Source organism: Deinococcus aquiradiocola, assembly GCF_014646915.1.
Lineage (GTDB): Bacteria > Deinococcota > Deinococci > Deinococcales > Deinococcaceae > Deinococcus > Deinococcus aquiradiocola.
Window position 1 is genome coordinate 1 of the sequence record NZ_BMOE01000016.1, and the last position, 54,185, is coordinate 54,185.

57 protein-coding genes and 3 tRNA genes (1 of these 60 running past the window's edge) are annotated in these 54,185 nt (G+C 71.8%); 34 read left to right on the forward strand and 26 right to left on the reverse strand.

Annotated elements, in window-relative coordinates; genetic code table 11:
• Positions 1-234 precede the first annotated feature (234 nt).
• Entirely contained in the window at positions 235-1,428 is a 1,194-nt protein-coding gene (locus tag IEY33_RS16505) for an aminotransferase class I/II-fold pyridoxal phosphate-dependent enzyme (protein WP_188964394.1), read from the forward strand.
• Positions 1,429-1,727: 299 nt separating this feature from the next.
• Here the strand turns inward: IEY33_RS16505 and IEY33_RS16510 are convergent, their stop codons facing one another.
• Together IEY33_RS16510 and IEY33_RS16515 are read right to left on the reverse strand one after the other, a co-directional pair.
• Positions 1,728-2,234, reverse strand: a complete 507-nt coding sequence (locus tag IEY33_RS16510) for a macro domain-containing protein (RefSeq protein WP_229671106.1) — start codon at positions 2,232-2,234, stop codon at positions 1,728-1,730.
• 195 nt (positions 2,235-2,429) lie between these two features.
• Positions 2,430-2,819 (reverse strand): hypothetical protein, encoded by a 390-nt coding sequence (locus tag IEY33_RS16515; RefSeq protein ID WP_188964395.1) that lies wholly within the window; start codon positions 2,817-2,819, stop codon positions 2,430-2,432.
• Between the two features lie 108 nt (positions 2,820-2,927).
• On the opposite strand from IEY33_RS16515, the gene IEY33_RS16520 reads away from it, so the two are divergent.
• The 3 genes from IEY33_RS16520 (at position 2,928) to IEY33_RS16530 (ending at position 5,722) form a co-directional block, all read left to right on the forward strand.
• Positions 2,928-3,638 (forward strand): carbonic anhydrase, encoded by a 711-nt coding sequence (locus tag IEY33_RS16520; protein WP_188964396.1) that lies wholly within the window; start codon positions 2,928-2,930, stop codon positions 3,636-3,638.
• 124 nt (positions 3,639-3,762) lie between these two features.
• Complete coding sequence (locus tag IEY33_RS16525; RefSeq protein WP_188964397.1) at positions 3,763-5,265, forward strand: potassium/proton antiporter; 1,503 nt, start codon at positions 3,763-3,765, stop codon at positions 5,263-5,265.
• Positions 5,266-5,323: 58 nt separating this feature from the next.
• Positions 5,324-5,722, forward strand: coding sequence for a Fur family transcriptional regulator (locus tag IEY33_RS16530; RefSeq protein WP_188964398.1), 399 nt, complete (start codon positions 5,324-5,326; stop codon positions 5,720-5,722).
• An 87-nt stretch (positions 5,723-5,809) separates the two neighbouring features.
• On the opposite strand, the gene IEY33_RS16535 is transcribed toward IEY33_RS16530, so the two are convergent.
• From IEY33_RS16535 to IEY33_RS16550, 4 genes are all read right to left on the reverse strand, one after another.
• The gene (locus IEY33_RS16535) at positions 5,810-6,490 is read right to left on the reverse strand and encodes a molybdenum cofactor biosynthesis protein MoaE (RefSeq protein ID WP_188964399.1); all 681 of its coding nucleotides are present in this window, start codon (positions 6,488-6,490) and stop codon (positions 5,810-5,812) included.
• Between the two features lie 66 nt (positions 6,491-6,556).
• Positions 6,557-7,075: a DinB family protein gene (locus IEY33_RS16540; RefSeq protein ID WP_188964400.1), complete on the reverse strand. Its 519-nt coding sequence runs from the start codon at positions 7,073-7,075 to the stop codon at positions 6,557-6,559.
• Positions 7,072-8,103: a tRNA dihydrouridine synthase gene (locus IEY33_RS16545; protein WP_188964401.1), complete on the reverse strand. Its 1,032-nt coding sequence runs from the start codon at positions 8,101-8,103 to the stop codon at positions 7,072-7,074. The genes IEY33_RS16540 and IEY33_RS16545 overlap by 4 nt, the downstream gene beginning before the upstream one ends.
• 59 nt (positions 8,104-8,162) lie before the next feature.
• Positions 8,163-9,395 carry an MFS transporter gene (locus IEY33_RS16550; RefSeq protein ID WP_188964402.1) on the reverse strand — a complete coding sequence of 411 codons (1,233 nt, stop codon included), beginning with the start codon at positions 9,393-9,395 and terminating at the stop codon, positions 8,163-8,165.
• Between the two features lie 217 nt (positions 9,396-9,612).
• On the opposite strand from IEY33_RS16550, the gene IEY33_RS16555 reads away from it, so the two are divergent.
• The 3 genes from IEY33_RS16555 to IEY33_RS16565 all read left to right on the forward strand — a co-directional run bounded on the left by IEY33_RS16555 (position 9,613) and on the right by IEY33_RS16565 (position 10,689).
• A complete protein-coding gene (locus IEY33_RS16555; RefSeq protein WP_188964403.1) occupies positions 9,613-9,960 on the forward strand; it encodes a hypothetical protein in 348 nt (115 codons plus the stop codon).
• 103 nt (positions 9,961-10,063) lie between these two features.
• Positions 10,064-10,273 carry a hypothetical protein gene (locus IEY33_RS16560; RefSeq protein WP_188964404.1) on the forward strand — a complete coding sequence of 70 codons (210 nt, stop codon included), beginning with the start codon at positions 10,064-10,066 and terminating at the stop codon, positions 10,271-10,273.
• A 104-nt stretch (positions 10,274-10,377) separates the two neighbouring features.
• On the forward strand, positions 10,378-10,689 hold the full coding sequence (locus tag IEY33_RS16565) for a DUF421 domain-containing protein (RefSeq protein ID WP_188964405.1): 312 nt from the start codon (positions 10,378-10,380) through the stop codon (positions 10,687-10,689).
• Positions 10,690-10,851: 162 nt separating this feature from the next.
• Here IEY33_RS16565 and IEY33_RS16570 read toward each other — a convergent pair whose 3' ends face one another.
• A complete protein-coding gene (locus IEY33_RS16570) occupies positions 10,852-11,208 on the reverse strand; it encodes a 2Fe-2S iron-sulfur cluster-binding protein (protein ID WP_188964406.1) in 357 nt (118 codons plus the stop codon).
• A gap of 206 nt (positions 11,209-11,414) precedes the next feature.
• Positions 11,415-13,130 (reverse strand): adenine deaminase, encoded by a 1,716-nt coding sequence (locus IEY33_RS16575; RefSeq protein WP_188964407.1) that lies wholly within the window; start codon positions 13,128-13,130, stop codon positions 11,415-11,417.
• A gap of 131 nt (positions 13,131-13,261) precedes the next feature.
• Between IEY33_RS16575 and IEY33_RS16580 the strand changes: the two genes are divergently transcribed.
• On the forward strand, positions 13,262-13,564 hold the full coding sequence (locus tag IEY33_RS16580) for a putative quinol monooxygenase (RefSeq protein WP_188964408.1): 303 nt from the start codon (positions 13,262-13,264) through the stop codon (positions 13,562-13,564).
• A gap of 149 nt (positions 13,565-13,713) precedes the next feature.
• Here IEY33_RS16580 and hemC read toward each other — a convergent pair whose 3' ends face one another.
• Together hemC and IEY33_RS16590 are read right to left on the reverse strand one after the other, a co-directional pair.
• Positions 13,714-14,643 (reverse strand): hydroxymethylbilane synthase, encoded by a 930-nt coding sequence (hemC, locus tag IEY33_RS16585; RefSeq protein WP_188964409.1) that lies wholly within the window; start codon positions 14,641-14,643, stop codon positions 13,714-13,716.
• Between the two features lie 156 nt (positions 14,644-14,799).
• Positions 14,800-14,873 (reverse strand) — tRNA-Gln (locus tag IEY33_RS16590).
• Positions 14,874-15,073: 200 nt separating this feature from the next.
• Here IEY33_RS16590 and IEY33_RS16595 point away from each other — a divergent pair.
• Positions 15,074-16,291 carry a VanW family protein gene (locus IEY33_RS16595; RefSeq protein WP_188964410.1) on the forward strand — a complete coding sequence of 406 codons (1,218 nt, stop codon included), beginning with the start codon at positions 15,074-15,076 and terminating at the stop codon, positions 16,289-16,291.
• A gap of 28 nt (positions 16,292-16,319) precedes the next feature.
• Here IEY33_RS16595 and IEY33_RS16600 read toward each other — a convergent pair whose 3' ends face one another.
• On the reverse strand, positions 16,320-17,537 hold the full coding sequence (locus IEY33_RS16600) for a DUF418 domain-containing protein (protein ID WP_268238847.1): 1,218 nt from the start codon (positions 17,535-17,537) through the stop codon (positions 16,320-16,322).
• Between the two features lie 86 nt (positions 17,538-17,623).
• On the opposite strand from IEY33_RS16600, the gene IEY33_RS16605 reads away from it, so the two are divergent.
• A complete protein-coding gene (locus IEY33_RS16605) occupies positions 17,624-18,016 on the forward strand; it encodes an MmcQ/YjbR family DNA-binding protein (protein WP_188964411.1) in 393 nt (130 codons plus the stop codon).
• Positions 18,017-18,101: 85 nt separating this feature from the next.
• Here the strand turns inward: IEY33_RS16605 and IEY33_RS16610 are convergent, their stop codons facing one another.
• Positions 18,102-18,557, reverse strand: coding sequence for a SufE family protein (locus IEY33_RS16610; protein WP_188964412.1), 456 nt, complete (start codon positions 18,555-18,557; stop codon positions 18,102-18,104).
• A 230-nt stretch (positions 18,558-18,787) separates the two neighbouring features.
• On the opposite strand from IEY33_RS16610, the gene IEY33_RS16615 reads away from it, so the two are divergent.
• The 3 genes from IEY33_RS16615 (at position 18,788) to IEY33_RS16625 (ending at position 21,595) form a co-directional block, all read left to right on the forward strand.
• On the forward strand, positions 18,788-19,654 hold the full coding sequence (locus IEY33_RS16615) for a sulfurtransferase (protein ID WP_188964413.1): 867 nt from the start codon (positions 18,788-18,790) through the stop codon (positions 19,652-19,654).
• A gap of 132 nt (positions 19,655-19,786) precedes the next feature.
• On the forward strand, positions 19,787-20,095 hold the full coding sequence (locus tag IEY33_RS16620; RefSeq protein ID WP_188964414.1) for a hypothetical protein: 309 nt from the start codon (positions 19,787-19,789) through the stop codon (positions 20,093-20,095).
• A 117-nt stretch (positions 20,096-20,212) separates the two neighbouring features.
• Positions 20,213-21,595, forward strand: a complete 1,383-nt coding sequence (locus IEY33_RS16625) for a M20/M25/M40 family metallo-hydrolase (RefSeq protein ID WP_188964415.1) — start codon at positions 20,213-20,215, stop codon at positions 21,593-21,595.
• 204 nt (positions 21,596-21,799) lie between these two features.
• Here IEY33_RS16625 and IEY33_RS16630 read toward each other — a convergent pair whose 3' ends face one another.
• The 3 genes from IEY33_RS16630 to IEY33_RS16640 all read right to left on the reverse strand — a co-directional run bounded on the left by IEY33_RS16630 (position 21,800) and on the right by IEY33_RS16640 (position 24,535).
• Positions 21,800-22,837, reverse strand: coding sequence for an Atu2307/SP_0267 family LLM class monooxygenase (locus tag IEY33_RS16630; RefSeq protein ID WP_188964416.1), 1,038 nt, complete (start codon positions 22,835-22,837; stop codon positions 21,800-21,802).
• A gap of 64 nt (positions 22,838-22,901) precedes the next feature.
• Entirely contained in the window at positions 22,902-24,287 is a 1,386-nt protein-coding gene (locus IEY33_RS16635; RefSeq protein ID WP_188964417.1) for an MFS transporter, read from the reverse strand.
• Positions 24,284-24,535, reverse strand: coding sequence for a hypothetical protein (locus IEY33_RS16640; protein ID WP_188964418.1), 252 nt, complete (start codon positions 24,533-24,535; stop codon positions 24,284-24,286). Before IEY33_RS16640 ends, IEY33_RS16635 begins: the two co-directional genes overlap by 4 nt.
• 164 nt (positions 24,536-24,699) lie before the next feature.
• Here IEY33_RS16640 and IEY33_RS16645 point away from each other — a divergent pair, with 164 nt between their 5' ends.
• The 16 genes from IEY33_RS16645 to trmB all read left to right on the forward strand — a co-directional run bounded on the left by IEY33_RS16645 (position 24,700) and on the right by trmB (position 39,627).
• Positions 24,700-24,951 (forward strand): hypothetical protein, encoded by a 252-nt coding sequence (locus IEY33_RS16645; protein WP_188964419.1) that lies wholly within the window; start codon positions 24,700-24,702, stop codon positions 24,949-24,951.
• Between the two features lie 116 nt (positions 24,952-25,067).
• A complete protein-coding gene (locus IEY33_RS16650) occupies positions 25,068-26,111 on the forward strand; it encodes a rod shape-determining protein (RefSeq protein WP_188964420.1) in 1,044 nt (347 codons plus the stop codon).
• Between the two features lie 98 nt (positions 26,112-26,209).
• A complete protein-coding gene (fabZ, locus tag IEY33_RS16655; RefSeq protein WP_188964421.1) occupies positions 26,210-26,653 on the forward strand; it encodes a 3-hydroxyacyl-ACP dehydratase FabZ in 444 nt (147 codons plus the stop codon).
• Positions 26,654-26,660: 7 nt separating this feature from the next.
• The gene (locus tag IEY33_RS16660) at positions 26,661-27,797 is read left to right on the forward strand and encodes an LptF/LptG family permease (protein ID WP_188964422.1); all 1,137 of its coding nucleotides are present in this window, start codon (positions 26,661-26,663) and stop codon (positions 27,795-27,797) included.
• The gene (locus tag IEY33_RS16665; protein ID WP_188964423.1) at positions 27,794-28,999 is read left to right on the forward strand and encodes an MGDG synthase family glycosyltransferase; all 1,206 of its coding nucleotides are present in this window, start codon (positions 27,794-27,796) and stop codon (positions 28,997-28,999) included. Before IEY33_RS16660 ends, IEY33_RS16665 begins: the two co-directional genes overlap by 4 nt.
• Complete coding sequence (locus IEY33_RS16670) at positions 28,986-29,768, forward strand: polysaccharide deacetylase family protein (protein ID WP_229671100.1); 783 nt, start codon at positions 28,986-28,988, stop codon at positions 29,766-29,768. Before IEY33_RS16665 ends, IEY33_RS16670 begins: the two co-directional genes overlap by 14 nt.
• Entirely contained in the window at positions 29,765-30,505 is a 741-nt protein-coding gene (locus IEY33_RS16675) for a class I SAM-dependent methyltransferase (protein WP_188964424.1), read from the forward strand. Before IEY33_RS16670 ends, IEY33_RS16675 begins: the two co-directional genes overlap by 4 nt.
• A gap of 157 nt (positions 30,506-30,662) precedes the next feature.
• The gene (locus IEY33_RS16680; RefSeq protein ID WP_188964425.1) at positions 30,663-32,144 is read left to right on the forward strand and encodes a carboxylesterase/lipase family protein; all 1,482 of its coding nucleotides are present in this window, start codon (positions 30,663-30,665) and stop codon (positions 32,142-32,144) included.
• 49 nt (positions 32,145-32,193) lie between these two features.
• Entirely contained in the window at positions 32,194-33,399 is a 1,206-nt protein-coding gene (locus tag IEY33_RS19500; RefSeq protein WP_188964426.1) for a YkoP family protein, read from the forward strand.
• Between the two features lie 99 nt (positions 33,400-33,498).
• Positions 33,499-33,729: a FeoA family protein gene (locus IEY33_RS16690; RefSeq protein WP_188964427.1), complete on the forward strand. Its 231-nt coding sequence runs from the start codon at positions 33,499-33,501 to the stop codon at positions 33,727-33,729.
• Positions 33,726-35,960, forward strand: coding sequence for a ferrous iron transport protein B (feoB, locus tag IEY33_RS16695; RefSeq protein WP_188964428.1), 2,235 nt, complete (start codon positions 33,726-33,728; stop codon positions 35,958-35,960). The genes IEY33_RS16690 and feoB overlap by 4 nt, the downstream gene beginning before the upstream one ends.
• 37 nt (positions 35,961-35,997) lie before the next feature.
• Positions 35,998-36,297, forward strand: a complete 300-nt coding sequence (locus IEY33_RS16700) for a helix-turn-helix domain-containing protein (RefSeq protein WP_188964429.1) — start codon at positions 35,998-36,000, stop codon at positions 36,295-36,297.
• Between the two features lie 60 nt (positions 36,298-36,357).
• Positions 36,358-36,852 (forward strand): type III secretion system chaperone family protein, encoded by a 495-nt coding sequence (locus tag IEY33_RS16705; RefSeq protein WP_188964430.1) that lies wholly within the window; start codon positions 36,358-36,360, stop codon positions 36,850-36,852.
• A gap of 117 nt (positions 36,853-36,969) precedes the next feature.
• Complete coding sequence (locus IEY33_RS16710) at positions 36,970-37,842, forward strand: sulfurtransferase (protein ID WP_188964431.1); 873 nt, start codon at positions 36,970-36,972, stop codon at positions 37,840-37,842.
• Positions 37,843-37,900: 58 nt separating this feature from the next.
• Positions 37,901-38,647, forward strand: a complete 747-nt coding sequence (locus IEY33_RS16715) for an FAD-dependent oxidoreductase (protein ID WP_188964432.1) — start codon at positions 37,901-37,903, stop codon at positions 38,645-38,647.
• Complete coding sequence (gene trmB / locus IEY33_RS16720) at positions 38,644-39,627, forward strand: tRNA (guanine(46)-N(7))-methyltransferase TrmB (RefSeq protein WP_188964433.1); 984 nt, start codon at positions 38,644-38,646, stop codon at positions 39,625-39,627. Before IEY33_RS16715 ends, trmB begins: the two co-directional genes overlap by 4 nt.
• A gap of 87 nt (positions 39,628-39,714) precedes the next feature.
• On the opposite strand, the gene IEY33_RS16725 is transcribed toward trmB, so the two are convergent.
• The 4 genes from IEY33_RS16725 to IEY33_RS16740 form a co-directional block, all read right to left on the reverse strand.
• Complete coding sequence (locus IEY33_RS16725; RefSeq protein WP_229671101.1) at positions 39,715-41,052, reverse strand: polysaccharide deacetylase family protein; 1,338 nt, start codon at positions 41,050-41,052, stop codon at positions 39,715-39,717.
• 67 nt (positions 41,053-41,119) lie between these two features.
• On the reverse strand, positions 41,120-42,187 hold the full coding sequence (locus IEY33_RS16730; RefSeq protein ID WP_188964434.1) for a hypothetical protein: 1,068 nt from the start codon (positions 42,185-42,187) through the stop codon (positions 41,120-41,122).
• Between the two features lie 151 nt (positions 42,188-42,338).
• A complete protein-coding gene (locus IEY33_RS16735) occupies positions 42,339-43,517 on the reverse strand; it encodes a heparan-alpha-glucosaminide N-acetyltransferase domain-containing protein (RefSeq protein ID WP_188964435.1) in 1,179 nt (392 codons plus the stop codon).
• 184 nt (positions 43,518-43,701) lie between these two features.
• Entirely contained in the window at positions 43,702-44,265 is a 564-nt protein-coding gene (locus tag IEY33_RS16740) for a peptidylprolyl isomerase (RefSeq protein ID WP_188964436.1), read from the reverse strand.
• Between the two features lie 99 nt (positions 44,266-44,364).
• On the opposite strand from IEY33_RS16740, the gene IEY33_RS16745 reads away from it, so the two are divergent.
• Positions 44,365-45,336 (forward strand): DMT family transporter, encoded by a 972-nt coding sequence (locus tag IEY33_RS16745; RefSeq protein ID WP_188964437.1) that lies wholly within the window; start codon positions 44,365-44,367, stop codon positions 45,334-45,336.
• On the opposite strand, the gene IEY33_RS16750 is transcribed toward IEY33_RS16745, so the two are convergent.
• The 6 genes from IEY33_RS16750 to rpmI form a co-directional block, all read right to left on the reverse strand.
• Positions 45,305-45,949 carry a PepSY-associated TM helix domain-containing protein gene (locus IEY33_RS16750; RefSeq protein WP_229671102.1) on the reverse strand — a complete coding sequence of 215 codons (645 nt, stop codon included), beginning with the start codon at positions 45,947-45,949 and terminating at the stop codon, positions 45,305-45,307. The genes IEY33_RS16745 and IEY33_RS16750 overlap by 32 nt on opposite strands.
• A 5-nt stretch (positions 45,950-45,954) precedes the next feature.
• Positions 45,955-46,572, reverse strand: a complete 618-nt coding sequence (locus IEY33_RS16755; protein WP_188964438.1) for a DUF2271 domain-containing protein — start codon at positions 46,570-46,572, stop codon at positions 45,955-45,957.
• Positions 46,573-46,664: 92 nt separating this feature from the next.
• Positions 46,665-47,687 (reverse strand): extracellular solute-binding protein, encoded by a 1,023-nt coding sequence (locus IEY33_RS16760; protein ID WP_188964439.1) that lies wholly within the window; start codon positions 47,685-47,687, stop codon positions 46,665-46,667.
• Between the two features lie 94 nt (positions 47,688-47,781).
• Positions 47,782-48,528, reverse strand: a complete 747-nt coding sequence (ppgK, locus tag IEY33_RS16765) for a polyphosphate--glucose phosphotransferase (protein ID WP_188964461.1) — start codon at positions 48,526-48,528, stop codon at positions 47,782-47,784.
• Positions 48,529-48,663: 135 nt separating this feature from the next.
• Positions 48,664-49,047 (reverse strand): 50S ribosomal protein L20, encoded by a 384-nt coding sequence (gene rplT, locus IEY33_RS16770; protein WP_188964440.1) that lies wholly within the window; start codon positions 49,045-49,047, stop codon positions 48,664-48,666.
• A gap of 3 nt (positions 49,048-49,050) precedes the next feature.
• A complete protein-coding gene (gene rpmI, locus IEY33_RS16775) occupies positions 49,051-49,251 on the reverse strand; it encodes a 50S ribosomal protein L35 (protein WP_188964441.1) in 201 nt (66 codons plus the stop codon).
• A gap of 310 nt (positions 49,252-49,561) precedes the next feature.
• Between rpmI and IEY33_RS16780 the strand changes: the two genes are divergently transcribed.
• The 3 genes from IEY33_RS16780 (at position 49,562) to IEY33_RS16790 (ending at position 51,208) form a co-directional block, all read left to right on the forward strand.
• Positions 49,562-49,638: transfer RNA gene (locus tag IEY33_RS16780), tRNA-Met, on the forward strand.
• Positions 49,639-49,722: 84 nt separating this feature from the next.
• Entirely contained in the window at positions 49,723-51,078 is a 1,356-nt protein-coding gene (ffh, locus tag IEY33_RS16785) for a signal recognition particle protein (RefSeq protein ID WP_188964442.1), read from the forward strand.
• 54 nt (positions 51,079-51,132) lie between these two features.
• A tRNA-Lys gene (locus IEY33_RS16790) sits at positions 51,133-51,208 on the forward strand.
• 45 nt (positions 51,209-51,253) lie between these two features.
• On the opposite strand, the gene priA is transcribed toward IEY33_RS16790, so the two are convergent.
• Positions 51,254-53,572, reverse strand: a complete 2,319-nt coding sequence (gene priA / locus IEY33_RS16795; RefSeq protein WP_188964443.1) for a replication restart helicase PriA — start codon at positions 53,570-53,572, stop codon at positions 51,254-51,256.
• Positions 53,573-53,733: 161 nt separating this feature from the next.
• Here priA and thpR point away from each other — a divergent pair, with 161 nt between their 5' ends.
• Positions 53,734-54,185, forward strand: the 5' portion of a protein-coding gene (gene thpR / locus IEY33_RS16800; protein ID WP_188964444.1) for an RNA 2',3'-cyclic phosphodiesterase. Its footprint extends 340 nt past the window's final position; the window shows 452 of its 792 coding nt (coding positions 1-452); it begins with the start codon at positions 53,734-53,736; its stop codon lies beyond the right edge, outside the window.

Here is a 54,185-nt window from a genome sequence, read left to right on the forward strand (position 1 = left end):
TGTGGGCATGGCCGTTTTTGACGATGCGGACGGCGCCGCAATGCGGACACGTAAGCTCGTTCATGGTTCATTGAACCACTGTCGTGCCCAAGAGTCCACGACCATTCGAATGCATGAGTTGACGCCGGGTGCATACCGCGCTATATTCTCTGTATCACCGCCTGAAAGGGCGGTTTTTTCGTCCCGTCTCACCGGGTGCGGGCCTGCCGTGCGGCCCTCTGCTACCCTCAGGGCATGACGACCCTGCGGACCGGCTGGACTTCATGGCGCGCGGCGGCCGTGCCGGGCAGCGTGTTCACCCTCATGAACGCCGCCGTGGCGCAGGCCCGCGCGGCCGGGCACGGCATCATCGACCTCTCGATCGGCTCGTCGGACGGCACGCCGCCCGCCGCCGCGCTGGACGCCGTGCGGAGCGCCGCGGACCGGCCGGACACGTACCGTTACCCGCTGTTCAGCGACACGGCCCCGCTGCGCGAGGCGGCCGCGCAGTACATGCGGCGGCGCTTCGGAGTGACGCTCGACCCGGTCACGCAGGTCCTGCCGCTCATCGGGGCGCAGGAGGGCCTCGCTCACCTGCTGCTCGCCACCACCGACCCCGGCGACACCCTGCTGATGCCGGACCCGTGCTACCCGCCCTACTACGGCGCGGCGGCCGTGGCGGGCCTGCAGGTGGTGCCGCTCCCGCTGCACGCCGAGCACGCGTTCCTGCCGGTGCTGGCGGACGTGCCTGCGGGCGTGCACCCGCGCGCCCTGCTGCTGAACTACCCGAACAACCCCACGAGCGCCGTGGCGACCCGCGCGTTCTTCGAGCAGGCCGCGCACTGGTGCCGTGAACGCGGCACGCTGCTCGTCCACGACCACCCGTACGCGGAACTGACGTACCCGGCGCCCGGCGAGGACGACCTCGCCCCGAGCGCGCTGCAGGCGACGGACGACACGTTCGGCGGGGTGGTGGAGCTGCACAGCCTGTCGAAATCGCATCACATGGGCGGGTTCCGGGTGGGGTTCGCGGTGGGTGACGCGGACGTGATCGCAGCCCTCGCGCGCGTGAAGGGCGCCGTGGACTTCCACCCGTGGCTGGGCATTCAGGCGGCAGCCACGGCGGCGCTCGGGACGGTGCCGGGCGGCCTGCAGGTGTTCCGGGAGCGGCGGGACGCGCTGGTGCCCGCCCTGCACGCGCTCGGCTGGGACGTGCGCTGGCCGCAGGCGAGCATGTACGTGTGGGCGCGTCCCAGGCAGGGCGGCGCGGACCTCGCGGACAGCGTGTCGTTCGCGGTGCGGGCCGCGCGCGAGACGGGCGTGGCCGTGTCGCCGGGCCGCGCCTTCGGGCAGATGGGGGAGGGGTACGTCCGATTCGCGCTCGTGCAGCCCCCGGAAGTGCTGCGTGAGGCCGTGGAGCGCCTCTCCCGCGTCCCCCTCATGCCCTGAGACGAAACCCGTCCGGGACTCCTTCCTGAAGTGACATGGACGCGGCGCGGAACCGTCCCCTCCGCTGCTCGCGGCCGGGCGGCGGCTCCGCATTCCGCCCGGCCGAACTTCAAGCGTTCAGCTCCATCCGGGAGGACCTGCACTTGGCACGTCATGGACCGGGCGGATGTGCCCGGCCCGTCCATCCCTGGGTGCCGCGCCCCCCGGCCCGGCCACCCCGCCCCCTGCTCCCCTTCCTTCCAGCGCGTGTGTCCCCCGCCCGACCTCCAGCGGTCCTCCCGAGCGTACGGGGGCGGGCGTTACTGGGGTGTTCCGTGCCCGTCCGTGCGCGTTCCGGCGTCCTGCCCGGCCGCCCGGTCCGCGCGCAGGAACACGTTCAGGGCGCCCCGGTCGTACAGCACCACCCGCACCCGCAGGTCCGGCCTGCCCTGCAGGAAGGCCCGTACGGCCTGCACCGTCACCTGCGCCGCCAGCGGCAGCGGGTACCCGTACACGCCCGTGCTGATGGCCGGGAACGCCACGCTGCCGCACCCGGCCTGCACCGTCAGCTCCAGGCTGCGGCGGTACGCGCCTGCCAGCAGGACCGCCTCGTTGGCCGTGCCGCCCCGCCAGATGGGGCCGACCGCGTGCACGACGTGCTGCACGCCCTGCCGGGACAGGTCGAAGGCGGGCGTGATGACGGCCGACCCCGGCTCGCAGTGCCGGATGGCGCGGATGGCGCGCAGCAGCTCCGGCCCCGCCGCGCGGTGAATGACGCCGTCCACGCCGCCCCCGCCCGCCAGCTGCGCGTTCGCGGCCGTCACGATGACCTGATACGGATTCCGGTCAACCAGTTATGAAGTAACTGGTTGACCCGACTGGAAGGAGGAGGAAAGGACAGGTTCCGGGAAAGGAGTTAGAAAAATGGTGGGGTGCCATTTTTATAACGGATTGGACGGAATCCGTGTGGGTCGTCTGTGCGGCGATGTCGCCCTGCACGATCTCCAGCGTGCCGTCTGCCGTCACGGGGCGGTCTTCTGTTCCAGCACGAGGCTCACGACTTCCTTCACTTCGGCGAGGCCCTGCAGGCGTTCGCCGTCCAGGTCGCCCGCGCGGGCGAGCGCTTCGGCCTTGCGTTTGTCGATGCTGGCCACTTCCAGTGTCGCCGCGTCCCCGAACACCTCCCGGAACCGCGCGACCGGGTACTCCAGCCGCCGCGAGCGTTTCAGGGTGGCGCGGTAGATGTCCGTCTCGACCCGCTGGCCGTCCAGCAGGGCCGCCTTGATGACGGCCCCCAGTTCCTCCCGTTCGGCCTCCAGGCCCTGAATGGTGTCGCGCAGCGTCGCGTAGCGGTCGAACAGGTCCTGCAGGTCCGGGCCGTCCGGCGTGAGGGGTGCGGAGGGAGTGTCCATGCCGTCAGTCTAGAGCGCGCCTTCCCGTCCTGTCCGGCGCGCACCGTCCGGCGGGCGCTGTCCAGCGGACCGGTGATGCGGGGCGCGCCGCTCCCGTACAATCGCCCCATGAGCGACACACCGCCCGACTACGAGACGCGCATTCTGGACGCCATCCGCCGCGGCGCGAGCATGGTGGACATCGCGGGCCTCAAGCCTGCCCGCGTGAACAGTCCCGGCGAGGCGATCCGGGCCCTCAAGGACGGCAACGCCCGCTTCTTCTCCAACCAGGCGTCCCGGCCGGAACTCGGCGCGAACGAACGCCGCGCGCAGATCATGGGGCAGACGCCCTTCGCGGTGGTCCTGGCGTGCAGCGACAGCCGCGTGCCGGTGGAGCTGGTGTTCGACCAGGGGTTCGGGGACCTGTTCGTGGTGCGTGTCGCGGGGAACGTGGTGGGCGAGGCGGGCCTCGGCACGGTCGAGTACGCGGTCCGGCACCTGAACGTGAACCTCGTGATGGTGATGGGGCACGAGGGCTGCGGCGCCGTGCAGGCCGCCATGATGCCCGAGGAGGAGATCGCGCAGGAGCCCGACGCGCTCCAGCAGCTCATCCGGCGCATCCAGCCGAGTCTGGAGGGCCTGCCCGTCATCCGGGACCGCAAGGCACGCATGCGGGAAGCGGTGCTGAACAACGTCCGGCACCAGGCGGCCGCGCTGCGCGCCCAGCCGGTGGTGCGCGACGCCGAGGCGAGCGGGCAGATCCGCGTGATCGGCGGCTTCTACGAGATCGGGTCGGGCGCCGTGGACTTCCTGACGGACGAGGACGACCTGCGCCCCTGACCCCTGGCGGCGCGGGCGTCACGGCGGGCCGCGCGGCACCATTACGGCCCGCCGTGCATGGCACCATGAACCATGACCTGCGCCCGTCCCCGCACCCGCTGCCGGCCAGCCGCAGCGCCCGCACATGCCTGAAGCGCACCGCACCGAACTGTACCTGCTGGTGGCGGGCGTCCTGCTGCTCGTCAGCATCGTGGGCAGCAAGGCCTCCGGCCGGATCGGCGTGCCGAGCCTGCTGCTGTTCCTGGGGGTCGGCATGCTCGCCGGGTCGGACGGGCCGGGCGGCATCGTGTTCAGCAACTACGGGCTCGCGCAGAGCATCGGCACGCTCGCCCTGGCCCTGATCCTCTTCCGGGGCGGGCTCGGCACGAGCTGGACCGAGGTGCGGCCCGTGCTGGGCAGCGGTGTGTCGCTCGCGACGCTCGGCGTGCTGCTCACCACGGCCCTCATGGGCGCCTTCGCGCACGCCGTGTTCGGCCTGCCGTGGCTGCCCGCCCTGCTGCTCGGCGCGGTCGTGAGCAGCACCGACGCGTCCGCCGTGTTCACGGTCCTGCAGGAACGCCGCCTGGGCCTGCACGGGCAGATCACGCCGCTGCTGGAACTGGAGTCCGGCGGGAACGACCCGATGGCGGTGTTCCTCACGCTCGGCCTGACGGGCCTGATCCTGCACCCGGAGCAGAGCGTGTGGACGCTCCTGCCGTTCTTCCTGAAGCAGATGCTGATCGGCGCGCTCGTCGGCTGGGTGCTGGGCCGCGCGTCCCTGTGGGCCCTGAACCGCCTCAGCCTGCAGTTCGAGGGGCTGTACTCCGTCATGACCATCGCGCTCGCGCTCGTGGTGTTCGGCGCGGCCGGACAGCTGGGCGGCAGCGGCTTCCTCGCCGTGTACCTCGCGGGCCTCGTGCTCGGCAACGCCGACTTCATCCACAAGCGCTCCCTCACGCAGTTCCACGACGGGTTCTCGTGGCTCATGCAGATCGGGATGTTCCTCACGCTGGGCCTGCTCGTCAACCCGCGCGAACTGCTCCCCACCGCCGGACTGGCCCTGTCGTGCGCGCTGTTCCTGATGTTCGTCGCGCGGCCCGTCAGCGTGTACCTGAGCCTCGCCTTCTCGCACATGCCGCGCCGCGACCGCGGCATGGTCGCCTGGGTGGGCCTGCGCGGCGCGGTCCCCATCGTGCTCGCCACGTTCCCGCTCCTGGCGGGCGTCAGCGGCGCGCAGACGCTGTTCAACGTGGTGTTCTTCATCGTGGTGAGCAGCGTGCTGCTGCAGGGCACCACCCTGCGGCACGTGGCGCGCCTGCTGCGCGTGCACGGCGACCTGCCGCGCCAGCCGACCTTTCCGCTCACGTACCTTCCCACCGGGTACGACCGCACCAAGATGGCCGAAGTGGACGTCGCGCCCGGCAGTGCCGCCGACACGCGCCGCATCGTGGACCTGCGCCTCCCGCCCGACGCGCTCGTGATCCTCATTCACCGCGACGGGCAGTACCTCATCCCGCGCGGCGCGACGCACCTGCACCGCGGCGACAGCGTGCTGGTCCTGGCGGGCGGCGACGACCTGCGGCAGGTCCGGCACCTGTTCGGTCAGCCGGACGCCCCAGTGCCCACCCCCGGCACGCTCCCCACCTGACGCGCCCTTCAGGAAGCGGTGTCACAAGTCCGTCAGCTCACTTTGCTAGACTGCTCTCATGACGATGGTCCGCAACACCCGCCAGCGTCAGGCCGTCGTTCAGGCCCTGCGCGAAACCCACACCCACCCGGACGCCGCCTGGATTCACGGGCAGGTGCGCGCCACGCTGCCCAGCATCAGCCTCGGCACCGTGTACCGCACCCTGGACGCCCTCGTGCGGGACGGCGTCGTCATGACCATCGAACGCGCCGGGCAGGCCACCCGCTACGACTACAAGCACGAGGGGCACGGCCACCACCACGTCGTGTGCCGCACCTGCGGCGCCATCTACGACATTCCCGCAGAGGCCGTCCCCATGCCCGCCAGCGGCCTCCCACAGGGCTTCCAGGTGCAGGACGTGCGACTGGAATACCACGGCGTCTGCACCGACTGCACCCGCGCCGAGAAACGCGGCTGAGAGCGGCACACCCTGAACGGGAGAGAGCGGGGCGGTCACCGGGTGTGCCGCCCCGCTCTCACGTTCCCGCCCTGTCCCGCACGCCGTTCAGAGCGTGCCGCTGCTCGTCTGGCCCTTCACCCAGTGCTCGCCGTCCTCATCGCCCTCCAGCTTCCAGACGGGCAGCACGACCTTCAGGTGCTCGATCAGGAAATCGCACGCTTCGAGCGCCGCGCGGCGGTGCGGGCTGCCCACCCCGATCAGGATGCTGACCTCGCCGGGCGTGAGGCGGCCCGTGCGGTGCTGCACGTACACGCCGAGCTCCTCGCCGTGCCGCGCGCGGGCCTGCGCGGCGGCGTCGCGCATCACGCGTTCCGCCATGGGCGCGTACCCCTCGTACTCGATGAAGTCCACGACCTTCCCGAGGTTCGGTGAGCGGACCGTGCCCACGAAGTACGCCTGCGCGCCGTACGCGGGCCGCACCAGGAAGTCGCTCGCGCGCTCCAGGCGCAGTTCGCGGTCCGTGACCTGCACGAACTCGGTGGGCGCGTCCTCCGACCCGCCCGCGACGGGCGGCAGGAACGCGACCTCGTCGCCGTCCTGCACGGCCGCGTCCGGGTCGGCGTACACCTCGTTCACGGCGACCATGCAGCCGCGCAGGTTCAGGCTGTACTGCGCTTCCAGCTGCGCGGCCACGGCGCGGACGGTGGGCGGCACGGGCAGCGGCAGGCTCAGCTGCTCCAGGCCCGCCTCGCGCTTCAGGCGGGCAAACAACACGACCTTCAACATGCCTGGAGGCTAGCATGCGCGCCCGCCCGTCACGGAGACAGGGCGCGGGCAGCGCGGCTGTGCGCGTCAGGCGGGCGAGTGCGGGCGCGCGAAACGCAGGTAGTCCAGCCACGGCGGCGTGTGACCCAGCATGCGGATGAGCAGCACGATCTGCGCCGTGTGCCGCACCTCGTGCGTCATGACGTTCCACATCAGCTGGTCGAGCGTGACGGTGCTCTCGCCGGGATCGTCCTTGATGAGCGGCACGTCGGCGCTCAGGTCCGGGCCGGACGCCAGGAACTTCAGGGTTTCGGCCTGCACGCTGCGGCTGTACTCCAGAATCCAGTTCAGGTCGTACTGGCTGGCGTTCGGGACGCTCCACTCGTGCCGGAAGTCCTGCGCGTGGTAACCGCGCACGTCGCGGGCCACGCCGTGCACCCAGTGGTCCTCGAAATCCATCACGTGCAGCAGCAGGTCCTTGATGTTCCGGAAGCGTTCCCCTTCAATCAGGTCACGGTTCAGGTCATCGGCGGGCAGCGCACGCAGAAAGTTCCAGAGCTGCTCACGGGCAGCGCACAGGTAGTCGTAATAGTCGGGAACATTCATGGCCTGCTCTCATCATACCCCGAAGTGGACGGCATGAACGGCGCACCTGCCAGCTCCCCCGCCGGTCCCGCCCCGGCGTCCTCCGCCAGCGGCGTGCCGGTCAGGCGCGTGAGGGCCTCACGGGCGTCCTGCACGGTGGAGCACCCCACCAGCGCCTCCCGCCACTCCGGACGGTGCGCGAAGTACCGGGGCAGCACCTTGCGCATCTGCAGCAGGCCGCGCCGCTCGCCGTACCACGCGGCATTCAGGACCGTGTGCCGCAGGGCCGCGCGTGCCCGGTCGGCGTCGCCCGGCTCGCGGTCCAGTGTGCCGTTCGCCTGCGCGAACAGCCACGGGTTCCCGACCGCGCCGCGCCCCACCATGACGGCCGCCACGCCGCTCCGCTGCCGCAGGCGCAGCGTGGCGAGGTCCGTCACGTCGCCGCTCCCCACCACCGGGACCGGCACGGCCGCCGCCACCTGCGCCACGGCGTCCCAGTCGGCTGTGCCCGTGTACCGCTGCGCGCTCGTCCGGCCGTGCACCGTGATGAGGCTCGCCCCGGCTGCCGCGAGACCCTGCGCGATCTCCACCGCCCGCACCCGGTCGTACCCGAGGCGGATCTTGGCGCTCACGTCCACCGGCACGGCCGCCCGCATGGCGCTCACCAGCGCGTACGCCACCTCCGGCGTGAGCAGCAGGCACGCGCCGCCCTTCCCCTTGATCTTCGGGACGGGGCAGCCCATGTTCAGGTCCACTGCCGACGCGCCGAACCACGACACGGCCCGCCGCGCGCCCTCCGCCAGGATGTCCGGCTCCGCGCCGTACAGCTGCACCACGCGGTCCTGCTCGCCCGGGTACGGCCGACCGATCGTCAGGTCCGGCCCCTCGTTGCCGAGCACCAGACCGCGCGCACTGATCATCTCGGACACCGTCCACAGCGCCCCCTGCTCCGCCGACAACCGGCGCATGGGCGCGTCCGAGTACCCCGCCATCGGGGCGAGAACCGCGCCGGGACGGGCGAGCCTGCGGGCGTAGAAACCGGGCGTCATCCGGCCATGGTACCGCACTGCACGCCCGGCAAATGAGGCGCGGCGCCCACGGGGCCGCCCTACGCTGGCCCCTCGTCCTGCCGGACGTCCGCGGGCGGGCGCGCGCGCCGCATCACGGCCCGGCCCGGCCACAGGTAGTACCCCTCCACCAGCAGCAGGATGCCCGCCCCGCTCCAGAAGACGCCCGCCTGCCCGTACGCGGCCCACATCACGCCGCCCAGCACCGGCCCCACCGCGTTCCCGAGCGACTCGACGGCCATCACAGTGCCCCACGCGGCCGCGCGGTACTCGGGCGGCAGGGTGCGCCCCACCAGCCCGTTCCAGCCTGCGATGAACGCCCCGTACGCCAGGCCGAGCATCAGCGTCACGAGCGTCACGCGTCCCTCCAGGCCCGGGAAGCCCGCCAGCAGGAACGTCAGGGCCAGCAGCAGCAGGCCCGGCATGAGCGCCGCGCGTGGATGAAAGCGGTCCGCGAGCCGCCCGAAGGCCCACAGGGACGCTGCGCCCACCAGCACGCCCAGCAGCACCGGCACGAACAGCTGCGACAGGTGCAGGTTCAGGCGCTCCAGCAGCGGATAGAAGACCGTGGCGAGCAGGCCCGGCGCGGCCGACTGCGCCAGCGCCGCCGGAAGCAGCACCCCCACCCGCCCCCAGCGTTCCCGGAACGGCACGTGCCCAGGCCGGTCCTGCGGCGCGCCGCCCGGCACGGCCTGGGCCGACAGGTTCGCCCGGGGCAGGCGCAGCGTCAGCAGGGACGCCGCGACCGTCAGGGCGACCAGCTGCCCGCCCAGCAGCAGCGGGAACGCCGCGCCCGGCTGCCGCTGCATGAGCTGCCCCACCCCCAGCAGGCCCAGCACGATGGCCGGCACGACGCTCACCGACGTGACGCTCAGGGCGCGGCTCGTCATGCCGGGCCGCGCGAAGTGCTGCGAGGCCGCCATCACGCCCGGCCACAGTGCCGCGTAACACAGGCCCCACACGGTCGACACCAGCGCCAGCAGCGGCAGGCCCGGCGAGCGGTGCAGCAGCAGCAGCAGACCCAGCCCCAGCCCCGACCCGAGCAGCAGCACCCGCCCCAGCCCGTAGCGTTCCGTCAGGACGCCCACCGGCCCCTTCGCGAGCGCGTCCGCGAGGTAATGCACCCCAAAGATCAGCCCCACCGCGCCCGCACTGAGATGCAGTCCCGGCGCGACCAGCGGCAGGTACGACACCAGCAGGCCCGTCCGCACGAACTCGCTGCTCATCAGCAGCAGGATCAGGCGCAGCACGGTCCACGGTTGGCTCCAGGGCATCTGAAGGATTGTAGAGCCTGAGTCCTGAGGCGCGTGACCGGCCCCCGACCGCGCCCGCCCCGCCCGGACCTTTCCCCGGATGTGGAGTTTTGTGAAGACTTCGTAAGCTTCTTTCGTTCATACTGTCTTCATTCCGGGTGCGGGGGCACCCGACCCCACCTTCCATCCCACGGCCCACCGACAGGCGCGGGCCACGCACCGCCGGAGGATCAGCGACATGACCACCAGCCGCACCAGCCAACCCTTCGAGTTCCCGGGCGTCCTGACCCTCCCGCGCCGCGAACAGACGCCCGAAGGTCAACTGCACCGCTTCCGGTTCGACAACGGGTACGGCGCGCTCGTGATGCACAACGTCCGCCAGCCGCCCGAACAGGCCTTCGAGGTGTGCCTGATGGACTGCACGCGCGAACCGGCCCGCCCCACCTTCGAGCACCTGATCTGCCCGGAAGTGATGTTCGGCCTGTCGCGCGCCCAGGTGTCCGACCTGCTCGCCCGCGCCGAACGTCTCGCGCGCCACCCGCGCCTCACGCACTTCGACGACGCCCTGCTCGGCGAGGACTTCTGATCCGGTGTTGATCCGATTCCAGGGATGCCGGAAACAGCACCAGCAGCCCTGTCACCGGATCAATGCCGGATGACCCGCACCTGCCCTCCCGTACACTGAACACATGACCGTCCCCCCGCCGGACACGGCCTTCCTGCGCCGCCGCAACGCGCTGTGGCAGGACCTCCGGGCCGCCACGCCCGGCACACCCGCCTTCGAGCGGCTCCTCACGCAGCTGTCCGACCTGATCCGCTGGGACCGCGCCCGCATCCTCGCGGGCCTGGGCCTGCCGGACGAACCGCTCCCGCCGATACCGGAGGGCGCCGCGCCGTGAGCGCGAACCTGCGTCCCTCCGGCGGGCAGCGCCTGTGGCTCAGGGACGCCCCGCCGCTGTTCCTGCTGGAGATCGCGTTCCGGACAGCCGTGATGTTCCTGTAGGTGCCGCTGCTGCGCCTGACCGGCAAGCGCGGCCTGGGCCAGCTGAGCGCCGTGAAACTCGCCATCGTGATCGCGCTCGGCTCGGCCGTCGGCGACCCCATGTTCTACACGGAGGTGCCGCTGCTGCACGCCATGCTCGTCACGGCGCCTGTGGTGGGCCTGCAGCGCGGCCTGTCGCTGCTGATGGTGCGCAGCGAACGCGCTGAGACCTTCGTGGAGGGCACGCCCACCAACGTGGTGCGGGACGGCCGCATCAGCCTGAGCGGCTGCGCGGGCACCGGCATGAGCACCGAGGACCTCATCCGGTTTTGATCCGATTCCAGGGATGCCGGACACAGCAAAGGCATCCCTTCTTGGGCAGAACAGCACCCTGCAGGACGTACAGGACGCCTGCCCGCTTCCATCTCCTCCAGACCGGACTTGTTGGCACTCGCTTCGCTCAGCTGAACTCTAGAAGTTCAGCTCGAAACCGGGTCAGACCCAGACGGGGTCCGGCTCGATCTGCTCGGCGGGCGCCTTCCCGGCCTCCAGGCCCGTGCCGCTCTCCGTCTGCAGCGGCGTGAGCGTCATGTCATGGTCGCACAGGATCTGGCAGGAGAGGCGCGCGGTGCCGAGCAGGTCCTTCTCCTGCAGCTTGTCGCGTTCGGCGACCGTCATGCGTTCCGGTTCGCCCGCCTCGAACTTTACGCGGCAGGTGGTGCAGCGCGCCGCGCCGCCGCAGCGGTGCAGGATGCCGGTCCCGCCGCGTTCCAGCGCCAGCACCAGGCGTTCGCCCTCGTGCGCTTCGATGCGGATGGGGGAGGGGAGGCCGGTCACGGTCACGGTGGGCATGTCAGGAGTATACGGCTCGCCCCGCGCGCACTCGTACGGTGTTGATCCGATTCCAGGGATGCCGGACACAGCAAAGGCATCCCTTCTTGGGCAGAACAGCGCCCATGAGCAGGAGAGGACGCCTGCCCGCTTCCATCTCCTCCAGACCGTACTTGTTGGCACTTGCTCTGCTCGGCTGAACTCTACAAGTTCAGCTCGAAACCGTATCAGGCGGGCGCGGCCTCCCGGTCCACGAGCGTCCAGGCGTCCACGTCCAGCAGGCCCGCCGGGGTGAGTTTCAGGGACGGGATGACGCTCAGGCCCAGGAAGCTGAGTGTGGTGATGGGGTATGGCAGGCCGCTGCCGAGGGCGTGCATGGCGGCCGTGATGCCTTCCGCGTCCCGCGCGGCCGAGAGGGGCGCGTCGTCCGTCATGAGGCCCGCAAAGGGCAGGGGCAGCTGCGCCGTGATGCGCTGCCCGTCGTGCACGACCACGCCGCCGCCCATCGCCTCCAGTGCCCGTCCGGCCGCGCGGATGCTGGCCTCGTCCGCGCCCGCCACGATCACGTGATGCGCGTCGTGCAGGACGCTCAGTGCGACCGCGCCGCGCGTGAGCCCGATGCCGTGCGCCCAGCAGGCCGCCACCTCGCCACGCCCGTAGCGGTCCGCCACGACCAGCCGCGTGAGCGGCCCGTCCATGCCCTGCCCGCCCCCGTCCTGTGCCGCTGCGTCCGGGGCGGGCAGGCGGTCCGTCACGATCTGGTCGGGCCGCACGCCGATCACCGGCCAGTGCACGGGCACCGCGAGCGATACGGTGTCCCACCCGGCCCCCAGGTCCACCCGGCCGCCCGCCAGGCGCGGCGTGACCGCCTGCGTCCCGAGTGGCTCGCCGCCCACCAGCGACTCCAGCACCCGGAAGTCCCGCAGGTCCTCCAGCAGCACCAGGTCCGCGTGATGGCCCGGCGCGACCACGCCCATGTCGTGCAGGCCCCAGTACTCGGCGGGGTTGCACGTCACGAGTGCCAGCGCGTCCGCCGGGTGCATGCCGCCCGCCACGCACGTCCGCATCAGGCGGTCCAGGTGCCCCAGCGCGAGCAGTTCGTCCACGCCCACGTCGTCACTGACGAGCATCGCACGGCGCGGCACCCGCCCGCCCGTGTGATCGCCGCGCAGGACCGGCAGCAGCGCCTCCAGGTTCCGCGCGGCGGACCCCTCGCGCACCATCAGCCACAGGCCCGCCCGCAGGCGCTCCAGCGCCTCCTGCGGCGTGACCGCCTCGTGATCGCTGTGAATGCCGGCCGCCGCGTACGCCTGCAGCTCCCGCCCGCCCAGGCCCGCCGCATGCCCGTCCCGCCGCCCGCCCGCCTCGCGCAGGATGCCCCACACGCCCTCGTCGAGGCCCAGCACGCCCGGGTAATTCATCATCTCCGCGAGGCCCAGCACGCCCGGCACCGCCAGCCCCGCGCGCACGTCCTCCGGCGTGAGGGCCGCCCCGCCCCGCTCGAACGCGCTCGCCGGGACGCACGACGGCAGGCTCGCGAACACCCGCACGCCACTCCCGCGCCCCGCCTGCAGCATCCAGTGCAGGCCGTCCAGGCCCAGCACGTTCACCAGCTCGTGCGGCTCGGCCACCACGCCCGTCGTGCCGTGCGGCCGCACCACCTGCGCGAACCGGGCGGGCGTCAGCATCGTCGACTCGATGTGAATGTGCGCGTCCACGAAGCCCGGCGCCAGGAACGCGCCCCGCGCGTCCAGCGTGCGCGCCGCACGGTAGCCGCCGCCCACCGCGGCGATCCGGCCGCCCGCGACCGCCACGTCCGCCGCGTACACCTCGCGCGTCAGGACGTTCACCACCCGCGCGTCCCGGATCAGCAGGTCCGCGTCCTCGTGGCCCTGCGCCACCCGCACCAGCCGCTGGCGCACCTCGAATTCGTCTGTCGTCATGGGGGACCGTTCTGCCATAGCGGATGCTAACAGGCAGGGCCGCGCGCCGTAGCGGGTGCGGACCGCCGCGGCGTACACTGGCGTCGTCCCACAACCCGGCCCGCCCACCCCTTCACCCCGGAGGTTCACGTATGGTCATCTCGCTCGGTTACGTCACCGTTCCCGCCGAACATCACGCCCAGGTCTCGCAGATGCTCTCGGACCTCGCCGCCCGCACGCGCGCCGAGCAGGGCTGCCTCGACTACCGCGTCTCACACGACCTCGAGGTGCCGGGCCGTTTCACGCTCGTCGAGACGTGGAACAGCGTGGCCGACATGCAGACGCACCTCGCGCTGCCGCACATCGGCCCGGCCGTCGAGGCCCTGCACGCCCTGGGCGCACGGGACCTGAGCGTCACCGCGTACGAGGCGGGCGACCCCATGACGATGCTGTGAGACCGAATGGCGCTGAACCTCCGGAGTTCAGCGCCATCCGGCCGGGCACGCCCGCCGGTGCATGGCCGGGCGCGTCACGCGTCAGGAAGGCGGGCGGGAGCGTCGCCGCCACCCGCCCGCCTTCCCGCGCAGCTCAGGGGTTCAGAGGATCAGACGCGGGCCGCTTCGATCAGGGCGGCCGCGCCCTGGTTCAGCATGTCCTGCGCGAGTTCCGCACCCAGGTCGGCGCACTCGGCCACGTCGCCGCTGGTGGTCGCGCGGATCACCTGCGAGCCGTCCAGCGCGCCCACCCAGCCTTCCAGCGTGATGATGCCGCCCTTGATGGTGGCGTGCGCGCCGACCGGCGCCATGCAGCCCGCCCCGAGGCCCGCCAGGAACTCGCGTTCGGCGGTGATGCGGTCGTCGGTGTTGCGGTCGTGGATGGCGTACGCGACCTCCACGGACAGGTCGTCGTCGCTGCGCGTCTCGAGCGCCAGCGCGCCCTGACCGGGGGCGGGCAGCATGATGTCGCTCTCCAGGAACTCGTCGATGCGCGGGCGCAGCTCCAGGCGGATGAGGCCGGCGGCCGCCAGGATGATCGCGTCGTACTCGCCGCTGCTGAGGGCCGCCATGCGGGTGTCGATGTTGCCGCGCAGGTCGAGGATGTTCAGGTCCGGACGGAACGCGCGCAGGAACGCCTTGCGGCGCACGCTGGACGTGCCGACGCGCGCGCCCTGCGGGAGTTCCGCGAGGCGCTTCATGCCTTCCTTGCCGATCAGCACGTCGCGCGCGTCGACGCGCTGCGGGATGCTGGCGACCTCCAGACCTTCCGGCTGCGTGGTCGGCAGGTCCTTGAGACTGTGCACGGCGATGTCGATGCGGTTCGTGAGGAGCGCGTCCTCGATCTCCTTCACCCAGAAGCCCTTGTCGCCCTTCTGGGCCATGCTGCTGAGGCTTTCCTTGGACTTGTCCCCTTTGGTGGAGATGGTCTGGATCCGGAAATCGGTGTCTGGCCACTCTTCCTTGAGGCGGGCCACCACCCAGCGGGTTTGCGCGAGGGCGAGTGTACTTCCCCGCGTGCCGACGGTAATAGAACGCATAACCCAGGCATTATAGGCACAACGCGCCGCCCGCGCCGCACCCTCTGCGCGGCAGGGCGCCAGTCATGAAGGAGGGGCGGCCCCCGGAGGAGACCGCCCCTTGCTGCGCCGCTGCTCTCACCTGCGCGGCCGGTGTGCCTGCGGGGCAGGCGTGGTTGGCTGGGGCACCAGGATTCGAACCTGGACTAACAGTTCCAAAGACTGCTGTGCTGCCATTACACAATGCCCCAACATGCCGTTCGTCGCCCTGGAGGGCATGACAGGTCGCCCGTGGTCCGGGCCAGCGGACCAGAGTATAAGCGGGGTCCGGGGCGCGGTCAACCGCTGCGCGCGCCCCCGAAGCGCCCCCCGGTTCCATAAGGTTGCCGGCAGGGTGCCTCAAGGGGAGGCGCGCACGCCGCTCACGGACCGTCAGGCCCGGCACCGGACAATGAGAGACGTGAACCGCCTGCTGACCGTCACCGTGGCCCTCGCCGCCGCCCTCCTGCCCACCGCCGCCCACGCCGCCACGCCTACCCAGCAGGCCCCCAGGAAGGCCGCGCCCGCCCAGGCCGCCGCCTTCAAGCTGGTGCTGAACGCCCAGGAGCCGCGCATCACGGGCGGGAAACTCCAGAAGATAGACGTGACGAAGTCATGGCCCATGAACGATAAGGGCGTCACCGCGAGCCGCGGCGCGAAGAAGTTCAGCAGCCTGCTGAGTGCCGGGCTGGACGCCGCGCAGAAGCAGATCGACGCGCGCGCCCCGAAACCCGCCACCTTCCGCAACGTGGGCGGCCACTGGACCGCCACGCAGCAGAACGGCTGGACGCTCGACCGCGAAGCCACCAAGCAGGCGATCCTGAAGGCCATCCTGGCCGGGCAGGACCGCGCCGAGGCGGTCGTGAAGGTCACGGCGCCCACCCGCAGCGTGCAGGTCCTCGCGGACCGCGGCGTGCTGGAGCACGTCTCGACCGGCACGAGCAGTTTCAAGGGCAGCCCTGCCTTCCGCGTCACGAACGTCCTGGTGGGCGCGCAGAAGCTCGACAACTTCTTCGTCGCGCCCGGCCACACCTTCGACTTCGCGAAGGAGGTGGGCGACATCTCCGCCAGCACCGGCTTCGTGAAAGGCTACGTGATCAGCGGCGGCACCCTGGAGAAGGAGGACGGCGGCGGCATCTGTCAGGTGTCCACCACCATCTTCCGCGCCATGTACCAGGCGGGCCTGCCGATCGTGGAGCGCCACGAGCACTCGCACCGCGTGGAGTACTACGACCCGGTCGGGTTCGAGGCGACCGTGTACGCGCCCGCCAAGAACCTCCGCATGAAGAACGACACCGCCAGGTACCTGTTCGTGCAGGCCAGCTGGGACAGGAAGGCGCAGACGCTGCGCTTCGACCTGTTCGGCACGAAACCCGACCGGACCGTCAGCATCGGCAAGCCCGTCGTGACGGACTTCAAGCCCGCCGCCACGCCCAGCTACACGCCCGACAACCGCGTGCGTCCCGGCGGTCGCCGCCTGCTGGACGTGCCGGTGCAGGGCATGACGAGCACCATCGTGCGGACCATCAAGGCGCCAGGCGGCAAGGTCACGCGCGATACCCTCAAGAGCGTCTACAAGCCCTGGGGCGCGGTGTACGGCGTGGCGCCCGGTGACGCCCGCCTGAAGTAACCCCGCGTTCCCCGTTCCGCCGCGCCCGTCAGCGGCGACCGTACACCAGCACGCGCAGCAGGCCCTCCACCGGCCCCTGCGCGTGCCTGCTGAGCCACCACGCCGAGACCCACACCTGCAGGGCCCCCAGCGCGAACGCCAGCAGCAGTGCCCCCAGCGCGCCCACCCGCCCGTACAGGTTCAGGCCGTACGGGTAGAAGACGGTCGTCATCACGAGCGACTGCGTGAGGTAATTGCTGAGCGCCAGCCGTCCGGGCGCAGCGAACGCCCTCCACCACCCGCTGCGCCCGGACGCCACCAGCAGGCCCACCCCGCCCGCGTACCCCAGGCCCAGCAGCAGGCCGCCCAGCAGCCGCACCGGCACCTGCCACAGGCCCGCCAGTTCTGTCGCCTGCGTGTTCAGCCACGCGAGCGTCACGCCGAGCGGCAGGCCCAGCAGCACCCCACCCACCAGCAGGGCGCGCAGCAGCGGCCGGAACCGCTCCGGGCGGGCCAGCAGCCCGGAGCGTTGCGCGGCCATGCCGAGCAGCAGCAGGCCCAGCAGCCACTCCAGGTTGTACAGCCCGCTGCCGAACAGGTCGCCCGCGAACTCCGCCGCACGCACCCCGGCCACGTCCGGCCAGGACGCGTGCGGCGGGAAATGCAGCGCGAACGAGTACCGTTCCGAGCCGGGCGACGCGAGGTTCAGGGCGTCCTGCACGCGCAGCAGCAGCCACCACGCGCACAGGATCACGCCCGACCCCGCCAGCACCCAGGCGGGCGGCCGGGCCAGCAGCGGCAGCAGCACGAGGCCCAGCACCGCGTACAGCGAGATGATGTCCCCGTGCCACAGCAGCACGAAGTGCGCGGTCCCCAGCAGCAGCAGCAGCAGCAGTCGCCGCAGCAGCCGCGCCGCGCCGGAGCGCGACAGGATGGTCAGCATGCCCGCCCCGAACAGCACCGCGAACAGCGAGATGAACTTGCCGTTCAGGAACACGTCCACGAACACCTGCGCCGCCCGGTCCGGTCCTCGCTGCGTCCACTCGTCGTACCCGGCGAAGTCCTGCATGTTCACGCACAGGATGCCCAGGATCGCCAGGCCGCGCAGCAGGTCCGGCAGGGCCCAGCGCTCCCCGGGCCGCACCGCTCCCGGGGCCGGGGGTGCGGGCGGCGGAGCGGGGGAGAGCGGCCCGGGCGACAGGGGCTCGTGCAGCAGGGGCTCGGGGGGACTGGACTCGGGCGGGCCGGACTCGGGGGAGAGGGTCAAGGTGCCTCATTATCGGGACTTCAGATGAAGTGGCGGTAGCCCCGACCCGCCCGGCCCGCCCCGGGAGCGGTGCGGTACGCTGGGGCATGCAGACCGTGACAGCACTGCGGGCGGCGGCCGCTGCCCTGCCCGGCACGCAGGAGACCTTCCCGTTCGGGCTGGATACGCTGGTCCTCAAGGTGGGCGGACGCATGTACGCCCTGATCGGCCTGCGGGACGACCCGCTCACCCTGAGCCTGAAGTGTGATCCGGCCCGCGCGGAGGCCCTGCGCGCCGAGCACGCGCGCGTCACGCCCGGCTACCACCTGAACAAACGGCACTGGAACACCCTGACGCTCGGCCCGCCCAGCCCGGCGGACGGGGTGGCCCCCCTGCTCCCGGACGCGCTGGTGCTGGACCTGCTGCGGCACAGTCACGCGCTCGTGCTGGCCGGACTGACGCGCGCTCAGCGGGAAGCGCTGCAGGCGGGCAGCTCCTGACCTGACCGGGCTGACCTGACCGGGCCGCCCCGATAGGGCAGACGGACGCCGGAAGGCTTCCCCCGGCGTCCGTCATCTGTGGTTCTTATCCGGCGTGCTGCTCTGCGTCCTGTTCGCGCACGGCGGCCTTCAGGCGGTGCAGGATGGCGCCCATGCCGCGCAGCCGCATCGGCGTGATGAGTTCCGACAGGCCCATCTCCATGTAGAACTGGTCGGGGACGTTCAGGATCTCCTCGGGCGTGGCACCCTGCAGGCCCTCCGTCAGGATGCCCGCGTAGCCGCGCACGGTGGGCGCTTCTTCCGGCACCTTGAAGAACATCCGGACGTGGTCGTCCGCCTGCTCCGTCACCAGGAAGAACGGCGACGCGCACTCCGGGACGGGCTGCATGAATTCCGGGTGCTCCAGGTACTTGTCGGGGACGGGCGGGAGTTTCTTGCTGTACTCCAGCAGGGCCTGCAGGCGCAGCGGTTTCGGCGCGGACTTGAACATCTGCGCGATGGCGGCCAGCTTCTCGGGCAGCGCGGCGGGGGTGTCGGTCATGCCGTCACTGTAGCGCCGGGGCGTGCGGGCGCATGGTGAGTCGTACGCACTTCTGCGCCCGGCGGCCGCGTGTGTGGCCGGAGCGGAATCCGGCCGGTGGGCCTGCGGGCGGGCCGAGCGGCAAGTCTAGTTGATTGTTTTTGTCAACTTGGGGCCGTGTCGGGTACACTGCCTCACGGAGCAGCACCCCACATCCAGAGTCAAGCACCGTTCATGCCAGGGAGGCACTTATGACCGATTACGCCAAAGACGTGCTGGTAACCACCGACTGGGTCGCCGAGCACGCCCAGGACGCCCACATCAAACTGATCGAGGTGGACGAGGACATCCTGCTGTACGACACCGGCCACATCCGTGGCGCGCAGAAGCTCGACTGGCAACTCGACCTGTGGGAAAGCGTCGAACGTGAATTCATCGGCGCGCAGGCCCTCAGCGAACTGCTCGGCAGGCTCGGCGTCACGCCGGACGACACCGTCGTCCTGTACGGCGACAAGAGCAACTGGTGGGCCAGCTACGCGTACTGGTTCCTCACGTACAACGGCGTGCAGAACCTCAAGATCATGAACGGCGGCCGCCAGAAGTGGGCCGCCGAGGGCCGCGAACTCACCACGGACGCGTCCGACACGCAGCCCGCCGCCGCGTACCCCGGCCTGACCCGCAACGAGGACCTCCGCGCGTACCGCGACGAGGTCAAGGCGCACATCCAGGCGGTCAAGGACGGCAAGGGCGCCCTCGTGGACGTCCGCAGCCCCGACGAGTTCAGCGGCAAGGTCACGCACATGCCCAACTACCCGCAGGAAGGCGTGCTGCGCGGCGGCCACATCCCCGGCGCGCGCAGCATCCCCTGGGCCAAGGCCACCAACGAGGACGGCACCTTCAAGAGCGCCGACGAACTCAAGGCCCTGTACGAGGGTGAAGGCGTCACGCCCGACAAGGACGTCATCGCGTACTGCCGCATCGCGGAACGCAGCAGCCACAGCTGGTTCGTGCTGCGCGAACTGCTCGGCTACAAGAACGTCAAGAACTACGACGGCAGCTGGACCGAGTGGGGCAACAGCGTCGGCGTGCCGATCGAGAAGAGCTACAGCGAAGCCTGAACCTTCAGGTGACGAGGGGGCCGTCCGCGCGAGCGGGCGGCCCCTTTCCGTGCCCCGCCCGGCGCGGCAGGCATGAAGGTGCCCTGAACGCGGCCGTCACGCCGCCCGCCGCCCGCCCCGCACACTGAAGACATGAACGACGACGCCAAGGGGTCCGAACTCGCGCCGGACGGGGCCGAACTGAGCACCATCAGCAACCTGAGCAGCGGTCTGCCCGGCACGCTCCCGGAGACACGCACTCCCGCCGAGCAGGGCGACGCGCCCGCCGACCTCGCGGAACGCGCCGCGCCGCACGTCCCCGCCCCCAGCCGCGAACACCTGAATGCCGAACAGGTCGAACGCCTCACCGGCACGCACTCCCCACAACAGGGCGAGGAAAGCACCGACGCCAGCAACGCCCTCGACCGCGCCGAGGGCCGCACGCCCGACACCGAGGACTGACCCCGGCCTCTCTACCACCGGACCGGGACCGTACGCCCCGGTCACGAGCCGGAGGTTCACGTCCGGCATGCCCGCCCGCGCGTCCTGCACGCCACGCCCGTGCTCTACACTGCCCGCATGACCGCACCCGACGCGCCCGCCCCCCACGCCCAGGACCTCGCCCCTTACGTGCGGCAGGGCCGCGCGGACCTCGCGGCACTCGTCGCGCTGGAATCCGTGAGCGCCCAGGGGCGCATGCTGCCGGAAACGGCGGACGCCGTGACGGCCCTGCTGGAAGCGGAGGGGTTCACGGTGCGGCGCTCGCCCGGCCAGGTCGCGCCCATCCTGCTCGCCGAGGCGGGCGAGGGCGACACCACCCTCCTCATCTACAACCACTACGACGTGCAGCCGGAAACGCCTGCCGAACTGTGGGACTCGCCGCCGTTCACGCTCACCGAACGGGACGGGCGGCTGTACGGGCGCGGCGTGTCGGACGACAAGGGTGAACTCGTGTCGCGCCTCGCGGCCGTGCGCGCCGTGCGGGCCGCGCACGGCGGGACGCTGCCGCTGCGGGTCCGCTGGCTGATCGAGGGTGAGGAGGAGGTCGGCAGTCCCAGCATCGCCGCCTTCGTGGAGGCGCACGCGGCGGACCTGCAGGCGGACGGCTGCTGGTGGGAGTTCGGCAGCATCAGCGAGGAGGGCCGCCCCGTCGTGTCGCTCGGCCTGAAAGGCATCGTGTGCCTGGAACTGCGCTGCCGCGTGTCGGACTCGGACCTGCACAGTTCCCTGGGCGCCGTGGTGGACAACCCCCTGTACCGCCTGAGCCGCGCCATCGCGTCCATGCGCGACGACGCGGGCCGCGTCACCATTCCCGGCTTCTACGACGCGGTGCGCGCGCCCGGACCGGTCGACCTGGACGCGCTCGCGTCCCTGCCGGACCCGCGCGGGCCGCTGGCGGGCAGTTACGGCGTGCGCGGCTTCCTGGGCGACGCGGACGCCCGCGAAGCGAACCGCCGCACGAACTTCGAACCGGCCCTCAACGTGAACGGCCTGCACGGCGGGTACGGCGACGCGGGCAGCAAGACCGTCCTGCCCGCCAGCGGCTTCGCCAAGATCGACTTCCGCCTCGTGCCGGACCAGGACCCCGCCGAGATCGTGCGCCTGCTGCGCGCGCACCTGGACGCGCAGGGCCTGCACGACATCGAGGTCGTGGAACTCGAAAGTCACGAGCACGCGGCCCGCAGCGACGTGGCGCACCCCTTCGTGCAGGCGGCCCTCGCGGCGGCCCGCGACAGTTCCCTGCAGGAGCCGGTCGTCCACCCCTCGGCGGGCGGAAGTGGCCCCATGCATCCCTTCGTGCAGCACCTGGGTGTCGCGTGCGTCGCGATGGGCATCGGGAACGTGGGCGGGCGCGTCCACGCCCCCAACGAGAACATCCGCGTGCAGGACTTCGAGCGCGGCGTGCGCTTCGGCGTGACGTTCCTCGAACGCCTCGCCCGCACCTCCTTCCGCTGCCCCTGAAGGCCCGCGCCCCCGCTCACCGGCCCGGAGTCCTCTTCAGGCGGGCGTGATACGGTGTTGATCCGATTTCAGGGATGCCGGGAACAGCAAGGGCATCCCTTCTTGGGCAGAACGGACGCCCTGCAGGACGCCTGCCCGCTTTCGTCTCCTCAACACCGTCCTTGCTGGTGCCCTGGTCGCTCGGCTGAACTCCGGAAGTTCAGCTCAAAACTGTATGAGGTCCTGCACGCGCGGGCGGACCTGCGTGCCGAGCAGGTCGATGGCGTGCAGCATCCGGTCGTGCGGCATGACGGCGTTTGTCATCTGGAAGGCGAGGCGCGACACGCCGCCCAGCACCTCGTGCACGTACCGGACCTTCGCGGCGACACTGCCCGGATCGCCGATCAGGTACGGGCCGCCCGGCGCGCACGCCGCGTCGAACTGCGCGCGGTTCGGCCCTCCCCAGCCGCGCTCGCGGCCCAGCGTGTTCAGCATGTGCGCGTACCCGGGGTAGAAGGTGTCCCGCGCCTCCTGCGCGGTGTCGGCCACGAACCCGAAGGCGTGCACGCCCACCCGCAGCGCCTCCGGGGCGTGACCGGCAGCGGCGCCCGCCTCGCGGTACAGGTCCACGAGCGGCCGGAAACGCCGGAAGTCCCCGCCGATGATGGCGACCATCAGGGGCAGGCCGAGTGTCCCGGCGCGCACGAAGGACTGCGGCGTGCCGCCCACCCCCAGCCACACGGGCAGCAGCGGCTGCACGGGGCGCGGGTACACGCCCTGCCCGGTCAGCGGGGCGCGGTGACGGCCGGACCAGTGGATGTTCGGCTGTTCGCGCAGGGCGAGCAGCAGGTCGAGTTTCTCGCTGAAGAGGCTGTCGTAGTCGCGCAGGTCGTGCCCGAACAGCGGGTACGCCTCGACGCTCGACCCGCGTCCCACCACGAGTTCCGCCCGGCCCCGCGAGATGAGGTCCAGCGTCGCGAACTGCTGGAACACCCGGACGGGATCGTCGGCGCTGAGGACCGTGACGGCGCTGTTCAGGCGGATGCGGGAGGTGCGCGCGGCCGCCGCCGCGAGCAGCAGGGTGGGTGCGGAATCCAGGTACTCGGGCCGGTGGTGCTCGCCGATCCCGAAGGCGTACACGCCGGAGCGGTCGGCCGCCTCGATCTCTTCCAGCAGGTGCGCGGTGCGGGTGGCGGGGTCCAGGGTGACGCCGCTGACGGGGTCCTTCACGACCATGGCGAAGCTGTCGATGGCGATCTGCATGCGGGAACCTCCAGACGGGATGGGCAGAGGGGATGGGCAGACGGGATGGGCAGGGAAGAGGCGTTCAGGCGCTCGCGGGGGCGGGCTTGCGGTCCCGCAGGCGGGGCGCGACGAGCGCCGCGAGGGCCACGGCCAGCGCCGCGAGCGCCAGGTACCAGCCGCTCCCGTGACTGACGCCCACCTGCGCGACGAGCGCGCCCGCGATGCCCGCCCCCAGCGCGCTGCCGAGCATGTCGGCCAGCTGCAGGTTGCCGCTCACGAGGCCCTCCTGCCCCTCCGGGGCGGCCTTGAGGACCACCAGCGTGTGCGACTGGAACGCGAAGCCCATCCCGGCCCCGCCGACCGCCCAGCTGAGCGCGATCAGCCACGAGGGGAGCGGCGCGTGCAGCAGCACGCCCGTCACCGCGAGGCTCGCGGCGACGAGGGCCGCGCCCAGCACCGCCATGCGCGAGCGGTACCGGCCGCCGCTGCGTTCGTCCAGGCGGGAGTTCAGGAAGGAGCACAGCGACCACAGCAGGGCCGCGCCGGTCAGGGCCAGCCCGGACTGCCAGGGGCTCAGGCCGCGCAGGTGCTGCAGGCTGAGCGGCACGAGCGCCTCCGCCCCGAAGAAGCCGAAGGTCAGGCACCACCGCACCGCGAAGCCCGCGTCGAGCGGCTGCCGAAGCCGGTACGCAGCCCGGCCGTACAGGCGGCCCAGGGCGGGCAGCGCCAGCGCGGCGCCCGCCACGGCCAGCACGCTGCCCGTCAGCCACGTGCGCTGCCCGAGGGCCGCGAGGCCCAGCACCAGTCCGGCCGCCGCGAGACTCACCGCCTGAATCCTGGACCACTCGATGGGCGTCCCGGACGCCTCGATGCGCCGCAGGGCGGGCAGCGTGAGCGCGACCGCCACCAGCACCAGCGGCAGCAGGCCCAGGAACACGCCGCGCCAGCTGAGCAGGGCCGCCATGGCGCTCGCCAGGGCCGGGCCGATCAGGCCGGGCAGCACCCACGCGCCCGACATGAGGGCCAGCACCCGTGCGCGCAGCTCGTCCGGGAAGCCCCGGTTGATGGCGAGGTACGCGACCGCCACCACCCCGCCCCCCCCGAAGCCCTGCACGGCGCGCCCCAGGATGAACACCGCCATGCTGGGCGCGAGACCCGCCACGAGCAGGCCCGCCGCGAAGCACACGGCGGCCGTCAGGTAAGGCCGGGCGGGGCCGCTGCGGTCCGCCCACGCGCCCAGCCCGACCGTGGCGATCATGAAGCCCACGAAGAACGCACTGAACGACCAGCCGTACAGGCGCAGGCCGTCCAGGCCGTCCGCGACCTGCGGGAGGACCGTCGCCACGGCGAGGCTCTCGAAGGCGATGATCAGCATGGACAGCATGATCCCGAAGGTCAGGTTGCGCCGCTGGGGTGAAAAGACCCCCGGAACGGGGGCAGTCTGGGCGGCGGGCGTGGTGGCCGTCATTGGCTCACCGCGTCCTGCAGGGCCTGCTCCAGCCCCTTGCCGCGCCATCCGGCCTCGATGCCTAGGCGCGCCCCGCCGTCCGTGAGGACCGCCACGCCCACCACGCGCCCGCCCGCCAGGGCCGCCGCGGCCTGCGTGACCGCCTCCAGCGGCGCGTCCGGCAGCAGTCGCCGCAGTTGCACGGCGACGTTCGGGGTGGGCGGCAGGGGCAGGCGCGAGACGCGGACACGGGCAGGCAGGCTGGACATGCCCCGAGCATACCGCCTCACCCGGCCCGTCAAATCCGTCGCCGTGCACGGATGACCGTCCCGCCCCCCGCGGCATCCTGAAGGTGATCTTCGTGCGATTCTTCACGGCCCTCACCCGCAGAGCCCCTAGAATGCCCCTCAATGTCGATCCTCTGGACCCTGCAGTGCGCGCGTTCCTGATCCTTCTGACCCTGCTGTTCAGCGTGGCGGCCGTCATGCTGGCCGCCCTGTCGCTCGGGTCGGTCGCGAGCCTCAACTCGGCCGTGCCCGCCTCGCTCGGCGCGCTCAGTGCCGCCGAGGGCCTGCTGTCCGGCCGCCTGCACATCCCGCTCGACGCGTTCTGGCGCTCGCTGGCCTGGGCGGGCGCGTGCTGCGCGTGCGTGTGGCTCGCCGCGTACCTCAAGCCGCGCCCCTGAAGCGTCACGGTGGGCGGCCCCGGCGTGCCGTTCTCGGCCCGCGCCCTTCTCCTGTCCCTCTCACCTCGCATGTTAGAGTGTGATGCTTGCAGAGCCGGGCCTAGCGGAGGGCATGAGTGAGATTTTCTGAAGACATTGGCATCGATCTTGGAACCGCGACGTTCCTCATTTACAGCAAAAACCGTGGCCTGATCCTTCAGGAACCCAGCGTCATCGCCATGACCCGCGACACCAAGGAAGTCATGGCGGTCGGCGAGGAAGCCTACCGCATGCTCGGGCGCACGCCCGGCAACATCGTGGCGGTCCGGCCCATCAAGGACGGCGTCATCGCCGACGAGGGCCTCACCGAGAAGATGATCACCATGTTCCTGCAGAAGGTCCGCGGCGGCGCGGGCCGACTGCTGGGCCTCGGGCCGCAACTCATGGTCGGCGTTCCCAGCGGCGTGTCCGACGTGGAACGCCGCGCCGTGCTGCGCGCCGCGCTGAACTCCGGCGCGAAACGCGCCTTCCTGATCGAGGAGCCGATGGCGGCCGCGATCGGGGCAGGCCTCAAGATCGCCGAACCGGTCGGCAGCATGGTCGTCGACATCGGCGGCGGCAGCACCGACATCGCCGTCATCAGCCTGGGCGGCATCGTCGTCAGCGAGTCGCTGCGCGTGGCGGGCAACGAGTTCGACGAGAGCATCATCCGGTACGTGCGCCGCACGCACAACGTCATGATCGGCGAACGCACCGCCGAGGAGATCAAGGTCAAGGTCGGCGCCGCCACCCTCCTCACCGACGAGGACAACCTGATCGCCGAGGTGCGCGGCCGAGACCTCATCAACGGCCTGCCGAAAACCATCTCCATCGAGAGCCGCGACGTGGTCGCCGCCCTCGAAGAGCCCGTCATGAAGATCGTGGACGGCGTGAAACGCGTGCTGGAAATCACGCCGCCCGAACTGGTGAGCGACATCATCGACCGCGGCATCGTCATGACGGGCGGCGGCAGCCTGCTGCGCAACTTCGACGAGATGCTGCGCCAGGCGACCGGCATTCCCGTCGCCGTCGCCGAGAACGCCATCGAGGCGGTCGCGGTCGGCACCGGCATGGCGCTCGAGATGATCAACAGCAACCTCCGTCACCACCTCGTCAGCAGCGACAACTACCTCAAACGCTAACGCCCGCAGCAGCGGCGCGGCAGTCGCGCGGACCCGGCCAGCAACCCCAGCAATGAAGGTCTGCACCGCCGGGTCCGGCGCGTTTCACCCCCACCACCATGACTGAACCCCACACCCCCACGTATCCGCTCCACATCCAGCAGGTGCTGGACGTGCTCCCCCACCGCTTCCCCTTCGTGCTCGTGGACCGCGTGCTGAGTGCCGGCGACGGCCACGTGCACGCCATCAAGAACGTCACCATCGGCGAGCCGCACTTCCAGGGTCACTTCCCGCAGGAGCCCGTCATGCCGGGCGTCCTGATCCTCGAAGCGCTCGCGCAGGCCAGCATGTTCTGCCTGCCGCTCGCGCCGGGCACCATCGGCTACCTCGCCGGGATCGAGGGTGCGCGCTTCAAACGCAAGGTCGTGCCGGGCGACACCCTGCACCTGCACGTGCAGCTCGAATACTTCCGGCGCGGTCTGGGCAAGACCGTGTGCCGCGCCGAGGTGGACGGCGTGGTCGCCGCGCAGGCCGAGATCCTGTTCGCGGTCGGCAAGGCCTGAGGGCAGGGTGCGACTCACCCGCTACGTCACCCGCGAACTGATCCCGCCCCTCCTGGCCGGAACGCTGCTGTTCGTGGCGATCCTCAGTTTCGGGTACTTCTTCATCAGTGCGCAGTGGCTGACGGGCGTGTCCCCCCTCCTGATCGCCCGCTGGATCGGATACCAGCTGCCCGACACGCTCGTCAAGGTCCTCCCAATGGGCGTGGTCCTGATGGTGGTGGTCGCCTTCGGCCGCCTCTCGAACGAACGTGAACTCGTCGCGGTCCAGTCGGGCGGCATCGGGCTGGGCCGCGTCGCGCGTCCCGTGGGCGTCATCGCGGCCCTCGCGGCCCTGCTGTCCATCTGGCTGTCGCTGTGGGTCGCGCCGCGCGCGAACGTCGAGACGCGCGGCCTGTACTGGGACACGCTCACGCAGGCGGGCCTGACGCAGCTCGTCGGGAAGCAGGTGGACCTCGGCGCGGGCCTCAGCCTGTACCTGCGCGGGTACGACCCCGCCACCCGGCAGATGCAGGGCGTGCGCGCCGAACGCTGGAGCGCCTCCGACCCCCGGCAGGGCACCGTGATCTTCGCGGACCACGGCACCTTCGAGAACAACGTCCTGCACCTGCAGGGCTACAGCGTGTACACCCTGAACTACGCGCAGATCCCGGCACTGGCCGCCGCCACGGACCCCGCCGCCCTCCCGGCCGCCGTGCAGCGCGTCTTCACAGCCGTGAACACCCCCGACTCGGCCACCTCCACCCTGACGCTCGACACGGGCCTGTCCCGCAAGCAGACGCTCGCGAAGTACGCGGACGCCATCGGCGCGGACGCCGAAGGCTGGCCGGAACTCATCACCAAACTCACCGCGCCCGGCGTGCGGGACGCCGACCGGCAGAACGCGCGCCGCGAACTGAACCGCAAGCTCGCGCTGCCGTTCGGGAACCTCGTGCTGGCGCTCACGGCCCTGCCGTTCGCGCTGAGGTTCGGGCGGAGCCTGGGCGTGTCGCTCGGCATCGCCCTCCTGATCGCCGTGGCGTACTACCTGCTGTTCGTGGCGGGCCTGACCGTGGCGGGCAGCATGCCGAACCTGCCGGAGCCCGGCATCTGGCTCGCGAACATCGTGTTCGCGGTGGGCGGCCTGCTGCTGCTGAGGCGCGCATGAAGGTCCGCATCTACTCCGCGTCGTTCGGGAGCGGGCACCACCAGGCGAACGAGGCGCTCGGCGACGCGCTGCAGGCCCGCGACCCCCGCGTGCGCGCCCGGCACACCGACTACCTCACGCACCTGAGCGGCTTCGAGCGCGGCGTGATCCTCGGCTTCTACCTCGGCTGGCTGCGTTACGCGCCCGGCATCTACCGCTGGTACTACCGCTTCACGGACCGGCCCAGCGAACCGCAGCTCATCAAGGACGGTTACCGCTGGCTGGGGCGCGGCAGCATGCAGCGCGAACTGCTGCAGGACGTGCCGGACCTCGCCGTGAGTTCCTACCCCACCCCGGCCGCCGTGACCGGCTGGGTCCGCGACCAGTACCGCCTGAAGTACCTGAACGTCCTCGTGGTCACGGACTACCGCATTCACGAGCACTGGGTGCGGCAGGAAGCGGACCTGGTGCTCGTCCCGACCGAGGAGGCGCGCGGCCAGATGATCGCGCGCGGCATCCCCGAAGGGCGCGTGCGCGTGACCGGCATCCCCATCAACGCGCGTTACGCGGCCCTGATCGGCACGGCGACCGACCCCGGCGCCCGCGCCGCACTGCGTCAGCGGCACGGCCTGGATCCACACCTGCCGCTGCTGCTCGTGTCGGGCGGCGGGCAGGGCACGTACCGCAGCCTGAACGTCCTGCTGGGCGAGCTGGGCATGCTGGGCAGGCCCGTGCAGGTGCTCGTGCTGGCGGGCGCGAAACGTCCGGGCCGCACGCAGCTGGGCGGCGCGACCATCCACTGGCTGGGCTTCACGACGGACTTCCCGGAACTGCTGGCCGCGTCGGACCTCGTGGTCGGCAAGGCGGGCGGCCTGACGGTCGCGGAGGCCACCACGCTGGGCGTCCCGATGGTCATCTACGACCCGATTCCCGGCCAGGAGGAACACAACGCCGAGTACCTGGAGCGCGGCGGGGCCGCCGTCTGGGCGCGGACGCGGACAACGCTGCGCCCGGCGCTGCTGCGCGCCCTCGACCCGGACGAACGCGCCCGCATGAGCGCCGGGGCCTTCGCGCTGAGCGTGCCGGACGCCGCCGACCGCGCCGCACGCGTGATCCTGGAGGCCACCGCACAGCGCGCCCAGGCCACGGCCGGGACCCAGGCCACCGCCGATACGCAGGCCACCCGCCCCACCGACCCGGCCCCCTCCCGTGACACGGACTGACGGCCCCGCCCCGCTCGCCGTCCTGAGCGGCACGCTGCTGCTCGCCCTCGGCGCGTACATCGGCGTGCCGTACCTGCTGGTGCAGTGGCGCAACCTCGGCCTCGTCCGGCACGGACACGGCGGGACGCGCACCCTCGCCCTCACCTTCGACGACGGCCCCGACCCTGCCAGCACGCCCGCCGTCCTCGACGCCCTCAAGGCCGCAGGCGTCCACGCGACCTTCTTCGTGCTGACGCCCGCCGCGCACGCCCACCCGGACCTCACCGCCCGCATCCTCGCGGAAGGCCACCAGCTCGAACTGCACGCCGTCACGCACCGCCACGCCTGGACGCGCCGCCCCTGGCGCGCGTACCTCGACCCGTTGCGCGGCGCCGCGCAACTCGCGGCCCTCACCGGCCGCCGCCCCCGCTACCACCGCCCGCCGCACGGCGCGTACACCCTCGCGACCCTGCTCGGCCAGCGCCGCGCCCGCCTGAGAGGCGCGCACTGGAGCGTCGAGGCGCACGACTGGCACCCGGACTTCACGCCGCAGGACGTGCACGACCGCGTCCTCGCGCAGGCCACGCCCGGCGCGGTGATCGTCATGCATGACGCCGGGCCCGGCGCGCGCAACACCGTGCCTGCCCTGCCCGGCCTGCTCGCCGCCCTGCAGGCTGCCGGGTACGCCCTGCACACCCTCGATACCCTGCCCGGCCTGCGCCCCCTCGGCCTGCGCGGCGCCCTCACCCGGCACGCCCCCACGGCCACGCCCACCGAAGGACCACGATGAACTACGACGACTTCGCCGACCTGTACGACCACCAGTACGACCTGTACCGCGACGACCTGCACCTGTACGGCACGCTCGCCGACCGCGCCAGCGGCCCCATCCTGGAGATCGGGTCCGGCACGGGCCGCGTCACCGCGTACCTCACGCGGCGCGGCGCGGACGTCACGGGCCTGGAACCCTCCGCAGGCATGATCCGGCACGCACAGCAGCGCGCCGAACGCGACGGCCTGACCCTGCAGATCGTGCAGGGCGACATGCGGACCTTCCAGCTGCCGGAACGCTACCCGCTCGTCATCGCGCCCTTCAACGCCCTGATGCACCTGTACACCCCCAACGAACAGCTGCAGGCCCTGCAGAACATCCGCGCGCACCTGCAGCCGGGCGGGCAGTTCGTGTTCGACCTGTCCGTGCCGCGCTACGGCGCCGCGAACACCATGCGGCACGAGGGCGAGACCTTCCACGCGAACGGTGCCCGCACCGACGTCTTCCTGGTGCAGCGGCACGACGAGGTGAAGCAGGGCATCGTCACCGAGTACCACGTGGACACCACCGCCCCCGACGGCACCCTGAAACGCCGCCACTACACCCTCACGCAGCGGTACTACACCCGTTACGAGGTCGAGTGGCTGCTGCGCTGCGCGGGCTTCGAGTCGCCGCGCGTGACAGGCAGCTTCCAGGGCGGCCCGCTCGACACCTTCAGCGACGTGATGGTCTTCCACACGCGCCGCAAGGACTGATCCGGTGTTGAGCTGAACGCCCGGAGTCCAGCCGAGCAGAACGTGAAGCCGCCGCCCGGCCACGGGCATCAGACCGGATGACTGGCCCTCAGGGGAGCGCCGTGCGTGGCGGGTGAGGGCCGGGGTCCGGTGCGGGCGCGGGTGCTAGCCTGACGGCATGGACGCCCTGCTGCGCGAGACGACGACCGGCCGCGTGCGCGGGCAGCGCGTGCAGGGGTCGGGGGGCGGGCGGGCGCTCGCGTGGCTGGGCGTGCCGTACGCCAGTCCGGCCGTGGACGCCCTGCGGTTCGCGCCGCCGCGCCCGCATCCCGGCTGGGCGCGCGTGCGGGACGCGTCACGGTACGGGCCGGACGTGCTGCAGCCGCTCGACCCGTCCGTGACGCTCACGGCGTCGCGCGAGGGGAGCCTGCTGCTGAACGTGTGGGTGCCCGAGGAGAACCCGGACGGGCGGCCGCTGCCGGTGCTGTTCTGGATGCACGGCGGCGCGTTCCGGGGCGGCAGTGCCCGGCAGTACGACGGGCGGGACCTCGCGCTGCGCGGCGCGGTGGTCGTGACGGTCAACTCGCGGCTCGGGCCGCTCGGATACGCGAACTTCGGTGAACTGTTCGGGGACGCGCGTTTCACGCCGAACGCCGGGTTTCAGGATCAGGTGGCGGCGCTGCACTGGGTGGCCGCGAACGCCGCCGCCTTCGGCGGCGATCCGGCGCGCGTCACGGTGGCGGGCGAGTCGGCGGGCGCGGTCGCGGCGGCCCTGATGCTCACGCACCCGCGCACGCGGCCACTCGTGGCGGGGGCCGTCCTGCAGAGCGGCGCGCTCAACCAGGTGAGCGGCCGGGACAACAGCGTGGACATCGCGCGCGCGTACGCGGACGCGCTCGGCGTGCGCCGCGACAACCTGAACGACCTGTGGACCCTGCCGCCCGGCGCGTTCCTGCGTGCCCTGCACGCCCTGGAGCGCGTGCGTGCGCGCAGGCTCAACTCGCGGCCCTTTCTGGACGGGCACTGGCTGCCGGGCAGCGAGGCGGACCTGCTGGCCGCGCCGCGCGCCGACGTGCCGCTCCTGATCGGCGCGAACCGCGAGGAGTACTCGCCGTTCGTGAAGCTCCCGGACCGCATCTTTCCGCGCACGGACCGCACGTACCTCGCGAACGTGCTGGACCGGCAGGCGACGCCGGAACAGACGCTGCGGGTGCTGGCCGCGTACCCGGACACGCAGGCGGGCCTGGTGGCGCTGGGGACGGACATGTTCTTTCACGTCCCGAACGACCGGTTCGTGGACGCGGTGCGGCCCGGGCACGCGTCCGGCACGTGGCGGTACCGTTTCGACTGGGGCACGCGCCTGTTCGGGCTGGGCGCGGCGCACGGCATGGAGCTGCTGTTCCTGTGGCCGCGCCCGATGGGCAGCGCGACCCGCGTGATGCGCGGCCCGGACGGCGCGGCTGTCGCGGCGCTCGCGGAGCGCATGCAGCGCGCCTGGATGACCTTCGTGCGCGAGGGGCACCCCGGTCCGGACTGGCCGACGTACACGGCCGCGCACCCCAGCGTGGCGTTCCTGGGTACGGACGGGCGGCTGCCGGGGGATGCGGGGGACGCGGAGCGGCGGCACGTGTGGCGGGACGTGCGGCCCTTCATGCCGTGACGCGCGGCCATGAACGCGGTCTTCATGGCCATGCTCTAGACTCCACCTCATGAAGTCCAACCGTGACCCGTCCGGTGTGCGCGTCGCCGCCGTGCTCGGCGTGCTGCTGCTCGGCGTGGCGGCCGTGCAGTCGGCCCTGCGCCTGAGCGGGCTGGGCGTGCTGCGGCGCGGGCGGAGCCTGACGCCCGCCGTGGCGCTCACCTTCGAGCCGGGTCTGGACGCGCGCCTCACGGGTCGGCTGCTGGACGCGCTGGCCGGGGCGGGCGTGCAGGTGACGCTGCTGTGGGACGCGCGCACGCTCGACCGGCAGCCGGAACTGCTGCACCGCGCGGCCCGTGAGGGCCACGAGGCGGGCCTGATCGCGGGCCGTCCCTGGTCGCTGCCGTGGCGGCTCACGGCGCGGCTGGAGCGCAGCCGTCAGCTCGTGCGGGCGCACACGGGGCGGGAGGCGCGCGTGTTCCGCAGCGGCGCGTCGCCGCTCGTGACGCTGCTCGTCTCGCGCGCCACCGGGCTGCGCGCCGTGGACGGCTGGGGCAGGCTGACGTGGGTCCCGGAACCGCACGCGCGGCACCTGCGGCCCGGCGCGGTCGTGCAGGTCGGCCCGCTGGACGACGCGGGCGTGACGCGCCTCCCCGCGCAGCTCGCCGCGCTGGCCGAACAGGGGTACCGCGTGACGGGCGTGTGGGACCTGCCCGGCACGCGCCCGGAACGCCCGCGCGACCTGCCCGCCACCCTGCTGCAGGGCGTGGACGTGCTGTACGACCGGCTGGGCCGCATCCGGCGCGTGGGGGCGCACGCGAGCAGCCTCTTCCGGGTGGGCGTCGCCCCGTACCCGCTGGCAGACGTGACGCTGCCCGCGCCGGGCCTCCCGGACGGCCTGACGGTCCGGCACGGGGAGCGACTGGTGGAGTTCCACCTGGACAGCGCGCGGCTGGTGGAGCTGGCCGCGCGTCCCGTGGCGGGCCGCAAGGTCGTGCAGCACTCGGTGCATGACCTCGCGGCCGCCGTGCGCGACGACCCGGCGTGGAACACGCTGCCCGCCGTGTACAGCGTCAGCATCTTCTCGCACGTCCTGAAGCTGTACGGGTTCACGGTGCTGGAACTGCCGCTCCCCATGCGCCGCCGCCTGACGTGGTGGTCGCGCACCCTGCGCCGCGCGTACGGCGTGGCCGACCCGGAGCACGTGCACGTCCCGATGCTGGCCGTCATCAGCCGCGAGGAACTGGTGCGGCGGCACGGCACGCGGCGCGGCTGACACGGCCGGGGAGTCTGCCGCTGCCGTCACGGGGGCGGCAGCGAAGGGCAACTCCTGTCACTTGTGTTCCCCACAAACCGGATTAAGATAGTCTGGATTATGTCCGAGACCACCCTCGATACCCTGCGCCCAGGAGAGGCCGCCCACGTGGTGTCGCTCACGCCCGGACACCCGCTGCGCCGCCGCCTGATGGAACTGGGCTTCATCCGGGGCGCGCGCGTCAGCGTGCTGCGCACCGCCCCGATGGGCGACCCGGTCGAACTGCGGATCGGTGGGACGGAACTCGCCCTGCGCCGCCAGGACCTGCTGAGCATCCGGGTGCGCCAGTGACGGTCCCGCACCCGGAAGCGCCGGCCGCGCCGCCCATCCACGACGCGGCCGCGTGCCTGCAGACCGTGTCGCGCCTGCGTGCGGCCCGCGACCCGCGCGCCGTGATCGTCGGGAACCCCAACGTCGGCAAGACCACCCTCGTGAACGGCCTGGCCGGCACGAACCTCAAGGTCGGCAACTGGTCCGGCGTGACCGTCGAGAAACGCGAGGCGAAACTCACGCACGCGGGCCGCAACGTGCAGCTCCTCGACCTGCCGGGCGCGTACTCGCTCAGCCCGCACACGCCCGAGGAACTCATCACGCGCACCGCGCTGCTCGACGAGGCGCCCGAAGTGGCGATCAACGTGCTGGACGCCGGGAACCTCGAACGCAACCTGTACCTCACGCTGCAGCTCATGGATTTCCGCCTGCCGATCGTGGTGGCGCTCAACCTCGTGGACGAGGCGCGCGACAAGGGCGCCGCCGTGGACGCTGCCGCGCTGGAGCGCCTGCTGGGCGTGCCGGTCGTGGAGACCGTCGCCAGCCGCGGAACGGGCCTGGGCGACCTGATGGGCACGGCCCTCGACCGCGCCGAGGTCGGGCAGGGCGTCACGTACCCGCCCGTCATCGAGGCGGCCGTCACGGCCCTCGTGACGCGCATGCAGGCCCTCCCCACCCTCCCGCCGCACGCGCACCGGTACCTCGCGCTCGCGCTGCTGGAAGGCGACCCCAGCATCCGCGGCCGTCTCGCCGCGACCGGCCACGCCGCCCTCCTGGACGCCGCCGACCACGAACTGCGGCACTTGGACGCGAGCGGCGAGGACGCCCTCATCACGGTCGCCGAGGCCCGCTACGCCCGCGCCGCGCAGATCGCGCAGGGCGCCGTGCCGCAGGTCGTGACGCGCCGCACCCTCACCGACCGCCTCGACACCCTGGCCCTGCACCGCTGGCTGGGCATCCCGGTGTTCCTGCTCACGGTGCTGCTCGTGTTCCGCCTGACCTTCAGCGTCGCCGCGCCGTTCGTGGACCTGATCGGTGGCCCGCTGCAGGACACCGTGTCCGGCTGGGCGGCCGCCGCGCTCGCGTGGGCGCCGTACTTCGTGCGGGAACTCGTGGTGGGCGCCATCATTCCCGGCGTGGGCACCGTCCTCAGCTTTCTGCCGACGCTGCTGGTGCTGTACCTCGCCATGAGCTTCCTGGAGGACAGCGGGTACATGGCGCGCGCCGCGTTCCTCGCGGACCGCATGATGCGCAGCATCGGCCTGGACGGACGCGCCTTCATTCCGCTGATCCTGGGCTTCGGCTGCAACGTGCCCGCCGTGTACGCCACCCGTACCCTCGAGAAACGCAGCGACCGCGTGCTCGTCAGCATGATCCTGCCGTTCATGAGCTGCTCGGCGCGCCTGCCGGTGTACATCATCTTCGCGGCCGCCCTCTTCCCGAAGCAGGGCAGCGTCCTCGTGTGGTCCATGTACGTGCTCGGCATGCTCGTCGCGTTCGCGTTCGCGTTCGTGCTGCGCCGCACCACCCTCAAGAACGAGGGCGGCGGCGTGCTGCTGGAACTCCCCCCGTACCGCCTTCCCGCCGCGCGCGTCCTGTGGAAGCACGCGTGGCGCCGCACCGCCAGCTTCGCGCGCCGCGCTCGCACCACCGTGATGGGCACCGTCGCCGTCGTGTGGCTGCTGCTCGCCATTCCGGCCGTGAGCGGCGGGAAGTTCGCGACCGTCCAGCCGCAGGACAGCCTGTTCGGGACGGTCAGCACCTGGATGAGCCCCGTGTTCGCGCCGCTGGGCTTCGGGACGTGGCAGGCGACGGGCGCGCTCGTTCCGGGCTTCGTCGCGAAGGAGGTCGTCGTGGCGACCCTCGGGCAGATCTACCTGGGCGAGCAGGCCGCCGCGCCCGCCCCGCTCGGCCTGCTGGACGGCCTGAAGACCGCCGCGACCGGCACGTGGGACGCCGTGAAGGCCAGCGTGCAGGCCATCCCGACCGTGCTGGCCCTCCCCAGCCTCGGCGCGGACGCCTCGCAGGACGCCCGCTCCCCGCTCGCGGCCGCCCTGGCGCGCGCCTTCACGCCCGCGTCGGGCCTCGCTTACCTGGTGTTCGTGCTGCTGTACACGCCGTGCATCGCCACGGTCGGCGCCATCCAGGCGGAACACGGGCGGCGCGTCGCGTGGGTGACGGTCGCGTACCAGATGGCGACCGCCTGGGTCGCGGCGCTCCTCGTGTACCAGATCGCGAGGCACCTCCTGTGACGTCCCTCCCCACCTGTCCTGCCCTGCCGGTGAGCGCGTGAGCGCCCCGAGACTCACGTCGCTGCTGTCCGTGCTGGCGGGCGAGCCGCGCACCCTGCCGGAACTGAGCGCCGCGCTCGGCAGCAGCCTGAGCGCCATCGAGGGCATGCTGCAGACCCTGCTCGGCAGCGGCTACATTCAGGACGCGTCCCCGAAAGCGGACGGTTGCGCCTGCAACGGCTGCAGCCTGAGGAGCATGTGCCGCAACGCGGACGGCAGCGACCTGCCCTCCCTGAACCTGCTGCGCCTCACGCCGCGCGGCGAAGCGTACCTCGCCCGCCAGCCCCGCCCCAACTGAACCCGGACCGCCACCCCCAAAGTCTGAACCCGCTTCACCCTGCATGAACTAGCATGAGCCATGAACAGAACGGCGCTCACGATTCTGGCCCTGAGTCTCACGCCCGCCCTCGCTGCCACCACGCCCGCCACCGCGCCCACCCCCGTCATCACGACCGTCACACCGGAACTGATGCTCGCCATCGTGCAGGGCGCCGGATACGCCGCCAAGCTCGACAAGACCGGCGACAACCCGGAAATCACCATCACCCGTAAGGGCCTGGTCGACATCTACCTCAACCTGCACGACTGCAAGACCGGCAGCTGCACCGAGACGGACGTGTACACGTACTACTCCGCCGACGACCTCGACACCCCGCCCGAGGAGAGCGACATCTCCGACTGGAACAGCAAGCACTACACCCAGGCGTACATCGACAGCGGCGACGACGACAGTGTCAACCTCGACAGCCTGTACATGTTCAAGGGCGGCTTCACCAAGGCCAACTTCCTGAACTTCCTGAACACCTTCAAGAAGGACGCCGACAGCTTCGACAAGATGCTCAAAGGCAGGTAAGCAGGCTGGCGTACAGGACGGAACTGCACGGCACGCCAGCGTGTCGGTGAGTGGGGGGGACGTGGCGTTCGGGCCACGTCCCCCCGCTGTCCTGTGCCGGGCGGTCTACCATGGGGCATGACCGTTCCCGTGTCGTCTCCACTGCGTTCCGCCGGGTGGCTGCTCTCGCGGCTGCAGGAGCCCGGCCTGGTCGTCCTCGATTGCCGTTTCGTGCTGACGCAGCCGGACGCCGGTGAGGCCGCGTACCGGGAGGGGCACGTGCCGGGCGCGGTGTACGCGCACCTGGAGCGCGACCTGAGCGGCCCGAAACGTCCGGGCGGGGCGGGGGGCCGTCACCCGCTGCCGGACCCGGGGGTGCTGGCGGACTGGCTGGGCGCGTCGGGCGTCACGCCGGGCAGCACGGTGATCGCGTACGACGACCCGACAGGCGGGCACGGGTTCTACGCGGCGCGCGCGTGGTGGCTGCTGCGCTGGCTGGGGTTCACGCGGGTGTTCGTGCTGGACGGCGGGCTGCCCGCGTACGTGCAGTCGGGCGGGACGCTCACGCGGGACGTGCCGGTGCCCGCGCCGGGATACGTGACGCCGCACGTGCAGCCGGACTGGGTGGTGGACGCGGACGGCGTGCAGGGCCGCGCGCCCGGCACGCTGCTGATCGACTCGCGGGCCGCTCCGCGTTACCGGGGCGACGCGGAACCCATCGACCCGCGTGCCGGGCACGTGCCGGGCGCCGTGAACCGCGACTGGGCAGGGTCCCTGGATGCGGGCGGCGGGTGGCGCGCCCCGGACGAGCAGGCGCGGCGGCTGGCGGTGGGGGACGCGCCCGTCATCGTGTACTGCGGGTCCGGCGTGAGCGGCGCGGCGAACCTGCTGGCCCTGTCGCTCGCGGGCCGCCCGCCCGGCCCGGACGTGCAGCTGTACGCCGGAAGCTGGAGCGACTGGTCGAGCGACCCCGCGAGGCCCGCCGAGGTCGGCGACCCGCACGCGCCCTGACGCACCGCGCGGTCACGCACGCCGGGCCGCGCCGCAGGGTGGTATCCTCCTTCCCGAAATGCTGACGCCCGTCTCCCGCTCCCGCCCCCAGCCCGGCCACCTGTACGACGTGGCGGTCGTCGGGGCGGGCCTCGCCGGCTGCGAACTCGCGTTCCGGCTCGCGCAGGGCGGTCAGGACGTGCTGCTCGTCTCACAGGCCCTCGACCACCTCGGGAACCTGTACGCGCCCACCGTGCAGGACGCCGCCTTCCCGGACGGCACCCTCTTCGCGGACGTGGCCGCCAGCATCCTGCCCGGCACGGACGGCTGGGTGTTCCACCGCGCCCTCAAGGCCCGCCTGGAAGGCACGAGCGGCATTCACCTCCTGCAGAGCTGCGTGACCGCGCTCGACGAGGACGAGCAGGACGGCACCGTCACCCTCTCCACCTGGGAAGGACCGCCGCTGCGTGCCCGCCGCACCGTCCTCGCCGTGGGCGCCTTCCTCAAGGCGCGCCTCCTGGTGGGAAGCGGCATGGAGGACGCCGGACGCCTCAGCGAGGTCGCGTACGACTTCCTGGCCGACGACCTCGCCGCGCGCGGCGTGTGGCTGCAGCCCGCCGAGCGCGCCACGCAGGACCTCGACCCGCCGTACGAGGTGCGCTTCCTGACCGTCCCGCAGGCCGAACTCGACGGGTTCCGCCTGCGCCGCAGCGACCACGTGTACGCCCTCGGGCAGATGACGGGCGGCCCGCACTCGTACGCCACCGTCCTCACGGCCGCCGCGCAGCTCGCCGCCGAACTCCTGCACGACCCACACACCCCATGATCTACCAACTGTCAGACTTCCACTTCCCGGACACGCCCGCCCGCCTCTTCCCGGACACGCCGGACCGCCCCCTGTACCTGGAGATCGGTTTCGGGGACGGCCGCTTCTGGCCGCACCACGCCGCGACCTTCCCGCAGGCCCCCAACTACCTGGGCGTCGAACTGTCCGGCGCGAGCCTGCAGAAAGCGAACGCGCGCCTGAACCGCAGCGGCCTCACGAACGCGCACCTCAGCAAACTGCCCGCGCTCGTCATGCTGGACGCCGTGATTCCCGAAGCGAGCCTGGACGGTATCATCGTGAACTTCCCCGACCCCTGGCCGAAAAAGGACCACCTCGACCAGCGCCTGCTGCGCGCCCCGTTCTTCCGGCTCGCCGCGAGCCGACTCAGGCCGGGCGGCGCGGTCCTCTTCACCACCGACCACGAGGAGTACTTCGAGTTCGCGTGCCGCGAGGCCGAACAGAGCGGCGTGATGCGCACCGAGCTGCGCGACCCGCCGCCCGCCGCACTCGAAACGAAGTACGCCCTGAAATGGCGTGAACTGGGCATCGGCGCGCAGCACGCGCGCTTCGTGCCGACCGCCGACCCGCACGCCCTCGCCGCGACCCTGCCGCGACCGGACATCCGCGCGCTGCCCCTGGAGGACCAAGCCTTGCCGCACGCCATCGTGACCCTGCCCGATCCCTTCGACCTCACGGACTTCGAGAAGGGTGCCGTGCGCGGCCCCGGCCACACCGTCGTCCTGCTCGACGCGTACCGCAGCCTGCGCCGCCACGAGTACACCGTCCTCGCGCACGTCGAGGAGGGCGAACTGACGCAGGAGGTCCTGGTCGGCATCACGCCGCGCGCCGACGGGTCCACCCTGGTGCGCCTCGCGAAGTTCGGCGGGCCGATCATCACGACCGGCGTGAAGGCCGCCGTGGCCGCCGTCACCGCCGAACTCGTCAAACGCGGCGCGGTCATCACTCACCTCGGGTACTGACCGACCGGAAGAATCAGGAGAGGAGACCCGGACCGTGCGGCACACGCCACGGTCTGGGCCTCTTCCCTGTCGTCCTGTCCGGGGCGCTCAGGGCTGCGTGGTGTATGTCACGTCCACCGGGCCGAGCGCCGGGGCGGGCCGGGCGCGTGTGGGCGCTGGGCGGTGATCGTTCTGCGCGCCGGGCTTCACGAGGACGCCGACCGTGTCCAGCGTGATGTTGCGGGCGTCCGCGATCCGCAGGAACATCGGGAGGACCTGCAGCATCTCGGGCGCGTTGTCGTGCAGCAGGACCACGCCGCCGCGCCGCAGGGTGCGCGTGTAGCGTTCCAGCAGGACGTTCACGCCGGGGTTCTGGAAGTCGCCGGGATCGTCCGTCCAGAAGACGGTGGTGAGGCCCAGGCCCTCCGCCGCGCGGAGTGTGGCGGGCGTGTAGTCGCCGCCCGGAGGCCGGAAGTACCGGACGGGTTTCCCGGTGATGCCCTGCAGCGTCTGGTCGGTGAGCGTCAGTTCCTGCTTCACGTCCGCGGGCGTCAGGGGCGGCAGGCGCACGTGGTGGAAGGTGTGGTTGCCGATCTCATGCCCCTGTTCCGCCATGTCCCGGATGAAGTACGGGTACGCGCGCGCGTTGCGGCCGATCACGAAGAACGTGGCGTGCACGCCCGCGCGGCGCAGCGTGTCCAGCACCAGCGGTTCGTACATGGGGTGCGGTGCGTCGTCGAAGGTCAGTGCGGCGAGGCTCTCGCGGCTGCTGCCGTGGTACAGCAGGCCGCCCTGCACGCCGCCCAGCACCTTCGCGGTGGTGTGGTGCACGGCGTCGGCGGCCTTGTCGGCCACGGACCCCAGAAAGTTCACGGTCAGTTCCCGCACGCGGTCCGGGGCGCGAAGGGGGGGCGTGGCGGGCGTGGTGCTCACCCACGCGCGCTCGTACGTGCCCTGCCCGGCCGTCCACGCGAGGAAGTCGTTCAGGCGGTCGCGCGGCACGCTGGCCGTCAGCAGGGGCGACGGTCCGCCGAACCCGCCGTACGTGCCCTTGTCGTACACGCTGACGTCCACCTCGTCCAGCTGCGCGCGCGCGGCGAGCACGCGGCGCGCCACGGCGCCCGCCACGGCCCGCGCGCACGATTGTTCCGGCTGTTCGAGCGTCACGACGGCGCCCGCCACCTCGATGTGCCCGTTGCTGAGGTACTCGACCTTCTGCACTTCCGGCATGTTCGGGTCGAGCGTGAGCTGCGGGATGCGCGGCGCGGCCAGCGTGCCCGGCGCGACCGGCTGCACCTGCCCCGGCACGCTGGCGGGCCGGGCGGGAACACTGGCGGGCGTGACCTGCAGGGCGCGCAGGGCCGTGGGTTTCTGCACGCTCGCCTGCGCGGGCAGACTGGCGGCCAGCAGCAGGGCGAGCAGGAGGGGAGTGGGACGCACGTTCACGTTCAGCAGTCTACCGGGCCGCCTGTCGGCAGATGACCCGGCCACGCGCGGGTGACGGCTCCCCGGTTCAGGAGCCACTCCCGCCCGCCTGTTTCTTCATGGCGGCCATCACGGTCTGCATGCCGCTCGGCACGTGCCCCTGCGCGGTGTACAGCGCGTTCGCCTTCAGGTAGTCGCTGCGGGCCTGCGCCGCCAGCCCCTGGCGTTCCAGCACGTGCCCGAGCACGTACACGGCCAGCGCGTTCTGCGGGTCCTCCTGCACGGCCCGCGTGAGGTACAGCGCGCTCTGCTTCAGGCCGTCCGGGGTGGCCCTGCCGACGCCGGTGCCCATGAAGCCCCCGCGCGCCCGTTCGCCACGGTAGTAGTCGAACTGCGACTGCAGGTACGTCAGGCTGAGCGGCGCGGCGTCCTTCACGGCGAGCGTGCCGCCCGTGCCGCTCAGCGTGTACCGGCCGATGGTGTCGTCTGCCGCGTATGTGGGCTTCACGAAGCGGTACCCCTGCGCCGTGCGTACCAGCAGGCCCTGGTGATGCACGAACGGCGTGGGGTCGGACGCGTCCACCAGCAGGTCCTGCCCGCTGCTCAGGCGGACGGTCGCGACGACGTGACCGAGGTTGCTCTGCTGCCCCTGCGGGTTCGCCCACACCATCACGGCGCCCGCCTGCATGCCCGCGCGCTGCAGCAGGCCCGCGATGATGAACGACTGCGCGAGGCACTGCCGCTGCCCGCTGCCCGCCACGTTCGCCAGTTCGTACCCGCGCTCCAGGCTGAATTTCGGGACGGCCTTCTTCACGAAGCGGTGTGCCCAGGAGGCCGTGTCGCGCTCCAGCTGAACGCGCGCGTCGCCTTTCGCGGCGCGCAGTTCGGCCGCGCGGGCGTCCAGCGCGGCCGTGAGCGTGTCGCCTGCGCCGAGCTTCACGCCCGCGCCCTTGTACGCGCCTGCCAGCCAGTCCTCGAAGGTGCCCTGCAGGCCGACCGTGCGGTACGACGTGCGCGCCACGTCCGCGAAGGCGGGGCCGCCGTACCGCAGGTCCGGTCCGACCTGCGCGGACGGGGCAGGGGAAGAGGACGCCGCCTGGACGCTCAGCAGGGCGGTGAGGATCAGCGGAACGGCAGTGATGACTCTGAACTTCACGGCATACCTCCCGGACGCCCGCGCGGCGGGCCGTCCCTGTACCGGCAGGCTAGGACGGGCAGGTAAAGGGACGGTAAGCCGCGCATGCAGGTTCATACGCAACAGCACGGCGCCCCACCGTGCAGCTCCCGCACGTCACACCTTCCCCGCGTCACAGCTTCCAGGTCCAGCCGCGCCGAGCGAGCGCCCACAGCACCACCCACACCGCCGCGATGTAGCCCAGGGTGTACAGCCACCCGCCTCCCCACACGCCGAAGTGCGAGCGCGCCAGGGACAGCAGCGCGTCCCGGATCGGCATGGCCTTCCCGGCCCACGTCACGTTCCAGTCCATCAGCACCCACACCTTGAACAGGATGGGCGCCACGTACGCGAACAGCGAGTTGCGGCCCGGCACGGTCAGCGGCGACAGCAGCCGCGTGCCCACGCCCGCCCAGCGGCCCCCGCCGTCCGCGAGCAGCCAGAACGCCAGCATCCCGAGCGTCGCGAGGCCCGCCGTGTACACCACGTAACTCGGCGTCCACACGGCCTTGTTGAACTCCAGGTGCTGCGCCCACAGCCACCCGCACGCCGTCATCACGCTCCCGGCCGTCAGCAGCAGCAGCGGGGCGGCCCGGCTGCGGTCCCGGAGCGGCTGCGCGACCACGCTGCCCAGCAGCACGAGCGCCGTGGTCGGCACGACCGAGATCAGGCCCCGCAGGCCCCACGGGCCGAGCAGCACGTCGTTCAGGACCTTCACGGGGTTCGCGTCCGGCGTGAACACGCCCGCCTGCCCGCCCACCGGGAACACGTTCAGGAACACGTCGTACCCCACGAGCAGCGCGGCCGCGACCGCCACGCGCCACCACACCCCGAGCAGGCTGATCACGCCGCCCGTGAAGCTCGCCAGCGCGATCAGCTGCAGCACGCCCAGCCCCAGCGTGAAGGTGTGCTCGGCGGCGCTCGTGACGACGCAGCCCACCAGGTACAGCAGCACCGTGCGTCCCGCGAGCTTGCGCACGAGCCGCGCGCCGCTCAGCCCGGACCGCTGCGCGGCCGCCAGCGAGAACGGCAGGGCCGCGCCCGCGCAGAACAGGAACCACGGGAACACCAGGTCCGTGAGCGTCAGTCCGGCCCCCCACGGCGCGTGCTGCAGCTGCCGGGGCGTCAGGGTGTCGAGCGCGACGTTGTTCACGAGCAGCATCAGCAGGATCGTCAGGCCGCGCCACGCGTCCAGCGCCGACAGCCGCGCCACGCGCACGGCCGTTCCCTGCGGCGTCACGGTGAGCGCCGGGTCGGGCGTGGCCGCGCCGGGGGGAACGGGGGAGCCCGGTGAGGGCGCAGGGGAAGGCATGGGCACGCTCATGCCCCAGCGTCGCGCCACGTCATGACACACCGGTATAACCCACCTTCAGGGAACGCTGAGACGCGGCCCGGCACCCCAGGCACGACAGAAGCGGACAGGGCGGGGAAGAGGAGACGCCGCTCCACCTTCCCCGCCCTGCCCGTGCCCGGCCGTCCTGGCCGGGGCTCAGTGCTTACTTCTCGACGACGTACGCCTTCTCGATCACGTCGGGCGTGCCGGGGTAACCGGGGTTGATGCGCGTGATGCGGTCCAGCACGTCCTGACCTTCAATGACGCGGCCGAACACGGTGTGGCGCCCGTCGAGGTGCGGGGTGGGCACGAAGGTGATGAAGATCTGGCTGCCGTTGGTGTTCGGGCCGGCGTTCGCCATGCTGAGCACGCCCTTGCGGTCGTGACGCTTGCTCGTCACCTCGTCCTCGAAGCGGTAGCCGGGGCCGCCACGGCCGGTGCCGGTCGGGTCGCCCGTCTGCGCCATGAAGTCCTCCAGCACGCGGTGGAAGACGATGCCGTCGTAGTAGTGGTGGCGCAGCAGGTACACGAAGTTGTTGACCGTGACGGGCACCTCGTCGGCGTCCAGTTCGACGACCAGGCGGCCCTTGCTGGTCTCCAGCACCGCGAGGTACTGCTTGCCGGGCTCGATGCCGTCACCGAGTTCCGGCGCTTTCGGGAACTCGGTCACGCGCGCGCTCGTGAGTTCGGGCGTCAGGGTGTAACCGTCGGGGATGTAGGTATCCATACCCGTATTGTAGTGTGCCCACTGCGGGACACCCGCCACTTCGCGCGGCGCGCCCGCCGGGAGAGGACCGTGCGCCGCGCCTGCCGGTATAGTTCCTGGATGGTCCGTTCGCCCGCCCACCGTCGTCACGCGCTGGGGATCGCGCTGCTGCTCATTGTCACGACCGTCTGGGGGAGCACCTTCGCGGTCGTCAAGAACGCCACGGACGCCCTGCATCCCGCCACCCTGATCCTGTGGCGGTTCCTGGTGGGGACCGTGTGCCTGCTGCCGCTGTTCCTGTGGCGCGGCGCGGCTGGGGGGGGCGCGCCCGTCACGTCCGGCACGGCGGGCAGGCCGCGCCGACTGTGGCTGGACGGCCTGACGCTCGGCGCGTGGCTGATCGCCGGGTACGGCACGCAGACCATCGCGCTCGCCACCACGAGTGCGAACCGCGCGGCGTTCATCACGGCGCTCAGCGTGGTGCTCGTGCCGCTGTGGCAGGGGCTGGTGGCGCGCCGCCGCCTGCCCGCGCCGCTGTGGGTGGCGGTGCTGCTGGCCGTGGCGGGCCTGGCCCTGCTGAGCTGGGAGGGGGGCGCGCTGGTGTCGGGGGACGTGTGGGCGCTCGCGTGCGCCGTGACGTACGCGGGCTTCATCCTGAGTCTGGAGGGCACGTCGCGGCATCACGCGGCCCTGCCGTTCACGCTGGTGCAGCTGGCGTGGGTGACGCTGCTGGCGCTGGCGTGGGCGCTGCTGGCGGGCGCGCCGCTGCTGCCCGCGCCGGGCAGCTGGGGGCCGCTGCTGTACCTGGGGGCGGCCGCGACCGCCGTGACGACGCTGCTGCAGACGCTGGGGCAGCGCTGGGTGAGTGCGGCGGAGGCGAGCGTGATCTACGCGCTGGAGCCGGTGAGTGCCAGCATCTTCAGTTATTTCCTGCTGGGCGAGCGCGTGTTCCTGCGGGGCCTGCTGGGCGGCGCGATGGTGGTGGGCGCGACGGTCCTCAGTCAGTTCGGCGTGCCCCCGGTGCCGCAGGACGCACTCCCGGAGGGTGAGGGCGGGGACGCTAGCGGGTCAGGGACGCGAGCAGCACGCTGACGGCCGCGCCGCCCGCCAGGGTCAGCAGGGCCGGACGCCTGTACTTCTTCAGGTACAGCAGGATGCCGAGCCCGCTGAGCGACACCAGCAGCAGGAACACGCCGGACGCGTCGATCAGCCACGGCCACGCGCGTCCCGCGTCGCGGCCCCGGTGCAGGTCCCCGATCACGGCGAGCAGGCCGTCCGACTGTGCCGTGAGGTCGTAGCGGCCGTCCGGGCCGATCACGATGTCGGCGTGGTAGCCGGGCGCGCGGAAGCTGACGCTGGCCTCGCTCCCGTCCGCGCGGGCGTCGCTGGCGCGGCCGGACAGGTGATGCGTGGCCCGCAGGTACTCCGACACCCTGAACCAGTCGGGGTGCGCGGCACCTCCCCACCCGGCGGGCAGCGTGCCGTGCGCCTGCACGGTGCGGGACGGACTGACGGGCAGCCAGCCGGGGTGGTTGACGAGGATGCCGCTCAGCGCGAAGAACAGCGTGAGCATCAGCGACAGCATCGAGGTGTACACGTGCAGGGACCGCAGGGCCAGCTGCACGCGGACCTTCAGTGGCCGCTGCGCCGCCGGGCGGGCCGGGGCGGGCCGCGCGGACGCGGGGCGGGGGGGGAGGGTCGTCACGCGCTTCAGTTCCGGCGGCGCAGTTCGGCGGTCACGTCCGTCAGTTCGCCGTCGCTGTCCACGGCGATGCGGAAGGGCGACGCGCCGATCGTGAGCGGCTGCCGCACCCGGCCGTAGGGGCCGTCCTCGCGCGCCATCTCCAGGCACAGCACGTAGTTGCCCTGCGGGACCGGCTGGTGCCGGTCGCTCCGGCCGTCCCAGGTGACGGTGTAGTTCCCGGCGAGGCGGGTGGGGCTGCTGACGGTCGAGACGAGGTCGGTGCTGTCGGTCGCGCGGCGCTTCTGCTCGCCGCGCCACCAGCGGCGCAGTTCCGCGAGGTACTTCTGCTTGCCGGGCGCGCTGCTCGCCCACAGGCTGAGGGTGCGGACGGGCGTGCCGCGCTCGTCCTCGATCCACACGGCCGCGTAGGGTCGGTTGTACCGCCCGCCGGGCGCCCGGAAGCTGAAGTTCACCGCGAGTTCCAGGCCGTCCGCCCAGGGCAAGGGGCGGGCGGGCGCGGCGCTCTGGGCGAGCAGGGGGGGCGCGACGCGGGACGCGACGGCGAGCGTGAGGGCGGCGCGGCCCAGTCGGGCGAGCAGGGTGCGGCGGGTGTGGAGGGTGTGGAGGGTGCGGTCGTGCGTCATCTGAACCTCTGTGCGGGCGTGGGGAAGAAGTGGTGGTGGCGGGCGGCCGGGCCTGGCGTCGCGGCTGGCGTGGTCGGCAGGTCTGGGGGCGCTCAGAGCAGGTCGAGGTCTTCGAGCAGCTGCACGGCGTCCGGGAGCCGCTCGGCGATCTGGGCGGGCGTGACGGGGGGCGCGGCGTTCCACACGTCCCTGAAGGTGTTCAGGGTGGTGGGCTGCGCGGTGGCGCTGACCGGGTACTCGAAGTTCAGGCTGAGCATGAAGGCCTGCGCGTCCGGGCGGGTGATGGTGCCGAGGAAACGCAGGGCATTCGTGCGGTGCGCGCTGCCGCGCAGCAGGCCGAGGGCGCTCTGGTCCTGCAGGTTGCCGTCGTCGCCGGGGCGCAGCGCGGCGGCCGCGACCTTGAAGCCCGCGCGGCGCACGCGCTGCACGAAGGTGTGCGTGGTGAGGGCGGCGTCCAGGTCGCCCCGGTCGAGGGCCTGCATGAGGCCCATGTTCTCGGTGCCGTAGTCGCGGGGGTGCAGGGCCTTCATGCCGGTCAGCCACGCGCGGGCGGCGTCGTCGCCGTGCAGGGCGATCAGGGTCGCCACGAACTGCTGGAAGGCGGGGTCGGCGACGGCCCAGCCGACGCGGCCCTGCAGCGCCGTGACGCGCGGCAGGTCGAGGATGCTGGCGGGCAGCGTCTTCGGGTCGAGGCGTTCGCTGCTGTACGCGAGGACGCGGGTCCGGAGGTTGGTGGGCAGCCAGCGGTCCCCGCCGCTGCGCAGCGAGGCGCTGACCCGGCCGAGCAGCGTGGCAGGCAGCGGGATGAGCCCCTGGCGGGCCGCGAGCGTCTGCATCGGTTGCAGGGTGTTGCCCCAGTACAGGTCCGCGCCGCGCGGGAGGCTGCCGAGCAGGTCGGCGTCGCTGCCGTACGTGACCTGCACGCGCAGGCCCGTGCGTGCCTGGAAGTCGTTCACGAGCGGCTCCACGCTGCCCCGGGCGCGGCTGGCGTACACGGTGAGGTCCGGGGCGGGCGGGGTGCTCTGCGCCTGGGTTTGTGGCTGGGTCTGGGCGTGGGCCTGTGGGAGAGTGAGGGCGGCGAGCAGGAGGGTGCCCATGAGGCGTCTGGCATTCACATGAGGAATCCTAAGTAAGCAGCTAGGATTTGTCAAATATCGGGCAGCAGAACGGGGCCACCCGACATGGGCGGCCCCGCAGGCCCCGCGGACCTCAGCCCCGGCGTTCGCTCGCCATCAGCGCCGCCCCCACGATGCCCGCCTCGTTCTGCAGGCCCGCGGGCTTCACCGGCGTCTTCACCTTCAGGTACTCCTGCCACTTGTCGGCCTTCTTGCTCAGCCCACCCCCGATGATGAACAGGTCCGGGCTGAACAGCCGCTCCAGGTACTCCAGGTACTCGGTGGCGCGCTTCGCCCACTGCTTCCAGCTGAGGTCCTCGCGGTCCTTCGCGGCCCCCGACGCCCACGGCTCCACCTCGCGCCCGTTCAGCTCGATGTGCCCCAGTTCGGTGTTCGGCACGAGCACCCCGTTGTACATCAGGGCACTCCCGATGCCTGTCCCGAAGGTCAGCATCATCACCACGCCCGGCACGCCCGCCCCCGCCCCGAACCGCGCCTCGGCCAGCCCGGCCGCGTCCGCATCGTTCAGCAGCGTGACGGGGCGGCCCACCGCGCGACTGAAGCGGTCGTCGGCGTCCAGCCCGATCCAGCCCTTGTCGACGTTCGCGGCCGACAGCGTCACGCCGCCCCGCACGATGCCCGGGAACGTCACCCCGATCGGGCCGCTCGTGTCGGGGAACACGCCCGCCAGCTCCGCCACCACGGCCGTCACGTCCTCGGGCCGCGCGCCTTCCGGCGTGGGAATCCGCACGCGTTCCGCGAGCAGCGTCCCGGTCCTCAGGTCCACCGGCGCGCCCTTGATGCCGCTCCCGCCGATATCGATGCCCAGCACCCCGCTCACCTGCGCCTGCGCGCCTGCCGTCGCCTTCTTCGTCATGCCTGACAGCGTATCAGCTGCGCGCCGCGCCGCCCCCGGCACACCAGACATGAGAAGTGCCCCCGCAGACACGCTGCGGGGGCACTTCAGGGACCGGGTTCAGGCGCTCTTGCGGGCGTCCTGGGCGGCGGTATGGGCGGTCTTGGCGCTCGCCACGAGCACCGCGAACGCTTCGGGCTCACGGGCGGCGATGTCGGCCAGCACCTTGCGGTTCAGGTCGATGCCCGCGCCCTTCAGGCCGGCGATGAAGGTGCTGTAGCTCATGCCGTGCAGACGCGCACCGGCGTTGATGCGCTGGATCCACAGGCGGCGGAAGTCACGCTTCTTGTTGCGGCGATCGCGGTACTCGTAGGTCGCCGCGTTCAGCAGGGTCTGGAAGGCGTTCTTGTACTGCTTGCTGCGCGAGCCCCAGAAGCCCTTGGCCTGCTTGAGGGTCTTCTTGTGACGGCGACGGCGGACAACTCCGGTCTTGACGCGTGGCATAGATCAGTTCCCCTTCGGCAGTGCGAGTTTCATACGGGCCCATTCGCTCTTGGCCAGCACGAAGCCTCTGCCTTTACCACGAATCTCATCGCCGCTCTTGCCGGTGTTCTGGTGGCGTTTACCGCTCTTGAACGCCATGACTTTGCCGGTCGCCGTGATCTTCACGCGGCGCACGACACTCTTCTTGGTCTTCATCTTAGGCATGAATCTCCCGAGCCCGGCGAAGCGCCGCCCACAGGGGGCAGGCTGCCGTCTGGGAACGTGGGCCGTCTCTCGCTGGAGACTGTTGGCCGCCCCGTCCCACTTGGCCGACTTGAAAGTATACAGGCCCCCCACCGCCCATACAAGAGGCGCGGCGCACCCGCCCCACCCCTCACCGACGCGAACCGCACCCAAACGTGCACACGCTCACCTTGACGACCCGGGAAGGCAGTGCTACTATTCCTGAGCGCCTGAAATTGCTCAGGCCGAAACCGGAAAAAGCGCGTGCAAGCCGCACAAAACCGGAAGGTAACGCAGGGTAGAGCAGTCTGGTAGCTCGTCGGGCTCATAACCCGGAGGTCGCAGGTTCAAATCCTGTCCCTGCAACCAAAAAGCACCCCCATCCACGTGATGGGGGTGCTTCGTTTGACGCTCCACCTTTACGCCCAACACCGCGTGCTAGCCTGACCCATTATGTTCGAGACCCTTGGGAACAGGCTTCAAGACATCCTGGAGCGGCTGAAACGCGAAAGCAAACTCACCGAAGCCCAGGTCAAGGCCGCCATGCGCGAGATCCGCATGGCCCTGCTGGAGGCCGACGTCAACTTCACGGTCGCCCGCGACTTCGTGGCCCGCGTCAGCGAGAAAGCCGTCGGCGCCGAAGTGCTCGGCAGCCTCACCGCCGGACAGCAGGTCGTGAAAGTCGTCCACGACGAACTCATCGAAACCCTCGGCGGCAAAGCCACCCAGCCCACCCTGAAGAACGAAGGCAACATCATCTTCATGGTCGGCCTGCAGGGCGCCGGCAAGACCACCAGCACCGGCAAACTCGCCAAGTACTACAAGGACAAAGGCCGCCGCGTCCTCCTCATCGCCGCCGACACCCAGCGCCCCGCCGCGCGCGACCAGCTGCGCGTCCTCGGCGCGCAGGTCGGCGTGCCCGTCCTCGAAGTCGCCAACAACGAAACGCCCGCCCAGACCGCCGAACGCCTCCGCGAACACCAGCGCGGCGACTTCCGCGACCTCGTGATCGTCGACACCGCAGGCCGCCTCCAGATCGACGAGACCCTCATGGACGCCCTCGCCGACCTCAAAACCGCCCTGCAGCCCACCGAGACGCTCCTCGTCGTGGACGCCATGACCGGCCAGGAAGCCCTCAACGTCGCCCGGACCTTCGACGAACGCGTCAGCCTCTCCGGCCTCATCATCACCAAGATGGACGGCGACGCGCGCGGCGGCGCCGCCCTCAGCGCCCGCTTCGTCACCGGCAAACCCATCTACTTCGCCGGCACCAGCGAAAAACTCACCGGCCTCGAACCCTTCTACCCCGACCGGGTCGCCGGACGCATCCTCGGCATGGGCGACGTCCTCGGCCTCATCGAACGCGCCCAGCAGGCCGACCTCGCCCAGATGGACATGAAGAAGGCCGGCGAGTTCGACCTCGAAGACCTCCTCAACCAGCTCCGCCAGATCCGCAAGATGGGCCCCCTCGGCGACCTGATCAAACTCATCCCCGGCATGAGCCGCGCCCTCCCCGAAGGCTTCAACGTCGACGAACACCAGATCCAGAAGATCGACGCGCTCATCTCCAGCATGACCCTCAAAGAACGCCGCAACCCCACCATCCTCAACGCCTCACGCCGCAAACGCATCGCCGCCGGCTCCGGCAGCAGCGTCCAGGAAGTCAACCGCCTCATCAAAATGCACGAACAGATGAAAGGCATGATGAAAATGCTCCAGGGCATGCAGGGCGGCCTCGGCGGCAAAGGCGGCAAGATGCCCCGCCTCCCCCAGATGCCCCCCGGCCTCGGCGGCACCCCCCGCAAATAAACACCTTGACGTCCCGCGCCCCGCTCCCTATACTTGCTGGCGCTCCGCAACCGCGGGACGTTAGCTCAATCGGTAGAGCAGCTGACTTTTAATCAGCGGGTTGTAGGTTCAAGTCCTACACGTCCCACCATCTTCACCCCCGTCTTCTGGCGGGGGTGTCGTCGTGTGTGGGGTGTCAGCCGAGGCCGCGTGGGCTGATGTCGACGCGGACGCGGGCGGCGAAGCGGCGGTCGAGGGCGCTGAGGAGTTCGTCGAGTCGGGTTTCGTTGCGGGTGCGGAGCAGCAGCTGGTGCGGGTACGTGCCGCGCACGCGGGCGAGGGGGCTGGGGGCGGGGCCGAGGACTTCGTGCGTGGTGGCGCCCGCGCCGTGGAGGGTGTCGGCGACGTCCTGTGCGGCGATGGCGGCGCGTTGCTGGTCGCGGGCGCTGATTTCGATGTACGTCAGGAGGCGGTGGGGGGGGTAGCCGAGGTCTTCGCGGGCGCGGACTTCGAGGGCCGGGTAGTACGCGGCGTCCTGTCCGGCCTGCAGGCAGCTGAGGGCGGGGTGGGTGGGCTGGAAGGTCTGCACGACGGTGAGGGGGGCGCGGGCGGGGTGCCAGGCGACGAGTTGCCGCAGCAGGCGGTGGTAGCGTTCTCCGGCGCGGAAGTCGGAGATGTTGAGCCAGGTGTCGGCGAGCGTCACGCCGATCAGGGCGAGGTCGGGGGGCGCGTCGAGGGACAGGAGGGCCTGCGTGCCGACCACGACGCCGCTCTCGCCGCGCTGGATGGCGCTCAGGTCGTCCTGCTGGTCGCGGTCGTGGCGGTAGACGGGCATGCCGGGAAGGAGTTTGCGGACTTCCTGCACGATCCATTCGGTGCCGGGGCCGCGGGCCTGCCACATGGGGTCGCCGCATTCGTCGCAGCGGTCGGGGATGGCGGTTTCGTGGCCGCACTGGTGGCAGTGCAGGGCGCGGCGTTCCTGGTGGAAGCGCAGGGGCACGTCGCAGTTGGGGCAGCCGGGCGTGTGCTGGCAGGACGAGCAGCGCAGCAGGGCGGAGTACCCGCGCCGGGGGGCGAGCAGGACGGCCTGTCGGCCGCGTTCCTGCACCTGCCGCAGGACGCGGGCGAGGTCGTGGGAGAGGGGGTAGCCGAGGTCGCCGGGTTTCAGGTGGGGGCTGCTGAGCGGCCCGAGCTGCGGCTGTTCGGGCGGGGCGCTGTAGTCGACGACGTGCAGCCGCATGGCGGGCGGGGGGAGGACTTCGCCGGGGTGGGTGAGGGTTTCGGCGGCGGGCACGCAGCCGAGGATGGCGAGGGGCGTGACGGGGTGGGCGGCGGCGAGGCGCGTGACGAGTTCCGGGATGAAGGCGCGCGAGCCGCTCAGGAGTTTGTGGGCGTCGCTGGCCTCTTCGAGCAGGACGATCAGGCCGAGGTCCGGGTGGGGCGCGCCGAGCGCGAGGGCGCTGCCGACGATCAGGCCCGCTTCGCCGCTGCGGATGAGGTTCCAGGCGTGTTCGCGCTGGGCGGCGTTCAGGGTGCCGCTGAAGCACACGGCGCGCGTGCCTTCGGCGTGCGCGAGGGGCGAGAGGTCGTCCCAGGCGTGCCGGAGGGTGGCGGCGTCGGGCGCGAGGACGAGCACGCCGCGCCCGAGGGACAGCAGGCGGCGCACGCGTGGCGCGAGGCGCGCGTGGCGTTCGGCGCTGCGGCCGCCGTGCAGTCGCCAGACGGGTTCCTGCGGGAGGGTGTCGGGGAGGGGGCGTGGGGGGCGCGTGGCGGGGGCGGGCAGGTCGGGTGGCGCTGCGGGCTGCTGGACGCTGGCGGCCCAGCCGCGCGCGAGGACCTGCGCGACGACGCTGGCGCTGACGCCCGCGCGGGTCGCCCATTCGCCCTGTCCGCCGAGCGGGCCGTGGTCGTGCAGGGTCTGCCACGCGTCCTGCTGGCGGCGGGTGAGGGCCTGTCGTCCTGCCGTGAGGGCGACGTAGCCGGTGGTGGTGCGCGGGGCGGGCGTGAAGCGTTCGTCGAGCAGGCCCTGTTCGCGGATGGCGTCCAGCAGGGGCGCGCCGAAGGTGCTGGCGTCCGTCCAGTCGGGGCCGGGCGTGCGCGGTCCGAAGAGGGTCAGGTCGCTGCCCGGTACGGCGCGCGCCTCGTGGTGCGTGCGGGCTTCCCAGCCGACGCCGAGCAGGTCCGAGAACAGCAGGCCGAGCGGCGTTCGGGCCAGCCTGGACAGGCCGCACAGCGCCGTGACGAAGGCGGGGTTGACCCAGGGGGTGTCGTCGAGGACGTGCACGGTTTCGCGCAGGCGGTGCGTGCCGCGCGCCTCGGCGGGGCCGATCACGATGCCGACCGTGAGTTCGCCGCGCCACGGGACGAGCACGCGGTGCCCGACGGGAGGGCTGGCGTGCGGGTGGCCGTGTGGCGGCAGGAAGTCGTAGGCGGGGACGGGGAGCGGGAGGGCCACCTGCCAGGGGTGCGGCGCGCCGGGTGGCGGGGCGGGGTGAGGGGGCGGCGGGGCGGACATGCCGGGTCAGTATGCCGTGGGGGTGCCCTGCGGAAGGTGACGCCCGGGGTGCGGCGGGGGAGGCGGGTGTGGTGGGGGGTGGGCGCTCGCATCGGTTTCGGTTATCGGGTATACTCTGCCCGGATGGTTACGTTAAGAGCAGAACAATTCGGGGCAGCGGCATGACCCGCTCCCAGACAGGCAGGCAGGCGGGCCGCAAGCCTGCCCCCACCGCCGGAGGCCGGGCCGACAGCGGTCAGCCCGGCAGCGGTGCGGCCAGCGCAGGAGCCGGAAAGGGCCAGGGCAGCAAGAGCAAGGGCGGCAAGGGCGCAGGCGGCAGCACCCAGGGCCGCCCCGCCGCGCCCGCCCGTGAACGCACCCTGCGGCTGTTCTTCGGCCTGAAACTCCCCGAGACGACCAGCCAGGACCTCGTGGCCGCGCAGGCGAAACTCACCAGCAACTGGCGGCGCGTCGACCCCGACCAGCTGCACGTCACGCTCGCGTACCTGCCCGGCGTGCCGGAAGGCAAGGTCGCCGCCCTGCGCGACCTCGGAAAACGCCTCGCCGCCGAGGCCGCCCCCATGACGCTGCGCCTGCGCGGCACCGGCTACCACCCCAACGTCGGCACGCCCCG

Excerpts from the sequence above, each read along its gene's own strand:
- IEY33_RS16505 (WP_188964394.1), top strand. The coding sequence starts at position 235 with ATGACGACCCTGCGGACCGGCTGGACTTCATGGCGCGCGGCGGCCGTG.
- IEY33_RS16515 (WP_188964395.1), bottom strand. The coding sequence starts at position 2,819 with ATGGACACTCCCTCCGCACCCCTCACGCCGGACGGCCCGGACCTGCAG.
- IEY33_RS16520 (WP_188964396.1), top strand. The coding sequence starts at position 2,928 with ATGAGCGACACACCGCCCGACTACGAGACGCGCATTCTGGACGCCATC.
- IEY33_RS16525 (WP_188964397.1), top strand. The coding sequence starts at position 3,763 with ATGCCTGAAGCGCACCGCACCGAACTGTACCTGCTGGTGGCGGGCGTC.
- IEY33_RS16530 (WP_188964398.1), top strand. The coding sequence starts at position 5,324 with ATGACGATGGTCCGCAACACCCGCCAGCGTCAGGCCGTCGTTCAGGCC.
- IEY33_RS16535 (WP_188964399.1), bottom strand. The coding sequence starts at position 6,490 with ATGTTGAAGGTCGTGTTGTTTGCCCGCCTGAAGCGCGAGGCGGGCCTG.
- IEY33_RS16540 (WP_188964400.1), bottom strand. The coding sequence starts at position 7,075 with ATGAATGTTCCCGACTATTACGACTACCTGTGCGCTGCCCGTGAGCAG.
- IEY33_RS16545 (WP_188964401.1), bottom strand. The coding sequence starts at position 8,103 with ATGACGCCCGGTTTCTACGCCCGCAGGCTCGCCCGTCCCGGCGCGGTT.
- IEY33_RS16550 (WP_188964402.1), bottom strand. The coding sequence starts at position 9,395 with ATGCCCTGGAGCCAACCGTGGACCGTGCTGCGCCTGATCCTGCTGCTG.
- IEY33_RS16555 (WP_188964403.1), top strand. The coding sequence starts at position 9,613 with ATGACCACCAGCCGCACCAGCCAACCCTTCGAGTTCCCGGGCGTCCTG.
- IEY33_RS16560 (WP_188964404.1), top strand. The coding sequence starts at position 10,064 with ATGACCGTCCCCCCGCCGGACACGGCCTTCCTGCGCCGCCGCAACGCG.
- IEY33_RS16570 (WP_188964406.1), bottom strand. The coding sequence starts at position 11,208 with ATGCCCACCGTGACCGTGACCGGCCTCCCCTCCCCCATCCGCATCGAA.
- IEY33_RS16575 (WP_188964407.1), bottom strand. The coding sequence starts at position 13,130 with ATGACGACAGACGAATTCGAGGTGCGCCAGCGGCTGGTGCGGGTGGCG.
- IEY33_RS16580 (WP_188964408.1), top strand. The coding sequence starts at position 13,262 with ATGGTCATCTCGCTCGGTTACGTCACCGTTCCCGCCGAACATCACGCC.
- hemC (WP_188964409.1), bottom strand. The coding sequence starts at position 14,643 with ATGCGTTCTATTACCGTCGGCACGCGGGGAAGTACACTCGCCCTCGCG.
- IEY33_RS16595 (WP_188964410.1), top strand. The coding sequence starts at position 15,074 with ATGAGAGACGTGAACCGCCTGCTGACCGTCACCGTGGCCCTCGCCGCC.
- IEY33_RS16605 (WP_188964411.1), top strand. The coding sequence starts at position 17,624 with ATGCAGACCGTGACAGCACTGCGGGCGGCGGCCGCTGCCCTGCCCGGC.
- IEY33_RS16610 (WP_188964412.1), bottom strand. The coding sequence starts at position 18,557 with ATGACCGACACCCCCGCCGCGCTGCCCGAGAAGCTGGCCGCCATCGCG.
- IEY33_RS16615 (WP_188964413.1), top strand. The coding sequence starts at position 18,788 with ATGACCGATTACGCCAAAGACGTGCTGGTAACCACCGACTGGGTCGCC.
- IEY33_RS16620 (WP_188964414.1), top strand. The coding sequence starts at position 19,787 with ATGAACGACGACGCCAAGGGGTCCGAACTCGCGCCGGACGGGGCCGAA.
- IEY33_RS16625 (WP_188964415.1), top strand. The coding sequence starts at position 20,213 with ATGACCGCACCCGACGCGCCCGCCCCCCACGCCCAGGACCTCGCCCCT.
- IEY33_RS16630 (WP_188964416.1), bottom strand. The coding sequence starts at position 22,837 with ATGCAGATCGCCATCGACAGCTTCGCCATGGTCGTGAAGGACCCCGTC.
- IEY33_RS16635 (WP_188964417.1), bottom strand. The coding sequence starts at position 24,287 with ATGACGGCCACCACGCCCGCCGCCCAGACTGCCCCCGTTCCGGGGGTC.
- IEY33_RS16640 (WP_188964418.1), bottom strand. The coding sequence starts at position 24,535 with ATGTCCAGCCTGCCTGCCCGTGTCCGCGTCTCGCGCCTGCCCCTGCCG.
- fabZ (WP_188964421.1), top strand. The coding sequence starts at position 26,210 with ATGACTGAACCCCACACCCCCACGTATCCGCTCCACATCCAGCAGGTG.
- IEY33_RS16665 (WP_188964423.1), top strand. The coding sequence starts at position 27,794 with ATGAAGGTCCGCATCTACTCCGCGTCGTTCGGGAGCGGGCACCACCAG.
- IEY33_RS16675 (WP_188964424.1), top strand. The coding sequence starts at position 29,765 with ATGAACTACGACGACTTCGCCGACCTGTACGACCACCAGTACGACCTG.
- IEY33_RS16680 (WP_188964425.1), top strand. The coding sequence starts at position 30,663 with ATGGACGCCCTGCTGCGCGAGACGACGACCGGCCGCGTGCGCGGGCAG.
- IEY33_RS19500 (WP_188964426.1), top strand. The coding sequence starts at position 32,194 with ATGAAGTCCAACCGTGACCCGTCCGGTGTGCGCGTCGCCGCCGTGCTC.
- IEY33_RS16690 (WP_188964427.1), top strand. The coding sequence starts at position 33,499 with ATGTCCGAGACCACCCTCGATACCCTGCGCCCAGGAGAGGCCGCCCAC.
- IEY33_RS16705 (WP_188964430.1), top strand. The coding sequence starts at position 36,358 with ATGAACAGAACGGCGCTCACGATTCTGGCCCTGAGTCTCACGCCCGCC.
- IEY33_RS16710 (WP_188964431.1), top strand. The coding sequence starts at position 36,970 with ATGACCGTTCCCGTGTCGTCTCCACTGCGTTCCGCCGGGTGGCTGCTC.
- IEY33_RS16715 (WP_188964432.1), top strand. The coding sequence starts at position 37,901 with ATGCTGACGCCCGTCTCCCGCTCCCGCCCCCAGCCCGGCCACCTGTAC.
- trmB (WP_188964433.1), top strand. The coding sequence starts at position 38,644 with ATGATCTACCAACTGTCAGACTTCCACTTCCCGGACACGCCCGCCCGC.
- IEY33_RS16735 (WP_188964435.1), bottom strand. The coding sequence starts at position 43,517 with ATGCCTTCCCCTGCGCCCTCACCGGGCTCCCCCGTTCCCCCCGGCGCG.
- IEY33_RS16740 (WP_188964436.1), bottom strand. The coding sequence starts at position 44,265 with ATGGATACCTACATCCCCGACGGTTACACCCTGACGCCCGAACTCACG.
- IEY33_RS16745 (WP_188964437.1), top strand. The coding sequence starts at position 44,365 with ATGGTCCGTTCGCCCGCCCACCGTCGTCACGCGCTGGGGATCGCGCTG.
- IEY33_RS16755 (WP_188964438.1), bottom strand. The coding sequence starts at position 46,572 with ATGACGCACGACCGCACCCTCCACACCCTCCACACCCGCCGCACCCTG.
- rplT (WP_188964440.1), bottom strand. The coding sequence starts at position 49,047 with ATGCCACGCGTCAAGACCGGAGTTGTCCGCCGTCGCCGTCACAAGAAG.
- rpmI (WP_188964441.1), bottom strand. The coding sequence starts at position 49,251 with ATGCCTAAGATGAAGACCAAGAAGAGTGTCGTGCGCCGCGTGAAGATC.
- ffh (WP_188964442.1), top strand. The coding sequence starts at position 49,723 with ATGTTCGAGACCCTTGGGAACAGGCTTCAAGACATCCTGGAGCGGCTG.
- priA (WP_188964443.1), bottom strand. The coding sequence starts at position 53,572 with ATGTCCGCCCCGCCGCCCCCTCACCCCGCCCCGCCACCCGGCGCGCCG.